We start from the raw sequence: 57,671 nt of genomic DNA, 5'->3' as shown, positions 1-57,671 counted from the left end.
GCTTTTATTTCAAAGTGAAGATTGCAGAACATTCTTAATTACGTATGTGTCCTTGGAATTTCGGAATCTAAAGAGCTGTCCCTGTTTGGGGCTGTCCCCTTCTTCAAAGAGCTGTTTCTGTTTGGGGGCTGTCTTCTTCTTCTTCTTCTTCTTCTTCTTCTTCTTCTTTTCCTTTTTAAACGAGTGCAATCTTATGGAACGCTAATGACGTAAGTTTGTTAGTAAATTTATCCAGCTTTGCTGTACAAATGAACTTTAATTCCTACTGAATTTTAATAATATCGTCCTCGATGATAATACGTTTAAGCTTGTATAGAGATCCTAAAGCCATCTTATATTTTTTCTTACTCACGCCAAATAATTCATAAATTATTTCAGGCGAACTTTTATCGGTTACCGTAAATATTCCACCCACTCTATTGATTTCAGCAATGATTTTCTCTTCAAGATCATCCATTTTCTGGTATCCCTGAATATGCAAACTCAAATCAATTCTTTTATCTGCACGGATTTTCTTAATAAAGCCTTGTACTTTTTGACCGTATTCAAGAGTCTGAAACGCTTCATTTTTATAAAGCAGTCCCCAATGCGAATGATTAACAATGGCATTATATCCAAGCTCTGTTTGATTGCAAATCACAAGATCAACTTTTTCATTCTCTTTAAAAGCCACAGGCTTTTGATCCAAAAAGGCGTTTAACTTTGATGACGCCGCTAAACGATCGTGTCGATCATCTTTATAGATATATACAACGTAAGACACCCCTTCTTTCATAGCTTCTTGTTGCTCGGATAAAGGAACAAATAAATCTTTAGGCAGTCCCCAATCTAAGAATGAGCCTATTGGTAAAACATCGAGTACCTTAAGGCACGCAAACTCTCCTAAGATCGCGTGTGGCTTTTTGGTTGTCGGTATTATCTGCGTCTCTGACTCGCGATAAAGAAAAACTTTTAATGAGTCCCCAGCATTATAATTATCCGGGACTTCGGCTGTCGGAAGCAATAATTCACCGTAATTTCCTGCGTCTAGATAGACGCCGTCTGCTGATGTTTTCACGGCTTTTAATTTATTATATTTTCCAATCTCAATCATTTATACCTTCTCGCTACATTTAATCATATAGTTTCTTGGATTATTAGACATATTGCCTTTTAAATCTTTTCGTTCCGAGAACTTAATTCTCTCCTAGCATAATAACGTAGATTTCTAAAAGATGATCATGATTTGATTAGTGCAATATTTTCTTCTTCAATAGCATCTCGATGTTGATAATATCTTTTTTTCCAATACCCACGGTTAAAATACCAAAACATTGCGAGACCTTGGCAGATGTCTGACACGTTCATTCCTAACCACAATCCGTTTGTACCAAGTTGAATAATAATAGATAATATGTAAGCAATAGATATTCTGAGACCTAATTGAAATATTCCAGTCATTGCAGCTGGTGCAATCGTATCTCCGGCTCCTGCAACGCCAAGGCCGAATATTAAAGCGGGGGGTAAAAATGGTAGAGTCACTGCAATGAATTTTAAGAACGTGCTTCCTGTCTCAACGACTTGGGGATTAACGTTAAAGGCACTTATAATGCTTTTTGAAAAAATAAAGAAAAATACAGACAAAGGGATAACCATATATTCATAATATCGTAATGTTAATTTTGCGGTTTGAGTTGCTCTTTCAGGGCGTCCGGCTCCCATGTTTTGTCCAATTAAAACTGAACACGCGCTTCCCATTCCAAGGCCAAGCATTACAACGGAGAGTCTAAGTCGCGTAACAATACCAAAAGCAGCGATGTACGTTTCACCATAAGAAGTCACGAGATATAATAAAAGGAGAATTGATACCTGTCTTAAGAATATTTCAATTGATGAAAAAATACCAATTTTAAAGATTCGTGAAATGACAGCGATATTGATTCTTGAGACTGCCTTTTTAAAATGTAATGTTGAGTGACCAAATAATAAGTGCCACAAAAGTAAACTGACTCCGACAGCCTCGCTAATAATGGTTGCTATCGCAGATCCCGCTACCTCCATTCTTGGTATAAATCCCCAGCCGAAAATAAAAATTGGATCAAGCGCAACGTTTAGTAAATTAGAAAATATTAATACTTTTAGAGGAAAAACAGCCTCGCCAGACCCGCGTAAAGCTTGACTAAGCCCGATGAGGAGAAAGATAAAAATTGACCAGAGAAAGCTTATCTTTAAATATTCGAGAGCCACGGGGATAATGGCAGGCGTGGCTCCGGATAAGCGTAAAAGCCATGTTGTGCCAAAAAGCCCAATACAGATCATCGCGCCTGCACAGAAAATACTTATAATGATGATCTGAAAAAGTACACTATCAGCATTCTCGTATTCTTGTTTACCGATAAAATGCGAAATCAAGACTGTTGCGCCTGAAGAAACGCCCATAACAACCATAATTAAGAATCCAAGAATAACATCCGCGATTGATATTGCAGCAACGGCAATGTAACCAAGTTTGCCAACAAAAAATAAATCGGCCAAAGTAAACAAATTTTGAAGAAATGCTCCAATCATCATAGGAATGGCTAATCTCCAAATCGAGCGACTTAAAGGACCATTTGTAAGGCTGGTATAAATTTTTCGTTTTTTTCTATTGCTCATCTATTTTAATTATCTATTTTTATTGCTGCCCTTTTGTGTATTTCGAGTCCAACTTTTTCAAGAGCTAGTTTTGCGGCAAGATTAATTGGAACCATTTTTCTATCGAGAGCGCAACCCATGCTGATAATTTGAATGGTGTAATCGGTTAATAAAGATGGGTGCGTGTGCGCTGCAATAAGCGACATTGCTTTCTGATGAGCTTCGGGGTATTTTTCTCTAATTATTTTGCATCCACCGTAAACATACTTACCGTATTTGTTTCTTATCGTAAAAAATCCAAATAGTCGACAAATCAAAGGCCTAAGCGTATAAATCGCACAACGACCGTTATTGGGTGCGTCTGGATCTTGATTTAGAAAAACGCATTTTCTTGAGCCTTGAGTCGCATCGATCAGCTCAAGATATGTGTCGGCCTGGTTTGTTCGCCATAATTCAACCGCTAGCGGAAGCATCTCAATTGCGGTTGTTTCGACTTGGGCTGTGGCACAGCATTGCGCACATCTATCTGGGCAATGGATACCAGAATCGTTTTTAAGCTGTGAGGATCTTTGATCGACTTTTGAAAAAAGTTCTAAGAGCTGCAGAATAACAATTTTATCGGTTTTAGGCAAAAGCGTATCGATTTTTCTTGAATTTTGCGGGATGCCATCTGGAGCATTGTTCATTTTAATAATTTTTTTAAAACTAGGAATCGGTATTTAATTAATTGTTTTGTATTTTCGCTTTTAAATTCAACAAATAAATAAAATCAAACATATCATTTATAAGCACTATACCCTGTAACTGATGTACTCCTTTATATTCTTTTGTTAATTTTTCGTCAAGAAGAATTTGGTTGGATAGGTTTCTTTTGCCAGTGGCCAACGAAAGTGGTGAAGTATTCTGGCACGTTAGTCTCAAAAGTCATTCGTTCTTTGCTGAATGGATGAGTAAAAGAAATTGACTGGGAATGTAGTGCTAAGCGCTTTTGTCTAGATGCATTTTTGCCATATTTGCTATCTCCGACTACGGGGTGGCCTTCATTTGCAAGGTGAACGCGTATTTGATTCTTTCTTCCAGTTAAAAGATTGATCTTTAATAAACTAAACTTCGATGTCTCCCCAATGACGACATATTCGGTATGCGATAGTTTTCCTTCTGTTCTATCTTTAGTGGAATGCACCATATATTCCTCGTCTTCAATTAGATAGCTCGAGATTGTTCCGCCTTTTTTTGCCATCTGTCCATGAACAACAGCATAATATGTTTTGATTGTGTTTTTCCAATCATCTTTTAAAAATCTTTGCACTTGTTCGGTCTTTGCAAAAATAAGTATTCCAGAAGTATTCTGGTCTAGCCTATGCACAACATAGACACATTTTTTTGATTTTGAATTACCCTTGCGAACATATTGGTTGAGTGCAGAATGAACAGTATCATTTTTGTTCCACGCGGCAGCAACGGTTAGAACACCCGCGGCCTTGTCGCCAATGATGATATCACGATCGTCATATAAAATATTGAAATTTTTGGGTTGATATCTTTTAGGTATTTTATTGCTTTGAGGCATGAGGTTGTTTCTTTACGCTTTCTTTTTGATGAAATTTATTAATAAAACTAAATGTTTTTTATGATAAACTAATTTTAATAAACAAAAAATAATCTTTAATCAACGAAAATAAAAATGACAACAACGACTTTAATCACTTGCAAGAAAGATTATGAAAAAATACTTGCGCGTGAAATTAGCTTATATGATATCAATTTTTTAAATAAATGTCACGGAGGGATTCTCGCGCAGTGGCAAAATCAAATATTATTCAAACAATGCGAAATACCTTTAAGAAATCTCTGTTTTGCGCGTCAGGTTTTGGAGAATCCTGTTTTTGTTTGCGCAACATCTGTGAATAGTTTAACCGAGAAGCTTATCAATCTTTTTATCGCGCATATTGGACAAGAACGTATTGTTGCGCCGTGGGCACGCCTCTTTTCTTCTTCTGGCAATGAGCAGTTGGCTCATCACGCAAAAACCGTTGAAAAAAACTGGTCTAACAAAATGCTGAAGAAAATGTCTCGGATAGCAAAACTTGCCAAAAAAGATATTCCCTGTACTCCAGAATTCTCTGAAGGATTTTTTGTTTACTTTACAGGCTTTAACCAGGCCTTCGTTTCCTTCAAAGCCCTTTGTGCAGGGCAGCAACGAATGCAAATGGATCCAGCCGCACCGTCACGGTCTTATCTTAAAATAGAAGAAGCCTTTAAAATATTTGGTCACCAGCCTATATCCAATGACACTGTTATTGATCTTGGAGCTGCTCCTGGCGGATGGAGCTATAGCGCAATGAAGCGTGGTGCGTACGTTACCGCAATCGACAACGGACTGCTTAAGGGCGTTGCTCGATCAAACAAAAATATATATCATTTAAAAACTGACGCGCTTAAGTATCGATATATTGATCGTAGACCTGCTGATTGGCTTTTGTGCGACATTATTGAGAAACCAGAAGTCATTTTAAATCTTTTGCGCAAATGGCTGAGTCAAAAATGGTGTCGCTATTTCATTGCCAACATTAAAGTTGGAAAGAATGATCCTATTTTATTATTACGAAAAATTAGAGATGCTAAAGGAGGACTTCTCCCTCATTGCAAGATTTTACGTGTAAAGCAACTGTATCACGATCGAGAAGAAATTACTTTGATGGGTCAAGTAAAATAGAAATGCTTTTAGTTGATTTGCTCAAAAGGATTTTGTGATTTCTTTAGACTGTCTTTTTACCAATCAATTGGGAAATAATCTTTTAAAAATTTTCCACACCAATGCTCACCCTTTAAGATACCATCAAAAAACGGATCACACACACGCGCGGCACCATCAACAATATCTAATGGAGGTTGGAAGTCGTGCTGTTCTTGTTTGTGAATGGATAGTGCTGCCGGATCTTCATCCGTGACCCAACCTGTATCAACCGCATTCATAAAAATACCGTATTTTGCCAACTCTCGAGAAGACGTATGTGTCAGCATATTCAAAGCTGCTTTAGCCATATTGGTATGAGGATGACGTTCGCTTTTTTTAAAGCGTAAGAATTTTCCTTCCATTGCTGACACATTAACGATATGTTTTTCTCCAGTATTGTCGCGCTTCATTAGAGAGACAAGACGATTGCACAAAACAAATGGGGCAATCGCGTTGACCAGCTGAAGCTCTAACATTTCGGATGTAGGAATTTCTCCTAACTTTAAACGCCAACTATTTGTTTTGCGTAAATCGACTTGTTGTAAGTCCGCATCTAATTTCCCAGTTGGAAAAACTTCTTCTTTTGCTAAAGCGTGATCATAAGTATAAGGAATTTGAGAAAGTTGTGCCGAAGAACACAATCCAATGCCCGGCGTTCGCCCATTCCAACTTACTGGCAACGCAAGATCTGTGGCAAGACTAGATTTAGAAAAAGATATCAAGACTTTTTTGCATTCTTCAAAATGATTTAACACCATTTGTGCAGGTTGCGGTAAATCCTTGAAATTTAGTGTTTCATTAGCAATCATATGCGCATAAAAACCTGGTGGTCGTCGAACGGTCTGCGCTGCATTGTTAATTAATAAATCCAATCGATCGTATTTTTGTTCGATATATGTGCAGAAGATTTCAACGCTAGGCGTGTGGCGCAAATCTAATCCATAAATATGTAATCTGTGTGACCATTTCGCAAAATCTTTTTCTTTAGAAAATCTCAAAGCTGAATCTACCGGAAACCGTGTTGTTGCGATCACTTTGGCTCCGGCACGCAACATCATTAATGTTGCGTGATGCCCAATTTTTAAACGTGAGCCTGTGATCAGCGCGACTTTATTGTTAAGGGGTGCGGTTTGGAATCTTTTTTGATAATTAAATTCAGCGCATTTCGGACACATAGCGTCATAAAAAAAATGTAGGCGCTTAAATTCAGATTTGCAAACATAGCAATTGCGATGAGATTTTAATTCTGAATAAGAGTGATCGGAGTGGGTTTTACTCTCAAGAAGTTGTTGGGGGGCAATAAAAACCGACGATTCGCGAGCTTTGCGGATTCCTGTTTTTGCGCGAGCGGATCTTTCTTTTTTGATAATCTTTTGACGCTTGGCTTGACGAATATCTCTTTTGCGCTTAAGCTTTTCATCGCTCGTGGGCTGTGCAAGCTTACCAGCAGCTTTTAAGAGAAGAATACGCTCTTCTTCGGATAGAAGTGCCAACTGTTCGCTATTTTCGACAAATTTTTCGAGTAAAGAAACACAGTTAGCGATTTCTTCGGAAGAATATTTTTCTGAATCACTTTTTTGTTTCATAATATAGAAAAGTGTTTTTTTAGGATAGCTTTGATGGCTAAGGTCGTCTTAACGATTCTTAATTATATTTAAAAGTTCTTTGGCGGCTTTTTCTGGGCCTTGCCTCTCATATCCTGCGATACCAAGCCGTGTTCTCATTTGGCCAACAAAAAGATTTTTTTGATAAAACTTTGCGAAATATTCTTTCGCGAGTTCATCATGCAAACTTTTATATTGTGCTGGACCAAAGACATTTGCAAAATAGGAATGAACAAGTCCCGTGGATGTTGTTGTCCCTTTGCTCATAACGGTGCCTTCACGAAATATTTGTAAGGCGCTCTCAGAATTGTTGATTTGTTCAACAGCGGGATGTTCGTCATCGATTTCTTCATAATTATTCGCGTAAATAATAAAATCAATTTTGTATCCGTGTACAACGCGATCAAATGACGCAACAGGAAGTATAATACGGGCATTTGTCTTGTTTGGACTCATAATAATGGCTCGATCGATTTGACCAAACGCATATCCTGTTTTTAGATCATCCAGGCGCAAGAAAGCTCCAATTTCTGTCCCATAACCAATCGCATCGCCGTCTTTATTAACTTGGATCGAACCCATATCATCTGCGATAATGATCATATCTTGGATTTCGTCTTTTCCTAGATCACGCAGAGCTTCGATTGTCTCGGACTTGCCAGCACCGGTATCACCAATAAGCAAAATTGTCGTAGCTTTATTTTCAGGTAACATCACATTTAGAAGCGCTCCATGAAATGGTAAAATACCTCGGCGCATCATAATAACGTTGTGAAGCGTTAAAACCATCTTTTTGAGATAGCCAAAATACCCAAATTCATCTTCACTGGGAACGACGGCGGTGAGCATTCCATTTTTGTAATCTTCATAGAAAACAGTTAGCGATTTACCAAGGCCCTCGATGTTTTCTTTGGACACACCAAAACAATAAACAGCATCAGGCTTTTTAGTTAGCTTTTCATCTTCCGCAAGCTCAAAAAGATTACACAAGGAAAAGCCAAGTTCGTAAAATTTACGATGAAAATAAATAAGAATAACAAGTTGACCGACTTTGGCGGGATAACACAACCAATCGTTTTCCTCTAGCTTCACTTTTTCCAATGGATTTTGCTTGACTTGCTCAAACATGCCTGTGCGCTTATTCATTGGAGGATTCAGTATTAGTGGAGGATACATCAAAATTTGTCGAATAATCGGGACTGAATTTAATTTTTCATATTCAGAGGATCCAAACGGTATTTTTTTAACAATTGTAATGCTGGCAATTTCTGCGCCCGCCCGTACTTGACGATATATTCGAGGATGAGTGCCGGTGATATTTTCCTGGATGTCGCGGTATGCAGCTCTGACAAGATGCATCAATTGTTCAACAGTATTGTTAAAAATTCTGTAAGGGCGATCTTCTTGCGTGCTTTCTTCGTATTCGCAGAGAATAAAACGGTCGAAGCTTCTCCAGTTGTTGTAAATGTATTCAACAAATTCATTTAATAATTTCTTATCTTTGAAAAATGTAGAAGATTCTTTAACAACGTTTGGGATTAGGTTTCCTGACATTTTTGTTAAGAAGTGAAAAGTTTTAACAAGGTTTTCAATATCTTGGTTTGTGATTTCTTTTTTTTCAAAGATACCAAGTAAATAAGAATGGTGTTTCTGTAGCTGTTTTATGCAAAGTTTTAAAATATGAATAAAGAGTGGACTTGCCAGCAGCTCATCAACAGTCTCGCAAATTCTTGTTTTGGTTCGAATAATAACTTTCTTTTCGAATACGTCAAATTCACAAAAATTCATTTACAGCTCCTTTAATAATTGTTTAAGTAAAATTAGTATAGTATCTTCGTCTTTTTTTTCAACAAAATATAATATTTATTTTTATAGAGAATGTCTCGTTCTGCGAGTATGCCACGTGGGTCAATTTAATTTTGTGCAAAAATCACAAAGCATTGAGGCCTTGTCTATTTTATAATTTTCTTTTTTTTGATCTTTTTCGTTTAACTAAGTGGATTCCTTCTTCGCTTATCCCCTGAACATCTTCAATTGTATAAAAAGCATTGGGATTGAATTTTTTAATAATGCCAACGAGTCTAGAGATTTCGCAACGTCTAACAATAGTGTAGATGATGTCGACTTTTCCAGTCACTCCTTGGCCTTCGACGCTCGTGATTCCATACCCATGACTTTTAAGAAATTCAATCAAAGAAGACGCGTCTTTGCGGGTAACGACTCTAAGGATTTGAAATCCTATTGCTAGTTTTTCTTCGAGGATTATTCCAACATATGTTCCCGTGGCAAACCCAGCGGCAAAGCCTATGTAGCAGGCAGGATTTGATAGGTTGAGGATAATTTGCCTAAAAGCCAAAAGCCAAATAAGAATTTGGAAAAATCCAATCAGTGGAGCAAGTATTTTTTTACCCTTCGAAAGAAGCATAATGCGAAGGGTATCCATTGAGACATCGCAGACTCTCGCTAAAAAAATTAAAAATGGCAAGAAAAACCATTGATAAGATGCGCTTTGATTAGTGAATAATTCTAATGTCATCATTTTAATTCTCCTTTAAAAATGCAAATAACCGCAGCCAAAATAAAGAGTGATGCCCAGATGTATTCTTGTTTTAAGTTTTCTTTCATATAAAAAATTGAAAAAGGAATAAAAATGGACAGCGTGATCGCCTCTTGAAGAATTTTTAATTGTCCAAGGCTCATCACTTGATATCCTGTGCGGTTCGCTGGTACTTGTATCAAATATTCAAATAATGCGATTCCCCAGCTAATCAACGCCGCGATAATCCATGGCTTTGTGTTCAGGTTTTTTAGATGACCGTACCAGGCAAAAGTCATAAATATATTGCTAAAGGCAAGCATTCCAATTGTAATTAAAATTTTTTGCATCGATTTTATTTTTTATATTTTTAATGTGAAATTTTATTTAAATTTTAATGTGAGGTAATTTTTACCTTCGTTAAAGCGTTTTAGTAAGCAAATTATCTGTTAATCTCAACCATTCCACAATAAGCCGTTTGAGCTCAATTTCATGATAAAGTTTATTGAATTTGTTGTCTTCAAGCTTGTTGACTTCGTCAATAAAATCCTTAAGTGTTGTGCGACCTAAAGAATAGTTCTTTCTTTCATCTTCCACAATGGATTGGGCAAAAATAATTTTGCTTTTGGCAAGCACGATAAGCTGCCTCTCGTTTGCGATTTGATTGTTTAAATTCTTTAAATTAGAATGAAGACGAAGATAAATATTTTCATTTGATAGCTTTGTTTTTTCAAGATTGATTTTAGCGATTTCTAATCTTGCGCGCTCAACCGTAGATGGAAAAGGCCAGTCAAACGAAAGTCCGGCGAAAGCCATTTGATCGCTATCCCTTAAGTCTCGATCAGAACCCTCTTTTGAATAACCGGCAATAATATTAATTGACGGTAAAATCTCATCAGCATACTGGTTGATCTCAAGTCCGCCCTTGTTTTGCAAAAGATTTAAAATTTGTATTGTGCGACTTTGCGTCTTAAATAATTCATAATCAGAATCAAAATCAATAGCGACTTCTTCATAAACAGATGGATTTGTTGGCTCCAGGGCTTCTGTGGCATTATGTCGAATTGATTCTTTGATGAGATTTAGATATTTAGCGTATGCATTTTCAAGCGCAATCAAGGCTTCCTTTTTAGCGGCAACCTGAAGCTCGACCTTGTTGACGTCTACGGGCAGAGCAATCTTATGCTTCTGACGTTCTTTTGTGTTGTCAAGCAACTTTAAATTTTCATTTAAAGAGTTTTGAGCTGTTTTGACGTTTTCATAAGCAGAATACCAATTATAATAAAGCTGAATAATCGATGCTAAATAATCTTCGTAGGCTTCTGTGATCTGGAACCTTGCGACTTCAGTTTCGAGACCAATAATTTTAGAGAGTAGCCGTGTATTTCGACCAAACGCATTCTGGGCGATGGGTTGCGAAAATGTTATATTAAATTCTGAGCTTACATTTCGTGCGCGTGACGATACTGACGAATCGTATTCCGCTGCCAGTGTTGTGCCTGTGTAAGGAAAAAGCTTAGATAGTGAAATTTTATTTTCATAATCATTGTCGCTCGGATTAAAAAGAAAATCATATTGTCCTTTGATAGAAAGAAGAAAATCCCCTGTCGGAAGGCTGAGGGTTTTCTGGTATTTAAGCTTAAGCTCATCGATTAAGATTTCTTCAAAGCGTGTGTCATTTTGTGACGCAAGATTAACAAAATCTTCAAGGGGTAAGACTTTAATACTTTTTTCCTGAGAAAAAGAAGCTATTGATACAAAAAGAATTAAAAGAATAAGAAATATTTTTTTCATGATAATCGACACCTCGTATTTTGAATAAAACTATAAAGACTTGGAATAAGAATAAGTGTGATGGTTGTACCAAAAATAAGTCCCCAGCAGAGCGCCAGCATCATTTGTGCAAGCATCGAATCGTATCCAGCCCACCCGTATGCTGTTGGGATGATGCCGACGACCGTTGTTAGCGTTGTGAGAACAACCGCGCGAAGTCGTGTTTTTGCGATCTCAGCGATTTGGTTGTTAATTTGATCTTTGCCTAGAGATGAATTAAAATCACTATCCAGTTTAACCAGCATAATAATCGCGTCATTGACAACAACGCCAGCAAGACCGAGTGCTCCAATAACCGCAAAGAATCCATACATGGAAATTCCGTGTAACCAAAACGCCAAAATAATGCCAACGATACCAAACGGAATTGTGAGCATAATAATAAATGGCTTAAATAGTGAATTAAACAAAAGGGCTAAAATAATATAAATTAGCACAATGGCCATTAAGATGGCCACGCTAAAGTTTTTTTGTGACTCTCGTGTGTCCAAGACTTCTCCTGCGAATTCCACAATCGTCGATGGGGATTTGGCCATAATCTTGCTAAAAACATTGTGTTCAAAATAATCGGCAATATCTAGAGGTGTTTTTCCAGACCCCGGCTTGATATCCGCAAAGATGGTTGTGGTACGTTTCAGGTCTTCACGGATGATTGAGTCGGGCTTCTCAATCTTTTCAACAAAAACGATATCGCCTAAAGGGACAAGATAGTTTCCTGCGTTTTCGACTGGAAGCTCAAGAACTTTTTCAATACTGTCTTTGGCGCTATCGGTTGTGGTTAGTCGCACATAAATTTCTTCATCATCTCCCATAAAATCATATAAAATTTTTCCTTCTAAAGAAGCGCGAAGTGTTGAAGCGATGTCCGAAGGATTTATCGCGAGTCTTCGAATTTTATCGCGATCAAGTTTGATGCGGTATTCAAGATTTAAAATCGGTCGATCGATTTCAACGGCAGTCAGAGCTGGGGATGATTTCATGATTTCACTCAATTCATCGCAAATTTTAAAACGACGCTCATCATTATTTTCTTTGACTAAAATTTCAATAGGGCTCTCTCCTGATTGTCCGTGCCATGTTTTTCGAAATTTTAATTTTTTAAAATTTTCAAGGTTGGCAAATTCTTTTTCCCATTGTTTAATGAGTTGATCGGCGCTTTTTTCTCGCTTTTCTTTCGGCAAAATTTCTATGTTTATGCGAAACTGATTTTCTGTTGCCGCTGAACCTCTACGAGTTTGGGCGACCTGATTTCTAAATCCAACGACTTCTTTGCCAACAGATTTTAAGATAATATCTTCAATCGCTTGAGTAAAACGAGCCGTTTGGTATCGTTGCGTTCCTTCAGGAGCTTCTCCTGTCAAAATAATTTGTCGCGTTTCCTCATCTGGAAACATAAGGAATTTCATTCGATAAGTGCCAATGATTGCAGATATAACAAGAAGAACTGCAAAACAACCAAACACAATGAATTTTAAAGGAAGCAATTTTTTGATTAATTTTGCGTATATCCTTTCGCAGAAATCAAACCAGTGCTTTTTAGAGATCTCGGCTGGTGAAAGTGTTTTTTTAAAAAGTTTTTTAACATGTTTGTTAAGATTAAAATCGTGAACAATCTTATTTAATTTATCTCCCAAAGGTAAAATCATGTGTCCAGGGAGAATAAAGAGTGCTTCAAATAAGCTTCCACCAAGCATAACAAACACAATTAATGGAATAAATCCAACCATGGCGCCAAATCTTCCAGAGAAGAAATATAGCGGTATGAAGGCAACACAAGTTGTTAGGATGCTTGCTATAATAGGTAAAAACACAAACGAAGTTCCTTTGTTGGCTGCTTGTTCTGGGTCCATGCCTGTGACGCGAAATCGCGAAATGTTTTCAGAGACCACAATGGCATCATCAACAACCATTCCCATGACAATGATGACTGCGGCAAGCGTAATATTATTAACAGAGTATCCTGCAAAGAATGCGGCAATTAAAGCAAAGCAAAAAGTAAATGGAATGCCCATTGCGACACATAACCCTGAACGAAAATCCAGAAATAGAAAAAGTGCAAACGCAATCAAGATAAATCCAATTGCGCCATTAAGCATAATTAAAGAAAGTCTATTTCGTACATCAAAAGATTCATCGTCTAATAAAGCGATTTTAATGCCGCTTTCCTTTGCATTGTTTTGCTCAAAATTCTGAACAACTCGAGTAACGGCATCAATGGCTTCGATGATTCCAACCTGGGAGCTTTTGACTACATTAAGGACAATGCCTTCTCTCCCGTTTATTTTTGTAACGGTTTTTGTTTTTTCATATCCTTTAACGACATCGGCGATATCGCTTAAACGAATAACTTGTCCTTCAAAACCACCTTGAATCGCTAGGTTCTTTAGAGCCGTAATATCGGTCAGCTCGCCAAAAAGCGTCACTTTTGGTTCTTGAATATTTTCGATGTTTCCGGCAGGCTGTCGGATATTGTTGGCTTGAATTTCCCTGATAATCGTATTAAAGGGAATTCGGTATTCGATTAATTTTTCAGGATGAATTTTGATATGAATTTCATCATCTAGGTATCCAGAGCGTGATATGGAGCTGACTTCGGAAATACTTAAAAGTTTATTTTCAAGGGCTAGCGCGTAGGATTGCAGTTTTTGACGCGATAAGACATCTAAGATATTTTTGTCTTCTAGAAAAAGAACGATGTCAATGATCGCTTTACGAGAGGTTTTAAAAACTCGAATATTAGGGTCGTCTTTGACATCATCAGGCAAATCAACATCAAGCGTGACGTTTCGTATTTCTGTGATAACGTCGTCTTTGTCCGGGTAATCTTTTTCAATTTCGATGGTAACAGACGAACTGCCAACACCCGTAGCGCTTGTGATTTTGTAAATCCCATCAAGGCTTCGCACCGCCTCTTCAATAGGGCGCGTAATATAATATTCGACCTCTTCTGCTGAGGCACCAGGATAATTAACAGAAATACGCACAGTATCAAAAGTAATGTCTGGAAGCTCTTCTTTTGGGATTTGATTCCAGGCAATAATACCACCAACAAAAACCGTTATAAAAATAAGATTGGCCAATAAGTGGCGTTTAAGGAAAAAGTTTATGATTTGTTCTTTAAACAATTTATTTTATCTCCTGTGAAAGCTGATACAGAACGCCACCAGCGATTTCGTCTTTCGGCGCCATGAGTTGACGCGCTTTAATGCGGACTTCTGTTTTTTTATCCGTATTAATTGAAATAGTCAGGTTGACATCAGCCCCATAAACGTTTGCTGTAATTGTTTTTCTTTGTGTATTGGATTTTTTGATTGTCCCAATTTTTTGTAGCAATTCAAGTGCTTTGTCGAAAACTTTATCTGGACTACTTTTGTAAATACCAACCACGCTATCTTCGCCGATTAGGATGCCAGCAATTCCAGCTGGCAAGAACGCAACGCCTAAAGCTGTAGCTGCTCCATAAATTGCCGCACTCTTTAATCCTATTGGTCCCATGGCATCAAGCATGATTCTCGCAACAAGTTCTTGAGCACTCTGGATATTGGTGTAAATTTTATTTTTTATGCCGATGTCATACGCCAAGACTGTGGGTAACTCTCCTTTTGTGTAATCTTTAATAATCGCCTTGCCTAAATTGAGGTGTAATTCATCAATTTGCATTGACATTTGCTTAGCAGGTTTTTTATTTTTGTTGTTAATTTGCTTTTGACCATCCTCTTGCTGAATTACTTTAAGAGAATCAACATTAAGTTCACCGGTGGCATTTTTTACAACAATCATTTCCTTTAGGTCTAAAGCTACCAGTGGCAAGTGAAGTTTTCCTTTTAAAATTGAGGGCAAATTGTATTGGACTTCCATTTTATTAATGTCAATTAAAATTCCCTTTGGAAAATCCTTTGGATTGTAAACTTTTAATCCGTTAATTTTTATCGCAGGTTTAAAGACGCCAACGGCAAGACTATCGATATGTACTTTTGCTCCTAAAATGCTTGAAGCAGCTGTGGCGACTACTGTTTTTATGATTTGATTCTTGATTATTCCAAGAAGCAGAATAATTGATAACGTGATGACTGGTATTTTTTGCCATTTCTTCATTTCTTTTTTCCTAATCTATAGTAGGTGCATGGCATTTACTAGGATATAAACATATATAAATAAAATACAGTATATACTAAAATTTATTGAGTTAAAATATTACTTTGCAATTTTCAGTGTTTTTTTAAAAGAAATCTACCATCCACCACCGCCTCCTCCGCCTCCTCCACCACCACATCCGCCGCCTCCTCCTCCGAATCCAGAGCTTGATCCAGGCGATATTGAAGATAACGCAATAGTTGAAGAAAAGAAATTTCCAAGATTAGAAGTAAACCCACCGATATTATATGAATTCCATGATCCGCCAGAGTACCATGTAGGATAATAAGCCTGACCTTGTTGCTCTAGGCGAGCAAAAACATCCGAAAATTGTTCTGACCACTTGTGCTCAACATCAAGGGCTAAGGCGTATGGAAGATATTTTTCAAATAGCTCGGGTGTTTTTTCTGGTGGATTTAAAATATTAAGTCGTTCTTTTTCGGTGACCGACAAAAACATTTTGAATCCTTTAATTTGATCCATCATTTTTCGACCCATTGAGGTTGGCGCTTTCAATAAATGATGAAATACAAGGTTTAAAATAACAGTGCTTGCCAATATGAACAGAATCCAAGGCACAGAAGCACTGTTACTTTCTAGAACTAGAAGATTAGAACACGGAATAAAGAAACCTATTGAAAGAATAATTCCAAAAATGAAGTAACCATGATTTGAAAAGAAATACTTAGATTCAACATTTTTTTCTAAGTGAAATTTTAAATTAGAAATTGCGTCTCCGATTTCCACATAGTTTTCATTCTTTAATTCTATTGCTTCTGATAGTCTAAAAAGTTTTTGGCTTACATTTTTTTCTTCGGCTGTTAAAGAAGCTTGATTGCCAGTTTTTGTAAGTGTGTAAGTTTTGCCAAAATTTAGGATTTTAAGATTATCTTTTTCTTCAATTCGAAGAAATTTCTTAACTGCCATGCTAAGAACAGTAACGACAAAAACTTTATGATCATATTTCATATTCAGAATATAGCGCATTGAAGCCGGTGATATATTTTTTGGAGGATGAAAAAGTGGAATAATTGTCCCTTTGGATGGATCACGACCAAAAAGATACCAAGCTAAAAGGTAATAAAAAAGAAGAAAAAGGAAACCTAAAAACGCGTAAAAATTATTTTTATTATCTGCTAAAAGATATTTAAGTTTCATCATTGCTGTTGGCTCTGTTATGTATCCTTTCGGCCACATAACCGCAATCGTTAGCCCTTGAGTTGGAAGAAGTGTCTTTGTTGTTTCGAAAACCAAACGGCCAAACATATCGCGCTTAATTGTTGCATCCTTTTTTTGAGATCCTTGATAGCCTGTAAAGCTTTTGTATTGCAGTATATCCTCGTAGGCACCCCGTGGTAAATCAACAATGGCCTTTGCGTATAGAATCGGAAATACCCAGCCGTTTCCAGTAACGTTCCAGTAAAGTTCGTCATGATCTTTAAAAAATCCAAGTTGTCGGTTTGTTTGATATATGAGGGTATAGGTGTATTCTCCTTTTGGCAAAAAATAGTTTGCATCTCCAATATAAACTCGTTGTCCATTGGCGATATTTTTTATGTGATATTGATCTGGTTGTCCATCACGCAAAACAGAGATAACTTTAAAACCAACAACGTAATTATTCCCAAATTGATCTTTATAGCGAGTTGGAAAATCACGATAAATACCGCGTTTTATTTCTTGACTAGCGGCATAAACTTTGATTGTTTCGGTTACAATGAGATTGGAATTTTGCTGGACGCTAATTTCACTCTGGAACGAAAGAATTTGCTCTAACGTTTGTGCAAATAATACATTTTCATTAGAAATAAGAACTAAAAAACTTAAAATTAAAATTCGAAAGAAAAATGTTTTTCGCAAAGAGCCCTCCTTTTTGCTAAAAGTTTTATTAAAACTGTATTTCAGGTGTGGAGCGTTCGGTTGCGGACTCAACTTCGAAGAATTCCTCAGATTTAAAATCAAATATATTAGCAATAATATTTCGTGGAAAAGTTTGGACTAGAATATTCAAATTTCGGACAGTTCCATTGTAGTATCGACGAGAAATTTGAATTTCATCTTCAATTTCTGAAAGATTTTTTTGCAATTCAATAAAATTTTGATTGGCCTTTAGGTCGGGATACGCTTCAACAACCACAAGAAGGCCTTTAAGAGCTTGTGTGATGCTATTTTCCAAGGATGCCTTTTCTTTGATGTCTGTTGCGGTTGTTGCTTTAGAGCGTAGCTCTGTTACTTTTTGGAATAAACTACTTTCATGCTGCGCGTATCCTTTGACGATTTCAACAAGATTAGGGATAAGGTTGTGGCGTCGTTTAAGTTGAACATCAACGCCGCTTAAGCCTTCTTGGACATGAATGCGTCCTTGAATAAATTGATTATACATGCCTCCAACAGCTAATCCTAAAACGACAATGATAATAAGTGTTAGCAACATATTCCCTCCTTTAAGTTAAGCATTTTAAGATTGACTATTTTGAAATCTCTCCTGCTTTCTGCAATGCTATTTTTGCACAAATTGGGCCAACAATCTCGTGAATAACCGTTGAACCAATAACAACGCTTATGATGATATCAGAAATTTGATAAAATGCGGGATTTTGGCGAATCACGAGGGCAAGTCCAATAACAATGCCACCCTGAGGAATTAATCCTCCAATGGTATATTTTCGAATATTTTCAGGTGCTTTGGCAATTGTTGCCCCGACAAATGTTCCGGTGAATTTTCCGATCGTTCTAAATACGACAAATAATAAAACAATCGCACCCGATGAGAAAAGAACCGAAAAATTTAAATGCATCCCACTTAAAGTAAAAAACAAAATAAAAATAAGTTCATCAACATATCGCTCCATCAGCTTAAATATTTGATCTTGTTTTTTGTTGAAATTAACAACAATCGCGCCCAAAGTCATAATGGCTAAAAGTGCGTCTGTGCCAATCATTTGGCAGAGCCCAAAGCACGAAGTTAACAATCCAAAAACAACAACAATGTGAACTCCCTCGCTTTCTTTGGTGATAAAATCGGTAATTCGATTAAAGATGACTCCAAAAGCTACTCCGAGAGCAACTGAACCTAAAATGATACCAATCGGCTGAATAACAACGCTTCCGACGCTAAATGTTGTAGACGTAGCGCATGCGGCCGCAATAACAACAGCCACGCTATAATTGATAATCCCCAAGACATCATCAAAAGCAGCAACACCAAGCATTGTTTCTGACACGTCACCAACAGGCTTGTATTCTTGCTTGATTGCTAAAGTCGCAGATGGGTCTGTCGGTGATCCTAGGCATCCTAAAAGCAAGCCCATTGGAATAATAATTTGAAGCCAACTTGGATTACCATCGGTGAGGAACATTGGTCCGAATAAAATAAAGCTAAAAGCAATTGCTAAAAAGGCAAATTCAGCCTCAAAAAGAGTAATTAAAAGCATTCCCTTTCCAAGTTTTTTGATGTTTGAATACAAAAGAGATCCGCCGATTGAGAATGTAATAAATGCCAGCGCAATATTGGTGATTGGATTTGTAGCCTCAGGAAAGTTTTTTGGGATAAATGAAACAATGCCTGGATTAAGCAAAACACCGGCAATGATATAACCAGTGATTTTTGGAAGTTTAATTTTTTGGGCAATTTCACCAAAAAGAAATCCCACTGAAACAATGATGCCAGCAATAAGGATAGAATTCATAAGTAATCCAATCTTTTAATAGAGACGTTTGTTCTTTTTTTTGTTAAATTCTTCAAAAACCCTAATATTTTCTTCGCGCATAAAATCTTTTATGATTTTCATAGAGCTTTTGCTTTTTGTTTTCATGGTTGCGTTTGAGATGCTAAGTTCGTTAAATCCATATTCTTTAGCGTCAGAAATTCTTGCGCCATAAACAATTTTGGAAATCTTTGCCCAGTGACAAGCACTGAAGCACATTGGGCAAGGTTCGCAGGTCGAATAAATAGTGCAACCTGACAAATCGATTGTTTTTAGTTTTTTACAGGCAAGACGAATCGCGACAATTTCGGCGTGCGCAGTAATGTCTGTAGTTTTCCATACTTTATTGTGTGAGCAAGCAATTATTATATTGTTTTTGACAATGCACGCACCAAAAGGGGTTTGACCTACTTTGATACCTTGTTGAGCTTTTTGCATGGCAAGTGCCATATTTTTCTTATCATTTTTTATCATTTGATGTTCCCTCGCTGTTCAGATGCTTCAAAATTTTTGTAATAATTAAAGATATCGTTTTCTAGATTAAATAAATATATTGAAGCACCCCTGCCTTCGAGTTGCCAAATTTTTTGCCACCTCCTAGAAAAAGAATCGATGACAATGTTCTGCAGCTCTGAATCTGGTCCAGAGAAGAAAACCCAAGCTCTCTTGGCATCAATATCATTGAAAACTGGATTATTTTTTAAAATATAATACCTTTTTTCTTCCGGAAGGGATCTTTGAAAGCAATTATTACTATCAAGAAACACATACTCGTAAAGGTAAGTTACGTAGCGATCACTGCCAGTGACATCAAATCGAGAAAAACGCCCAACTTTGATCCCTCTTAGAAACGGAATAGTTGGAAATTCTGTTTTCGGAAAAAAAGATCCATAGTTAAGGCTGGTGGAATAATACCAAAATGCCAATAATCCGTGTGGGGTTGAAAAAAAAATGTCTCCCTCTTTATATTTTTCTTTAAACGTGCTTAACATTTTACGATTATCTTGCTGGCAATAGCTAGAAACAAAAGAATTTGAAGTTTTTATGAGTGCTGAATGAGAGATGATGAATACAAGGAAAAAGACGGTAATTGTTTTGTATTTCCTAAAAAAAGAACTGATCCAAAAGATTCCATGAATAACAAAAATAATCAATGATGGTACTAAGAATATCAATAGCCGTCCACGAAAAGGATATTTGCCTAAAATTGCAGCCAAGAGCGTAATAAAAATTGGGATTCCTAAATAACAGCAGAGTTTTCTCTCTTTTCTAAAAAGATCAATTATTCCAATAAAAAATAAAAGGCCACAGAAAAGTGGAAAAGCCATTGCCCCAGGGTTTATAAACATTTCACTGAAAACTGTTTTAAGCCACGTAGCACCTTCGATAGTAAAAAATGGTTTGGGACCAAAAGCGCCAGGCCAAGAGCTAGTTAGGCTGTCCATGCTGACCATATGTTTAAAAGAAATTTGGTACAATCCGGCCAGGCTCGTTATCCAAGCAGTAAAGATTGGGGTCACAAAAAAAATTTTCTTCCACTCTTTTTTTGTTAAAATTTCCAAGCACATGGTCGCGCCAATTCCGACTAATACAAAAAGGCAAGCATTCGAAAACCAAACCACGGATGCTCCAAGAAAAGATAAAAAAAATATTTTTTTAAGATTTAATTGTTGGATCTTAAAAAACGGAATGAATAGCAACAGGACCAGCGCAAAGAAAACATCCATCGAGTATTGTTTAACTTCAGCCGAATAATATACAAGAATTGGAGATAGCGCGAATAAAACCAGCGACCATGAGCGGACACCATAAGAAAAATAACGTTTAAGAAAAAAATAGAATAATATTAACGCGCCTGTGCCAAACAGAAAAGGAAAAAATTTTAAAACAAGCTCTGTATTGCCTGTGGTTAAAATTGCGATTTTTTCAAATACAAGAAACCCAAGGGGCGCTTTAGCCAGCTCCGGGAAAATAACAACATGTCGAATAATCTCAGAAAGTGATCGGCCTACAATACTTAAGGCAACATATGTCTCATCTGTCCAAAGTGAGCAATTTGACAGGTAATGCCTCACTCTTAAAAGAATACCGACAATAATAATGGCAATTTCGCAGTTAATCGATAAAGAAATAATTTTTTTTATAATTGAGCTGTGCTTTATTCGTTCAAACATAAATGTGTATTACAGTTTAAAGATTTCAAGATGAACTTTTGTAATTCCTTTTTTAATTATATCAATTTTTTTGGCTGCTGCGTAGGATAAGTCAATAATTCTCCCTCTGACGTAGGGCCCTCGATCATTGACGCGAACAACAATAAATTTACCATTGGTTAAGTTTTTGACTTTAACCAATGTTCCAAATGCTAGTGTTCGATGAGCCGCAGTGTACGCATCACGGTCATAACGCTCACCATTCGCAGTCTTCTTTCGGCTGACTTTTCCATACCAGGATGCAATTCCAACTCGACTCCTATGCGTTGTACAAAAAAGACAGATCAAGCTAGCGACAACCAAGAGAATAAAAAGTTTTAAAGGCTTAGGTTGTGTCAAGAAATGCTTGAGTAAAAGCACGTATTTTGTCAAAAAAGGAATATTTCTTCTGTTCATTTTTTATCAAATAAAATTTTTTCAATTAAAATACGCAATTGATTAACGACTGGCCGAGGCAAACGGAATTGTGTGCGCAATGCTGGCGTTGCAATTGTAAATTCAAAAACATCAGGATTATTAGGAATTTTTTGAATATTAACCTTCATTGGTAATTGTGTCACTCGCGCCTCCTTTAAATGAGCCCCTGACGCTTTTTTCGCTTTTGCTTACAAAGCGAAGCAGCAAGGGCGAATTCATCCTATTTTTTTTACAAAACGAAAAATCGGACTCCTTATTGTATTTGGCCAAATAATGACCCACTTTTAATTTTATCAATTGAAACACGGCAAAGTTGATTACGCAAATCTTTATCGGATGAAGCGTAAACACGCAAATAGTTATCTGTTAAGCCAGTCCACATTTTATTTTTTCGTTCTTCAAAAAGAACTTTCTGTCGTGTTCCGATAAATTTCTGCGTAAAAGAATTCTTTTTTCTTTCACTGAGTTCGCGCAAATATTGGCTACGCTTGACAATCGTTTTTTTAGTAACTTGATTTGGGAAGTTTTTGCTTTCAGCAAATTTTCGAGTAGAGTAACTAAAAGTATGAAAATATGAAATTGGCGCTTGTTCAAAGAATTCATATGTTCGTTCAAAAAATCGATCTGTTTCGCCTGGAAATCCCACAATGACATCCGCGCCGATGCAAATCTCGGGAATATTTTGCGCAGCAAATTGAAGAAATAAATCTAAATCATTCGCAGTATAATGCCGTTTCATTGAAGACAAAATTTCATCACAGGCGCTTTGAATTGGAATATGCAAATAGCGGCAAAGTTTTGTATTTGAGGCCATTAAAAGAATAAGATCAGATGGAATCGTGTTTGGCTCAATAGATGAAATTCGAATGCGCTTGATTCCATCGACCAGCATCACTTCTTTAATAACATCATTGATTGTTTTTTTCTTAAAATGATAGGCTCCAAGGTTAATGCCGGTAAGCACTATTTCCTTGTGTCCAAACGCAGCTAAATTTTTTGCTTCTTTGATGATATCATCAAATTCACGGCTTCTCGCGTTCCCTCGCGCATAAGGCACTTCACAATAGGCGCAAAAAGAATCACAACCATCCTGAATTTTAATATTAGCTCGTGTTCGTTTTTCGCTGGTTCCAGATGCCGGCATCGTAAAAGGTTCCTTTGAAATGGGTGAAACTAAAACCTCTTGTTGATTATTCTCTGGTTTGGCAATAATTTCTGGCAATTGCATTTTTTTTGCATTTCCAATAACCCATCGCACATTAGAAAATTTCACTAACTCTTCTTTTTGTGTTTGAGCCTGACAGCCAATTAATGCGATTTTGACTTTTTTATTTAATCGACAAATTTTGCTAACGAGACGTCTGGTGTCTGAGTCGCTTTTTTCTGTAACGGTACAGGTGTTGATAACTGCAATATCGGATTCTTGGTTCTCCGGAATAAGTGTGAATCCGTGCTGTTTACAAAGATTTTCTAAAACCGCGGTTTCGGATTGATTTGACCGGCACCCAAGAGTATAAAACGAAATTGTTTTTTTCATACTATTAGTATACTTATTTATATTTAAGATTCAACACAGATTTTAAGAAGTAATTTTAAGAAGTAACACTATAGACCGATACCATTGATTATTAAAAAAGCTCGAGACAAGGTTGCATGTAGGCAAGAATTCGGTATAATAGCCATTATGAAAATAGGAAAAATTAAAATAGAAAAACCGATTGCTTTGGCACCCATGGAAGATGTCACGGATACGCCGTTTCGCTTAATTTGCAAGCGATTGGATGCAGACTTACTTTATACTGAATTTGTTAGTAGCGAGGCATTGATTCGAGACGTTAAAAGTGCTTTTCATAAAATTACGATTCGCGATGAAGAACGTCCGATTGGTATCCAAATTTTCGGTAGCCGTCCTCTTTCGATGCAAAACGCGGCTCAGGTGGTTCAAGAGGCTCGTCCAGATTTTATTGATATCAACGCTGGTTGTTGGGTTCGAAATCTTGTTACGCGCGGTGAAGGCGCAGGGCTTTTGAAAGATTTAAAACGATTTGAAGAAATTGTCAAAACTGTTGTCAAAGCCGTAAAGTGTCCGGTTACAGTTAAAACTCGCCTTGGATGGGATCAAGAAAATATTGTTATTCTGGAAGTTGCCAAAATGGTTGAACAAGCTGGGGCTAAAGCTCTGACGCTTCATTGCCGTACGCGCACGCAAGGATTTAAGGGTATTGCTGACTGGTCTTGGCTTTCTAAAATTCGTAAAGTGATTAAAATTCCTTTAATTGGAAACGGGGATATTTTAACACCAGAAGATGTTAAGACAGTTTTTGAAACAGGTTGTGATGGTGTTATGATTGGTCGAGGCGCTGTAACAAATCCTTGGATTTTTAGGCAAGCAAAGTATTTTTTAAAAACCGGAGAATATCTTCCCGAAGCTTCTTTTAAGGAGCGCATTGAGCTTTGTATCGAGCATTTAAAACTTTCTGTTAATTTTAAAGGCGAGTGTCATGGCGTTAATGATTTTAGAAAACATTATGCAGGCTATTTGCGCGATCATCCTGGTGTTGTAAAACTTCGCTCAGAGCTTGTTAGAATTAAGCCGTTACAGCAGATTTTGGATCGCCTGCAGTCTCTTCTTTAGGTGGGTTGGTTTTTATTTTTTTGTCAGAAAAGCGTTCGCCGATTTTAAGGATTTCTGGAAATATTTCTTTAAAGTGATCAACTAATTCTGGGTCGAAGAAAATTCCCTTTAATCTTCCAATTTCTTTTAGGGCTTCTTGTGCTGGCCATGCTTTCTTATAGGGTCTATTTGATATGAGTGCATCAAAAACATCGCAAAGGCAAACAATTCGAGCCAAAATAGGAATTGCTTCTCCTTTTAATCCGCCAGGATATCCTGATCCATCCCATTTTTCGTGATGTAGTAAAGCAATTTTTTGGGCAGTTTCGAGCAAGGGCGAGTTGTTTTCTTGAAGAATTTGAGCTCCAATTGTGGTGTGGGATTTCATTATTTCCCATTCTTTATCTTCTAGTCCCCCTGGCTTTAAAAGAATATTATCCGGAATTCCGATTTTGCCGATGTCATGCATTTGGCTTGCATAAAAAAGTAATTCTGATTCTTTTTTTTCTGCTCCAACCGCACGCGCTAAAAGAGCACAATAATAGCTCATTCGCTTGACATGCTGACCTGTTTCGCAATCGCGATATTCAGCGGCGGTGCCAAGCATGTGAATGATTTCATGTTGTGTATCCTGAAGCTCTTTGGTTCTTTGTGTGACTAACTCTCCTAGGTTTTCTCTGTGTGATTTTAACTTTTCAGCGTATATAAAATTTCTTCTTGAAAAAAGTTCTAACCAATAACAAAGATACATTCCAATCAAGCTTGCCATAACTAAAAGAAATGCATTTGTAGCAAATTCTTGCGCTGGAACATGCTTGATCCAAACAGCCACCGCAGCATAAAATAAGACAATGATTGTACCTGCTAAAGATGCCCAAACAAAACGAGCACGCATAACAGCATATCCATATAAAAAAATAATAATAAGGCTCGGGTTCGGTGTATAAGCAAAAGAGCTTGGTAGCAGAGCAAATTTAGAGATAACTCCAATGCCAGAAGCCATAATCCCTATAAAAATTGCGAAGCTAACATGTTGTTTTGGATTTTTGGTGAATGTTAGCAAAACAGATCCAACCATAAAAGGCCAAACAACCCCATAGCGTAACACAAGTAAGTGCCAAATAGCTTCTTTTGGATAAAACCAGATTTCAATAAGGCCAAATAATCCCCAAACAAAAATTCCTAAAAACATGGAAACGCGCATATTGCTGAGGTAATGCTTAAAGTAAAAATTTAAAAATCTCTCTTCGGTTTCGCCTTTAAAGGCAAGCGTGAATTGATTCATCGAAACGGAATTTATATTTCCGTTTATTTTTTGATTTTTTATTTTTGTTTCCATGTATTTTAAAATTATAGCATATGTTTAGGCGAAAACAATGGGTTAAAGCTGCTTTTAAGAAAACGCTTTCATTTTATTGACATATCGGGGGCAGGTCTTTATAATAGCGCCATGAGAAATTCGGATATCGCCATTTCAATTAGGGATTTAAGTAAATTTTATGGGTCTTTTCAGGCCTTAAAAGGTATTTCGTTTAATGTTCCTCGAGGAAGTTTTTTTGGTTTTTTAGGGCCTAATGGTGCCGGCAAAACAACAACGATCAATGTTTTAACCGGCCTCTCAAATTACAACCAAGGTTCTGTTAAAGTTTTTGGTTTTGATGTAACTAGTGAATATCAAAAAACTCGGCTATTAATTGGCCTTTGTGCGCAAGAATTTAATTTTGACCCCTTTCTCCCGCTCGAGCAGATGCTTATTTATCAAGCTGGATATTTTGGCATTCCTGAAAAACAAGCTAAAAAACGTGCCAATGAATTGTTAGATCGATTTCAGTTATCAGAAAAGAAAACGATGAAATATCGCGCTCTTTCAGGTGGGATGAAAAAACGGCTTTTGTTGTGCCGTGCATTAGTGCATGACCCTGAAGTTTTAATTTTAGATGAACCGACCGCTGGTTGCGATCTTGAGCTTCGTTTTTTAATTTGGGATTATCTGGCACAGCTCAACAAAGAAGGAAAAACAATTTTTTTAACAACGCACTACATGGAAGAGGCTGAAAAACTTTGCAAAACCATCGGTATTATCCATGACGGTAATATTGTTCAAATCGGTGAAAAAGAAAAAGTCATGAAAGAAAAAACACTTCAAGCTGTTTTTCTAGAAGTAACCAATCATAAAAAAAAATATGTTAATTAATAATCCAACAGGTATTTTAGCATTATCAAAAAGAGAAATTATGCGCTTTCTCTCAGTTGCAACACAAACGCTTTTTCCGCCGATGATCTCTTCGATTCTATTTCTCTGCATTTTTGGGCTTGCGCTCGGTAAACGCATTGACCTAAGTGAGGGTGGAATTACGTACATCGCTTTTATTATTCCAGGGTTGATGACGATGAACGCGATTACAAGCTCATATGAAAACGCCAGTTCATCATTGTTTATTTCTCGATGGCATAATCATATTCAAGAAGTTTTGCTCTCTCCTTTGTCTTATTTTGAAATGGTTTTAGGAATTTTAGTTGGTAGTTTAGTGCGATCTATTATTGTCGTTAATAGTGTCCTTGTGATTTCTTTGGCTGTTTATCCAATGCCAATCGCACACCCTTCTTTAATGATTTATTTTATGATTACAATTCCTATCATTTTTTCGTGCATGGGCATGATCGCAGCGCTTTGGGCTGAAGATTTTAATATGTTAACCATGTGGAATACGTATTTTATTATGCCGCTTACATTTTTAGGTGGCGTATTTCATCCTCTCAACTTGATTCCTTCACAGTTCCGATTCATCACAAAATTAAACCCAATTTATTATTTGGTTACTGGAATGCGTTATAGCATCATTGGCGTTGCAGACACAGATATTATTTATAGCATTATTGTTTCGATGGTTTTGGCAATAAGTATGTTTTCAATAACCGTTTATTTGTTTCGCATCGGATACAAGCTCAGGACATAACTTATGGATTTCCTAATTCAGAAAGTTTTAAACAAACAAAAAGAAATTTATAAATGGATTAGAGATTCCGAAGACAGACGGGAACTTCCTCTTTACTCTTCGGTCGACATTCGAAATTCTGGATTTAAAATCGCTGTCGTGGATACTAATTTATTTCCTGCGGGATTCAACAATATTTGTGAACATGGTGTCTCGGATGCGTCTTTTTTTATTCGAAAAGCAATTGCGAAACGCGTTGACAACGGAAAAAATATCTTAATTGTTGCCGAAGAGCATACTCGAAACACATGGTATCTTGAACATGTCCGAGTTTTAAAAGAGATTATCAAGAAAGCGGGGTACGACGCGATTATTGCAACATTCCTAAACGTTCAGCCCTCTTTTTGCGAGAATGCAAATGCAGTTGACCTTGAGACTGCAACTGGAAAAACAATCAAGATCTATTGTTTTAAAAAGATTTTGGAAGAAATTAAGGCGGCGAAGAAAAGTTTTGATTTGATTATTCTTAATAATGATCTAACAGCTGGCGTTCCTGATATTTTACGCAATGCGAATATTCCTATTTATCCTTCCATTGAAGCTGGGTGGCATGCCAGATCTAAATTTGAACATTTTAGACATAATTATGATTTGATCAAAGAGTTTTCAAAGATTATTGATGTTGACCCTTGGCTCTTGTCTTGTTTGGACGATATTGTTGTTGATATTAATATTAATGATGAATCTGATCGATCGCTCTTAATGGATGCTAGCTTAAAGCTGTTTGGACGCATTGAACAAAAATACAAAGAGCATAATGTTAAAGAAAAACCCTATATTATTTTAAAATCAGATTCTGGGACGTATGGCATGGGTGTTGTTCCTATCGAAAACCCAAAAGAAATCTTAAATTTAAATCGAAAAAATCGAAACAATTTATTTAAAGGAAAAAGTTCAAAGATTACTAATCGATATCTTTTGCAAGAAGGTGTTTCTACTTGTTATCATGTTCACGAAAAAATTAGCGAAGTTTGCATTTATCAAATTGACAACAATCTCATTGGCGGGTTTTATCGTTCTCATAGCGCAAAAACAAACCGTGATAATCTGAATTCAAAAGGAATGGATTTCTCAACCATGTGTCCTCACCTTAGAAAACATGGCGATTGTGGCGTTCATCATGATATGAATATGTTTGACGTTTATCGTCTTCTGGCGCGCATTGCAGGGATTGCTGCGCATCATGAAATTCTTCAGCTGGAGGCTGATCAAAAATGAATTTTGTATTCTTAATGGATCCTTTGGAAACAGTTAAAGTTGAAAAAGATACTACGTTTGCCTTAATGCTATGCGCGTATTTTCGAAATCATCGAATTTTTTTCTTGCCCGAAGGAAATATTTCAATTAAAAATGGAAAAGTTTCTTTTAAAGTTACGGAAGTTATTCCACAAAAAAATGCTGACATGCCATTTGTTAAAAAAGAAACACTAGAATTGTTTGATAACGATGTGGATATTGTCTTTATTCGAACCGATCCACCTTTTGATGAAGCGTATCTGATGAGCACCTGGCTTTTAGATCGCTTGCCAAAACGGGTTGTCGTTATCAACAGTCCAAATGGCGTTCGAACGGTTAATGAAAAGCTATGGGCCACACAATTTACTTCTATCGTTCCAAAAACATTAATCACAAGAAATAAAAACGAATTTATCCATTTTCTAGATTCTGAAAAAGAGATTATCTTAAAACCTGTCAATTTATTTGGAGGAATGTCTATTTTTCATATTTGCAAAGGTGATTTAAATGCTAATGTTACATTTGAAACGTTAAGCAATTCAGGCAAAAATGAGGTTGTTGTGCAAAAATATGTTTCTGCGGCAAAAGTTGGAGATAAGCGAATCCTTCTTTTGAACGGCGATCCCATTGGTGCACTTTTGCGTGTTCATTCGCAAACCGATCATCGCAACAATTTCTTTTCGGGAGGTTGCGCCAAGCCTGTGGAAATGACTGCAAAAGATAAACAAATTATTGAGATTTTAAGGCCACACTTGCGTAGCCTTGGACTTTATTTTGTTGGAATTGATATCATTGGTGATTATTTAATCGAGGTTAACGTGACCTCGCCTACTTGCTTGCAGGAAATGAATCGATTTTATCATACTGCTTTGGAAGATCGAGTAATCAATTTTGCGGAAGAATTAACGAAAAGATACTAAAGATATCCCGACACGTTATGCGTTTGGGATAAAGTTCAAAAATTTAAAGGTTCAATATCCCGACACGTTATGCGTTTGGGATAAAGTTCAAAAATTTAAAGGTTCAATATCCCGACACGTTATGCGTTTGGGATAAAGTTCAAAAATCTAAAGGTCCAATATCCCGACACGTTATGCGTTTGGGATAAAGTTCAAAAATCTAAAGGTTCAATATCCCGACACGTTACACGTGCGGGATAAATTCGCGCAGATAATTTACGATCCTTTTAGTCACGTAAATTATGCGCTCATTTAAGGAGAGATTATGCAGCTAACATTATATTATTTTCAGGGTTGTCCTTTTTGCGGTCGGGTTCTTGCTTTTATAGAGGAGCATGGTATTTTGTTAGAAAAAAAAGATATTCACGAGATTGATGAGTTTAAGCAAGAATTAATTTCAATTGGTGGAAAATCTCAGGTTCCCTGCCTAGTGATTGATGAAAAACCAATGTATGAATCGGCAGATATTATTGAATGGCTAAAGAAAAACGTCTTACCATCAAATTAATTTTATGTATGAGTAAATAAAGCTTTGTTTCGTTTGATGAGCAACCTTCCCTTTTTTTAGAGAAATCTAAGTTTTTTGTTTCGCATAAACAATATTTGTTAGAATTCTTGATTCCTTTTCATTCATAGCGCTGCCCAGAAGAAAAATCCTAATAATTCCCTCTGTTGTTTAAATAAAAAGTTTGGAAAGGATTTCTTCGGAGATTTCCGTAGATTGCACTTCTTGGATGTTGTTTGGCTCGCAGGAATTCCAAAATGAAAGGACAAGATTTGCATTTGTGCGATATTTGGAATAACGCCTAACGAGATTAGCAGCTATTAAGAATTCTTTATTCTTTGGATTCTTTCCTTTTAATATCGCAGTTGGTCCTTCAAAATCTTTGAGTTCAAAAATGAAATCATCATTTTCTGCATGTTCAATAAGCTTTTTGTTTTCAAATTCGTCACGTCCAACAATAACTTTAAAATGCTCATTAATTCTAAAATGACGACCCCACCTCAAGCTAATAATTTCATCTAAATTTTTATACCCATGTTTAAAGCTATCTTTTATGCGCCTAGCAAAATTCCTATCTGTTAACAGGCATCCACCGCCAGTTGGTGTATAATTTTTGATATCAAGATTTTCTCCCATTTTCTGAAGTCCAGAGCGTGATCGCCCAGAAAAGTTATGCAACTTTTCGCGATCAATCTTCCCTTGTTTCTCTGCATCTGTTGGGTCAAGGAGTTTGGCGCATAAAGGTCGAAGAAGGCGATTTTCTAGGCCACTCCCGATCTCAACACTTTTTAAACTGCGACGCATTTGAGACATCGGCCTTTGTCCTAGAATCTCACCGGTTGCAACAAAATCAGCCCCGATCTCTTCCATATATTTTTTTGCTTTTTTAAGATTATAAATGCGACAATCAACACAAGGATTGATTGCTGATCCATAGCCATGCTGCGGCTTTTTAACAATGTCTAAGAAATCTTCATCTAATTGAATGATTTTAAGTGGGATTTTAAGCTGTTCAGCAATGTTAACAGATCGAGGCTTGTCTCCGCATCCCCAAGGAAGAACAAAATGAATTCCGAAGACATCGACTCCAAGATCAATCAAAATCTTAGCTGCCAACGCACTATCGAGTCCTCCAGAGATTAGAACAACTGTTTTGATGCGTGACACAATAAATATTTCTCCTAAATTTGAGTATATGCTAGCGTAATTTTGTGCTGCTTTCAAGATAAATATTTAAAGGTTTTACTAAAATGTTGCGTCGGCTGAGTATTTATGTTATATATATAAATCCTACAAATACTTTAATAGCGAGTTAAATATGGCAAAAGAAATAAAAAATAAGAAATTGATAAATGGCGCTCAAGTTTTAATCAAATGCTTAGAAAATCAAGGCGTTGAATACATGTTTGGGCTGCCAGGTGGATCAGTTATTCCGCTATTTGATGCTCTAGTTGATTCAAAAATAAAATCAATTTTAGTTCGTCATGAACAAGGCGCTACGCATATGGCTGATGGTTATGCCCGTGCCACGGGAAAAGCTGGTGTTGTGCTTGTTACAAGTGGTCCTGCAGCAACAAATACAATTACAGGGATTATGACCGCGCACATGGATTCTGTTCCGATGATTGTTTTATGTGGACAGACGATTACTCCGATGCTTGGCAAAGATGCTTTTCAGGAAACTGACACGTTTGGTGTTAGCATGCCTGTGGTTAAGCACAGCTATCTTGTTAAAAATACTAATGATATTCCAAGAATTATTAAAGAAGCCTTTCATTTGGCTCAAACGGGCAGGCCTGGTCCTGTTTTAATTGATTTACCAAAAGATATTACTTCTGGTGAGTTTACGGGAAATTCATTGAATCCAAATATGGATCTTCCAGGATACAGCATTCCTACGGTTGGAAAGAAAAGCGACATTTTAAAGATTGCGAAATTGTTAAAACAGTCTAAACGACCTCTTTTACTTGTTGGGCACGGTGCTATTATTTCTAAAGCAAGCTCCGCTGTTATAAAGCTAGTTGAAAAATTGCAAGCCCCGGTTATCAATACGCTTTTAGGCAAAGGCGCTTTTCCCGAAACGCACCTTCTTTCTCTTGGGATGGTTGGTATGCACGGAACGGCCTATGCCAATAAAGCGATTACATTATGTGATCTGATTTTTTCTATTGGTTCTCGATGGGATGATCGAATCAATTCAAACAATGCTGAATTTTGTTTAGGTGCAAAGAAAATACATCTTGATATTGATCCAGCTGAAATTGGAAAGATTGTAAAACCAGATGTTAGTTGCATTGGAGACGCAAAGCTTGTTTTAGAGGAACTGATTAAGCATGTTTCAAAACTTGATACAGAAGAATGGATTCGAGAATTGGAATATTTAAAGAAAGAATATCCTCTTCATTATGATAATAAAAAAGGATTAAGCGCGCAATGTGTTATCGACGAGCTTTATCACATTACGCAAGGAAAAGCTATTGTTGTTACTGACGTTGGCCAGCATCAAATGTGGGCGGCTCAGTTTTACAAGAGTGATTATCCAGACCGCTGGCTTTCCTCTGGTGGCGCTGGAACCATGGGCTATGGTTTTCCTGCTGCGATTGGTGCGCAATTTGGATGTCCCAAAGATCTTGTTGTTGCTATTTGCGGTGATGGTGGTTTTCAGATGACTCTTTTTGAGCTGGCAACAGTTTTTAATCATAAATTGCCGGTTAAGATTTTAATTATTGACAATAAATATCTTGGCATGGTTCGTCAATGGCAAGAGTTATTTTTTGACAACAGATTATCTGGAGTTGATTTAGAAGGCAATCCAGATTTTGTTAAGTTAGCCGAGGCATATGGCGTCAAGGGATTTCATTTTGATGACGCAAAAGATGTTCGTAAAATATTGACAGCTGCGATGAGATATAAAGGTCCTGCCTTAATTCATGCTGAGGTTGTTAAACAGGGCAATGTTTTTCCTATGGTACCGGCAGGAAAATCTGCTCATCATATGATTATAGAGGCACCGACAGATAAGTTAGAAAAACCAACTGGGACCACATAAAGGTAATAAAATGAGTAAAAAAATACACACAATCAGTTTTCTTGTCGCTAATAAACCGGGCGTTTTAGTTCGGGTTGCTCTTGTTTTTGCAAAACGAGGATATAACATTGATTCTCTGGTTGTCTCCCCTTCTTTTAATGAGAAGTACTCAAGGATGACGATAGCAGCGCAGGGTGATCTTGCTACGCTTGATCAAATTATTAAACAGGCTGGAAAGTTAATCGACGTTTTAAATGTCAGTGAACATCCACCTGAAAATGCGATTGAGAAAGAGTTTGCGCTCCTTAAGATTCGCTGTAAGCCGCAACAAAAAGCTGCATTACAAAAGATTCTTAAAGAATATAAAGCGCATATCCTTGATTCGACTAATGGAGCCGTTATCATTGAACACGTGGGCACAACGGTCAAGCTAAACGAGCTTGAAATAACATTAAAGAAATATGGTCTAATTGAAATGGTTCGAACTGGAAAGGTTTTAATGGTTCGAGGCAAAGAAACTACCTAACGATCCATCCAATTGAAAAAATAATTCCATACAGAAGACACGTTTGGACAGTAAACCCGATTAAAGAATTTAAATCGGGTTTATTCCTTTTAGTAAAAATCTTAACGATGAGCACAACCGCAGGAAGAATTGTTACCATCGAAAAAAGAATTTTTCTGTGATCTTGAATAATAGAATAAATAATAAGTGGCATGAGTGTCGCGGTTAAAATAGCGATGCTGTATTCAATTTTGCCAAATAATTCTCCAAAGCGCACAACCAGAGTGTTCTTCGCCACTTCTTGATCTGTCTTAAAATCTCGAATATTATTGATGGCGAGGATCGAAACTGCAAATAATCCAGGCGCAAATCCTGCTAGGACAACTGCAGCGTTGATCTCGAGCGTCTGAACATAATAGGTCCCTGCCACCGCAATAGGACCAAAAAATAAAAAAACTAAAATGTCTCCAAGACCTCGATACCCGAGAGGATTTTTACCGGCAGTATAAAAAATAGCAGAAAAAATTGAAAGAAATACAATGATAAAGATTGGCCATCCTGCCCGCGCGATTAAATAAAAACAAATCGGCATAAAAAGTAGCAAGGATATATCAATTGCGCGCCTAATTTCGTTTTGACGAACAATTCCAATAATGATGCCACGCATGGGATCAAAGTCTCCCTTTTGATCGGCACCTCTTTTAAAGTCGCAATAATCATTTGTTAAATTTGCAACGACATGAATCAGCAAGGCTCCTATGAGCGCAGCACCAGCACTCGGCCAATGCATAATCCCGTCTCCAAAAGTCATGGAAGTTCCAATAAAAACAGGTGTTGCAGAAATCAAAAGGGAGCTTGGACGAGTTATCAAAAGCCATTTCTTAAATGTTGAAACTCTTGTTTTATTCATTTTCTTTTAAAAAACGGTCTGCTTCTAAAGCAGCCATGCAGCCAGAACCAGCTGCAGTCACAGCTTGACGGTAAGCTTTATCTTGGACATCTCCACAAGCAAAAACGCCGGGGATATTTGTTTGCGTTGTTCCGGGCTTTGTTTTAATGTATCCGGTTTCATCAGTTTCGAGTTGGCTTTCCAAAAAATCGGCATTTGGTTTATGCCCAATCGCATAGAAAAGCCCAGAAACATTAAATGTTTTTTCATTGCCGGTTTTGGCATGTTTGGTTTTAAGCGATGTTAGGAACTTGTCTCCGACAGCTTCAACAACATGCGTTTCCCACGTCATTTCAATTCTATCGTTGTTTAAAACGCGGTCTTGCATTACTTTGGATGCACGCAGAACATCGCGCCGAACAAACATTAGAACTTTGCTTGCATATTTTGTTAAATGAAGAGCTTCTTCACAAGCGGTATCCCCCCCGCCGATGATTGCCAAGATTTTATTTCGGAAAAGTGGCAGTGCTCCATCGCATACAGCACAGGCTGAAATTCCTTTTTGCCAAAGCTTGTCTTCACCAACAATGCCAAGCCTCATTGCGGTTGCCCCAGTTGCGATGATAGCTGATTTTGTTTCAACAAAATTTTCACCGAAGAAAATCTTAAAAGGTTGAAAGGTAAAATCGACTTTTGAAACTGTTTTAGTTTCAATGCGTGTTCCATATTTTAAAGTTTGATTGCGCATGCGATCCATTAATTCTGAACCAAGAATACCGTCCGTGAAGCCAGGAAAATTTTCAATTTCTGTTGTTGTTGTCAACTGACCACCTGCGGCCACACCGCCAGCCATCATTCCCTCAAACATTAACGGTTTTAGCTCCGCACGGCCAGCATAAATCGCTGCTGTATGTCCGGCTGGACCAGAGCCAATGATTACAACATTTTCAATCGTCATTTTGTCCCTCCATATTCATTTTAACAACACCTGGGTGCAGATCTTGATATTCTTTAATAATAACAGAATCATATGCTGTGTATGATTTACATACATTTTTTTCTTCATTTTCGATTAATTGATCTAAATTCTTATCAGATTTAATTGAAAATCCCGCATCTTTGATCATCTGAAGTGTTTTTTTTCGGATTAATCCTTTAGCATTTAAATATCCATCCATAAAAATAGAATTTGCTGGATACAGACCAAAAGCTTGCAAGTCACGAAGATGGTATTCACGTCCAGCAGCAATTCTAATTTCAGCTGTAGGGTTTAAAAATCGATATAAGCAAAGAATTCTTAAGCATAACTGCGGCGTTAGTTCATTTGCTTTTGTTAAGACATTCCCTTCAATAGGAAGAAGAAAATTAATAGGAATAGATTTAACATTTTTAAATTTCCGAAGCGTTAAAGCGGCATTAATTAAATCACCGGTGCTTTCTCCCATGCCAATAATCACACCAGAGCAGATATCAAGCCCGGCATTTTGAGCAGCCGTTAATGTATCAATCCGCTTTTCAAATGAGTGGGTTGTGCAAATGTTCTTATAATGCTCAGAAGAACTATTGATATTATGATTTAATCGATTAAGGCCAGCTGCTTTTAAAATTTTTGCGTCTTTTTCTGTTACAAAGCCAGGCGAAACACAGACTTCGATAGGAAATTTTGATTTAATGTTTTGAATGATTTTGACAAGATGAGTAATGCGATCTTCAGATTGGCATTTTCCAGAAAAAACCATGCAATAACGAAATGCTCCAGCTTCATATGCCTGCTCTGCTTCCTTAAGAATTTCTTCATCCGATTTCATCGGATACTTCTCGATCTGAGCCTTTGATAATTTAGATTGGGCACAATAATGACAATCTTCAGAACATGAACCATTTTGAACATTATTAATGATGTGAATTGTTACATCATTTTTCCAGTGCTTAAAACGTATTTCGTAGGCAGCCTGCAAAAGCGGAAGCAATAGCATCTTTGGCGAAGAAAGGATTTGTTCACATTCATTAATGGAAAGAATTTCGCCAGAAAGGCTTTTATTTGTTAAGTTTGTGTAAAATTCAGCGTTCATATTGATTTATTCTAATGCAATTTAACCAAAAAATCAAATAGTTAACGATATAATAATTTGAAAAGCACTTGCTATTAATACTAATATTTTGTATATTATTAGAATGAAAAAAGGGCATACATTCCATATTCCAGTGATGGGCATCGCTTTCACAATTGACACGCCTTTGAAAGTCGCCAAATACGGTATTTCATCGGTTATTTCTCTTGTGGACGATACTTTAATTGAGCAAATGCGCAAATTCTATTGCAATCTTTACCATGAAGATTACACAGAGATTCAAAAAGATGACTCTGATCATAGAGCAAGACGTATTACGGCATACTTAAATCTTCTTGATAGAATCATTAAAAAGCAAGTTACAGATCTTAAATCCTCAGCTTTTGAAGCTGGAAGCGAAATTACAAAATATTTTGAGCTTCTCCCCGAGACCTCCCCTTTTAAAAAAAAATATCAAGAAATGCTTTCAATTCAAGATCCAAAAATAAAAGAAAAATTGCAGAATGAACTTCGGGAAAGCGTGCGCCCTGGAAGCATTGATGTCAATATTATGACAAAACTTGATCGTACGAATTATGACAAAGACGGCAAAGAGCTCCCTGCAGAATTCTCTGATGCCCTTTCTGCGCTTCGCGGCTATGCCCAGAGCACATTGAAATCAGCGATTGTTTTTTCTGCCGGATTTAATCGTAGATTATATAGCTATGTTGAGAATTTTAAGGACTTTTATTGTGATGCGGCTGGCGAAATTAAAAAGAAAATTATTTTAAAAGTCAGCGATCATCGATCTTGTATTACCCAGGGTAAATTTTTAGCTAAAAAAGGTTTGTGGGTTTCTGAGTACCGTATTGAGTCTGGCCTTAATTGTGGTGGGCATGCATTTATTTCTGACGGATTCCTTCTTGGACCTATCTTAGAAGAAATGAAAGTAAAGCGTGACGAGCTATTTTCTGGAATCAAGCGTGTTTACCAAGAAGCTGTTAAATTAAAAAATAAAATAAGCTCTGTCCCTCCTGATCCAAAAATCACGGTTCAGGGAGGTATTGGCACTTTTCAGGAAGATCAATTTCTAATGAATTATTATAATATTGATGGAACAGGCTGGGCAACACCATTTCTTCTCGTTCCTGAAGTTGTTAGCATTGATGCATCGACTTTAGAAAAATTACGTGCTGCTGGTGAAGATGACCTCTATCTAAGCGACTCCTCTCCGATTGGAGTTCCATTTAATAACCTTAAGGGCGCAGCAAGCAACGTAGCTCAGGAAAATCGGGCTAAAGCTGGTTGTCCTGGAAGTGGCTGTTTTAAAGGACACCTTAAATTTAATACAGAATTTACAGATTTGCCAATTTGCGTAGCCTCTCGTCAATATCAAAAATTAAAATTGGAACAAATTGAAAACTCGCCTAACAAGGAAGATTTACCTTCAAAAGAAGATGTCATAGTAAAAACTTGCATTTGTCATGATCTTGGAGCTTCTGCGTTGATTGTTAACAATATTGAAACCAAATTGCCTTTAGAGCCTGCGGTTTGCCCAGGGCCAAACCTCGCTTACTTCTCTAAGGTCGTAACTTTAAAAGAAATGACAGATCATATCTACGGTCGAATTAATCTGCTAAATTCAAAATATCGTCAGCATGTATTTATAAGAGAAATAAAGCTTTATGTTGATTCTTTTGTGAAAGAAATTAAACGATGCAAATGCACGCTAACGGATAAGCAAATTGCTTATTTTAGTGGATTTAAAAAGAATCTAATAGCCGGTATTGATTATTATCGTGATTTATTCTCAAAACTTATGCATGATACACAAGATCAACAAAAAAGAATTCTCGATGAATTAAAAGAGTTCCGCTCCAAGCTTGAGAGTATTACCCCTTCTCAAATTAATCAGATTCAAGAAAATAAATAAATTTTATTGGTTTTTTTTCAAACACTTTTTGGAGATGCCTCGAAGATCATGGCTAACCTTCATTGAGCAGAAATCTGGACCACACATTGAACAGAAGCGGTCTTTTTTTGATTTATCTTCTGGGAGAGTTTGATCGTGAAAATCTTTCGCCTTTTGCGGATCCAAACTTAAATTAAACTGATCCTGCCAATTAAATTCGAAGCGAGCCTGCGAAATTGCTCGATCCCACTGTTGCGCGCCTTTGTGTCCCTTAGCTAAATCTGCGGCATGAGCTGCAATTTTATACGCAATCATCCCTTCCTTAACGTCATTTTTGTCAGGCAGTCCAAGATGTTCTTTGGGCGTAACGTAACAAAGCATGGCTGTTCCATACCAGCCAATGATCGCAGCTCCGATGGCTGATGTAATATGATCGTAGCCAGGAGCAATGTCTGTTGTCAATGGTCCTAATGTATAAAACGGTGCGCCATGACAAAGTTCAATTTGTTTGTCCATATTTTCTTTAATCAAATGAATTGGAATATGTCCTGGCCCTTCAATGATGGCTTGCACATCATGTGCCCAGGCAATCTTAACTAGATCTCCTAAAACTTTTAATTCCGCAAATTGTGCCTCATCGTTGGCATCGGCGATACTTCCAGGCCGTAATCCATCACCAAGGCTGATACCGATATCATATTGCTTTAGGATTTCACAAATTTCATCAAAATGTATATAAAGAAAATTTTCTTTATTATGAACAGTACACCATTTCGAAAGAACAGCTCCTCCTCGAGAAACAATGCCAGTTAAGCGATTCGTAGAAAGTTTTACATTTTCAAGAAGAACGCCGGCATGAATAGTAAAATAATCCACGCCTTGCTCGGCTTGCTCAATTAATGTTTCCTTAAAGATTTCCCATGTTAAGTTTTCAGGTTTCCCCCAGACTTTTTCTAATGCTTGATAAATCGGAACTGTCCCAATCGGAACAGGAGAATTGCGCAAAATCCATTCACGTGTTTCATGAATATTAGGGCCAGTGGAAAGATCCATCACCGTATCGGCTCCCCATCGAATTGCCCAAATCATTTTTTCAATTTCTTCGCACACACTTGAGCTAAGAGCAGAATTTCCAATATTTGCATTAATTTTAGTTAAGAAGCTTCGCCCAATAATCATTGGTTCAGCTTCAGGGTGATTAATATTTGCCGGAATAAACGCTTTTCCGTTTGCGACCTCATCTCTAACAAATTCAGGAGTGCAATTTTCTCTGATAGCAATAAATTCCATTTCAGGAGTAACAATGCCTTTTTTTGCATAATGAAGTTGTGTCACATTTGATCCTGGCTTTGCACACAAAGCCTTCTTTTCGATGTTTACCAGATCAGTATCATCGCGATCAGAAATCCACTTGTTTCGCAAAGGATCAAGTCCTTTGCTTATATCGATCGTAGCATCAGGATCAGTGTATGGACCGGAAGTGTCATATAAGTTAAGCAATTCTCCATTGTGATGAGAAATTTGACGAAACGGAACACGAATGTCAGAAAAAATATTTCCATGAAAATAGACTTTCTTCGAGCCTGGAAGTGGCTTGTAGCTTAAATCTATCTTTTTAAATGTCAGGTTAGTGTTGATCATTTTATGTATTAAGCCATTTGATAGAGCAACCCATCGATGGATTTTGTCGTCTTTCAATTTCTCCGCCATTGATAAGAGCGTCGATTGCCTCTCTTAGCTCATGAGAAGTTACCTTGTCTTCATCTTTCCAGTTGTCATCAATACGCCCATGATAAACAAGTTCTTTATTCCCGTTAAAAAGATAAATATCAGGCGTACATTGTGCCTTAAAATCTTTTGCTACTTGTTGTGTTTTGTCGATAAGATATGGAAAATCAATGCCTAATTCATTAATTTTATCAATCATTCTTTCTGGCGCATCATCAGGATAATTTGGATTAATATTAGGATTAATGGCAATTGTATTAATTTTGCTCTGTCTGCTATCTTTGGCAATTGATATGACACGTGGCCAAACAGCTTGTGCGTAAGGACAATGATTACATGTAAAAACGACTAAAAGGCCTTTTTCTGCAAAAAGATCATCTGAAGAATGCATTTGTCCTGCTGAATCAGGCAATTGAAAGCTTGGAATTTTAGTCCCTAAAGGAATTTTAACTGAAGCGATTAACGACATATGTACTCCTCTTTAAATGAGCCCTGCCGTTTTGCTTCGGTTTTGCTTGCAAAACGAAGCAGCAGGGGAAAATTTATCCCGTCCCGCAGAGGATCGGGATGTTAGTATTTTTATTAAGAGATATATTATAAACCCCTGTTTTGCTCTGTCAAGGACAAACCAAAAAGGCTTTTAGTTGCTTTTTGAAATATTTGAAATATAATAATGCAATATTGGTTACAAAAGGATTTTTATGGTTGATTCAAAAATTATTATAAAGCAAATTATGGTTGGATCTATGCAAAACTTTGCATATTTGATTGGTGATCCAGAAACCCGTCAAGTTGCTGTTGTCGATCCAGCATGGGATATCGATTTGATTTGTCGCCAAGCAGAAAACAATAATCTTAAAATTGTTTCAATTCTTTTGACGCATGGCCATTATGATCATGTGGACGGTGTCGATGATTTACTTCAGCGATACGATGTTCCTGTTTATATTTCACAGCAAGAGCTTGAAATATACACGCCTAACTGTAAGAATTTAAAGAAAGTAAAGAATCATGAGAAAATTAAAATTGGAAATATTAATATTGAATGTATTCTAACGCCAGGTCATACGCCAGGATGTCAGTGCTTCTATGTTCCCGGCCACTTGATCACAGGAGACACTCTTTTTATTCATGGATGCGGTCGTTGCGATTTACCTGGTGGGGATGCAACAAAAATGTATCATTCGCTATACAACATTATAGGAAAATTACCAGACGAAACAATTATCTATCCAGGACATTTTTACGGGCCATCTGAAACTGCGACATTAAGATCTCAAAAAGAAACAAATCCTTATTTGAAAAGTAGTAGCTTAGAACATTTTTTGTCTAAGCGAATGGGTCTTTAGCTTAAATTTGCATTAGAACTTAGAATTATTCATCAAATAACCACGTTGATAAATAGCGCTCTCCTGTGTCGCATAATACTGTGACAATTGTTTTTCCTTTGGCTTCAGGACGCTTAGCAATCTCGAGAGCAGCCCAAACATTAGCCCCTGCTGAAATCCCAACCAAAATTCCTTCTTCTTTAGCAAGACGTCTTGATGTCTGACCTGCATCTTCGCTAGAAACTGTCATGATTTCATCGATAACGCTCCTGTCAATGACATCTGGGATAAAACCTGCGCCAATTCCTTGAATTTTATGTGGTCCAGGATTACCGCCAGACAAAACAGGTGAATCAACGGGTTCAACAGCAATAATTTTAACATTTGGATTCTTTTCTTTTAAAGCTTTGCCGACACCTGTTATGGTTCCCCCTGTACCAACACCAGTTATAAAGAAATCGACATTTCCATCTGTATCTTTTAAAATTTCTTGTGCTGTTGTTTTCTGATGAATTTCTGGATTTGCGGAGTTTTGAAATTGTTGCGGCATAAAACTGTTTGGTGTCTCAGAAACAATCTCCTCTGCTTTTTCAATGGCTCCCTTCATCCCTTTGGCTCCATCGGTCAAAACAAGCTCTGCGCCCAATGCCTTTAAAAGTTTTCTGCGCTCGACGCTCATAGTATCCGGCATCGTCAAAATAAGCTTATAGTCTTTAGCTGCGGCAACAAAAGAAAGTGCGATGCCTGTATTGCCGCTTGTAGGCTCTACAATAACAGAACCTTTCTTTAAGGCTCCGCTTTCTTCAGCAGCTTGAATCATAGCCAGTCCAATTCGATCTTTAACACTTGAAAGTGGATTAAAAAATTCTGCCTTGGCTAAAACAGTGGCATCTAATCCTGCGGTTAATTTATTAATTTTTATAAGCGGCGTATTACCGACTGTTTCTGTAATATCATTGAATATTCTTGCCATTAGAACCTCCTTAACCCAACGCCTGATCGATATCTGCAATAATATCATCAATATGTTCAATGCCGATCGACAAGCGAATAAAATCTGGCGTTGTTCCTGTCGCTAGCTGCTCTTTTTCAGACAGTTGCTGATGAGTTGTGCTTGCTGGGTGAATCGCTAAACTTTTTGCATCTCCAATATTTGCTAAATGCGAAATCAGCTTTAAAGAATTAATAAACTTCTTTCCAGCCGATGCGCCACCTCTAATACCAAATCCAATAATTGCCCCTGCCCCTTTAGGTAAGTATTTATTAGCTTTTTGTTTTTCAGGGCTTGACTCAAGACCTGGGTAATTAATCCAGCTAACCTTTGGATGTTTTTCAAGATATTTCGCAACAGCCAGAGCATTCTCAGAATGCCGAGGCAAACGTAAATGAAGGGTTTCAAGACCTTGCAAAAAGAGAAAAGAATTAAATGGTGATAATGCAGGTCCAATGTCGCGCAATAATGTAACGCGGGCTTTAGTAATGTACGCAATATTGCCAAACGGCTTTAAAGCTTCGACAAAATTAAGATTGTGATAGCTTGGATCGGGATCAGCAATAAGCGGAAACTTTCCATTCGTCCAATTAAATTTCCCAGAATCTACAATCACTCCTCCTATTGATGTTCCGTGACCTCCAATAAATTTTGTTGCTGAATAAACAACAATATCAGCACCAAAATCAATTGGTCGAAGCAAATAAGGAGAAACCGTATTATCAATAATAAGTGGGATTCCATTTTTATGCGCCAGTTTAGCTAATGCTTCAATATCCGTAACATTTAATTTTGGATTTCCAATAGATTCGGCATAAATAGCTTTTGTTTTTGGTGTGATCGCTTTTTCAAACGCCGCAATATCATCCGACGGCACAAAATTAACCTTTATACCAAAACGCTTAAAAGTATAATGAAAAAGCGTGTAAGTTCCACCATAAAGATTATCCGCCGAAACAATCTCATCACCTGATTGTGCAATATTAAGAATCGCTAAACTAATAGCCGACTGTCCACTTGCCACAGCTAAAGCGGCCACTCCACCATCTAGTGCCGCTACTCGCTTTTCAAAAACATCAGTTGTCGGATTCATTAACCGCGTATAAATATTGCCAAATTCCTTTAAAGCAAATAAGTCCGCAGCATGATCTGTACTTTTAAATACATAGGATGTCGTTTGGTAAATCGGAACCGCCCTTGCTCCCGTTGTTGGATCTGGCTCTTGGCCTGCATGCAGCGCCAATGTTTCAATATTTAATTTCTTTTCTTTTGTCATCTCTTCCTCCGTAAAGTTGTTACAATTAAATAGCGTATTCTAAAATTCTTGATCGTTTCTCTTGTCGCTCTACCATTTGCTCTAATGTAACAGACGACAAGATTTTTTTTAATTTCGCAGAGATGTCTTCCCAAATCTCATTAGTAACAGAAGTTAAAATATAATCAGCTTTAACATCATCTGAACTTTCAGTAAAATCCAAAGGACCCTCTAAAGGCAAAATAATTTCTTTTAGAGTAATTGATTTTGGCGGCTTAGCAAGCTCATAGCCACCCTGCGCTCCTCTAGTTGAATTGATTAATCCAGCATTCTTTAAGGATGAAATGAGCTGCCACAGATATTTTTCAGAAATTCCTTGATTGGACGCCATTTCTTTTAAGAGAAGTTGGCGTTTTCTATAATTTAATGCAAGATCAAGCATTAAACGTGTCCCGTATTTTCCTTTTGTTGATAATTTCATTCTATCTCTACCTTCTCTATCGATTTACTAGATATTGTATCAAGAAGAAAAAACTTGTCAAGAATTTCTTTTATAATATTATAATTTAGAATTTAGACGCGTGACATATCTCACGAGTCGCGAAAAAAGGCCAAAGGGGAGAAATTTTCGAAATGCATATAAAAGCTTACCGCTTGCATCAGGGATATTTCGAAAAGGTGGGGAATTTGAACTAATTAATCTTTCAACAAGAACGGCTACGTCCTCTGGGTTGCGGCCAGATATTTTAACACGGTCATTTGTTCGTTTTTGAAAACTTTGCGAAATTTTATAATACGGACTTTGCGGATTAAAGAAATTTGTAGCGTAACGCCTGTTTTCATGAAGAATTTTTGTTTTATATAATCCTGGTTCAATCAAGCACACATTGATTCCGAATGGCTTCAATTCATAGTATAGGCTCTCAGAAAATCCTTCTAAAGCCCACTTGCTTGCATTGTAGGCCCCAAAACATGGCAATCCATACAATCCTGAAACACTTGAAATATTAAGGATCGTCCCTTTTCTCTGTTCTCGCATTAACGGAAGAGCCTCACGCGTAACATTTTGAACGCCGAAAAAGTTTGTTTCCATTTGTGAATGAATTTCTTCCTGCGTTAAATCTTCAAAAAAACCACCAATGCCATATCCTGCATTATTTACTAAAACATCTAAATGGCCATATTTTTCTTTGATATATTTAATAACGTTTTTAATAGAATCAACATCTAATACATCTAATCTTAAAATTTCTGCTTCACCACCTCTTAAAGCAATTTCTTCAACAAGATCGTCTTGCTTGGATAAATTGCGCATAGTGGCCACAACGCGATAATCCAGACTTGCTAATCGCGCCGCGATACGCAAGCCAAATCCGCTCGAACAACCAGTGATTAGAACAACTTTTTTATTAGATTTTTTTGTCATGTGAGGGTAAATAACTACGATTTTGAAATGCTTTTTTGGATAAGCAACAATCAACCATAACAAGTGCAACCATAGCCTCAACAACAACAACTGCTCGTGGACAGATACAAGGATCATGACGTCCTTTAATCTCCATTGTTGTTGATTTGCCGTCTAAGGTAGCGGCTTGTTGTGGTTTGGCAATCGAACATGTTGGACGAATAACAGTGCGCAAAATGATATCATTCCCATTGGAGATTCCACCAGAAATGCCGCCAGAATGATTTGTTTTTGACTTTAAAGCTCCATCTTTCCATGCTGAAACATCATTAAATTCTGATCCTTTCATGGTCGCCGAGTGAAATCCATCGCCAATTTCAACACCTTTAATTGCACCGATTGACATGACGGCTGCAGCCAAACGAGCATCTAGCTTATCAAAAATTGGATCACCAAGTCCTGCAGGACAATTCTTAACAATCGCTTCAATAATGCCGCCGACAGAATCGCCATCAGCTTTTGCAATTTTGATTCGTTCTACCATTAGCATTGCGGCTTCAGGGTCTGGGCAACGAACAGGATTTGACTCAATGGCTGGCAAATCAATATTCTTTGCAACAATATCATCAACTTGTTTTGTGTACGCCGTTACAGTAATTCCATATTCAGCGAGCATTTTCTTCGCAATGACACCAGCAGCAACGCGCATCGCAGTTTCTCGTCCAGAAGCTCGACCCCCTCCTTGCCAATCACGAATACCATATTTCTTAAAATATGCATAATCAGCGTGACCAGGGCGAAAAACATCTTTTAGATCTTCATAATCTTTTGGGTTAGCATCTGTATTGCGTATTAAAAGACCAATAGGTGTTCCTGTCGTCTTTCCATCTAATACGCCAGATAAAATTTCAACTTCATCTGCCTCTTTACGCTGCGTTGTCATTGAGCTTTGGCCAGGGCGCCGTCTGTTAAGTTCGATTTGGATATCTTCCTTAGTCAACGGCATCCCAGGCCGCACTCCATCAATAACTGCACCAATCGCAGGACCGTGGCTTTCCCCAAAGGTGGTTATTGTAAATAGTTTTCCGAAAGTATTGCCTGCCATACTAGACCCAAGCTCTCTGTTTAGATAATTCTTTTTCGTAATTCTCAATATGATCGATAAACTGCTCTGTCCAGCCAATACTATCTAAACCTTTAATTAAGCAATCTTTGGCAAACGGATCGATCTCAAATGAATATTCTTTTCCATCAGGAGTTTCAATTGTTTGATTCGGTAAATCTGCTGTTATTTTAGCATTAGCGTTACTTAAAACAAAGCGGAATAATTCATCAACTTGTTCTGATTTTAATTTTACAAGTAAAATACCGTTTCGAAGACAATTATTATAAAAAATATCAGCAAAACTTGGAGCAATAATCACTTTAAATCCAAAATCTGACAATGCCCAAGGAGCATGTTCTCGAGAAGATCCACATCCAAAATTATCACGTGCAATCAAAATTGTTGCCTTGCGATATTCATCTTTGTTTAGAATAAAATCAGGATTTTCTTTTAATCCAGCATCATCCAAATAACGCCAATCATGAAACAAATGCTTTCCGAATCCGGTTCGCTCTACTTTTTTTAAGAATTGCTTTGGAATAATTGCATCTGTATCAATATTTGCGCGATCAATCGATGCAACAATGCCTGAATGTGTGATTATCGGTTCCATTACTAATTTCTTTCTTTTAAGAAAATTAAAGCCATCAAATAAATTTTCTAATATCGGCGATATGCCCCTTTATCGCCGCAAGAGCAGCCATTTCTGGTCCAACTAGATGCGTTCTGCCGCCTTTTCCTTGACGCCCTTCAAAATTACGATTGCTTGTTGATGCGCATCTCTGCCCATCAGAAAGCTTGTCTTCGTTCATTGCTAAACACATTGAACATCCAGGCTCGCGCCATTCGAACCCTGCTTCTTTAAAAATAATATCTAAGCCTTCTTTTTCAGCTTGACGTTTTACGCGTCCAGAGCCAGGCACAACTAACGCGCGGACGTTTTTAGAAACTTTTTGTCCTTTTGCAATCTTTGCTGCAACTCGCAAATCTTCAATGCGGCCATTAGTACAAGATCCAATAAAAACAGTATCAATCTTAATCGATTGAATCGGCATGCCTGGATTTAAATCCATATAGACTAAAGCTTTTTTAGCAGCTTCGCTCTTTGTTGAATCTTTAAAGCTACTTGGATCAGGAACAACGCTATCGACGCCAACAACTTGTTCTGGAGATGTTCCCCATGTCACTTGAGGTGTAATCATATTAGCATTAATTTCAACGATTTTATCAAACTCAGCATCCTTGTCGCTTTTTAAAGTTTTCCACCAGTTAACAGCCTTATTCCAATTTTCACCCTTAGGTGCAAAATCACGTCCTTTTAAATATTCAAAAGTAACCTCATCCGGGGCAATCATTCCAGCTCTGCCACCGGCTTCAATTGTCATGTTACAAATCGTCATGCGCCCTTCCATTGAAAGATTTTCAATGGCATCCCCTGCGTACTCGATCACATAGCCAGTTGCCCCATCTGTTCCGATTTGACCAATAATATATAAAATCAAATCTTTTGGCGTAACGCCTTTCGACAACGTTCCGCTGACCCTAATTAACATAGTTTTTGAAAGGTTTTGTTGCAATGTTTGGGTTGCCAAAACATGCTCTACTTCAGATGTGCCGATACCAAAAGCGAGTGAGCCAAATGCTCCATGTGTTGCTGTATGCGAATCACCGCAAACAATAACCATCCCAGGCAATGTAAATCCTAATTCTGGGCCAACGATGTGAACAACTCCTTGATCTGGATGCATGAAATCTAATAATTTAACGCCAAACTCTTTGCAATTGCGATCTAAGGCATCCATCTGAATTCTTGATATTTCATCAGCGAAAGATAGATCTTTTGCGCTTGTAGGCACATTATGATCCATAGTTGCGCATGTTCTTTTAGGATGACGAACTTTTCGCCCTTTTAAACGCAATCCTTCAAAAGCCTGAGGTGACGTAACCTCATGCAATAAATGACGATCAACATAAATAATCGTAGCATCATTTTGTCCTTCTCGAACAATATGTGCGTCCCAAATTTTCTGATAAAGTGTTTTTCCCATAATATTTCTAAGAATTCATGTGTTTATAATAGCTCTTAATTTAACATAGAGCATTACGGCATTCAAGTGTTTTCTGTGAGGATCAAGCGACTTATACCTGCTTTTTCTTCTGATAAACTTGGATGAAATGCTCTATTGATCGGTCATACGTTTTTTCAGCATCCGCTGGAAAATAACAAGCGGGCAACGCCCCTTTCTTTCGATGATATCGAATACACTCGCAACAAATCCCCATTTTCTCGCATGAGCTATAACTACAGTTGCATTCTTGAAGATTTTTTTGTTTATTAGGACAATTCATTGGGAAAGCTCCTTTAATTCGTTTAATAATGACTCAAAAGTATCTTTTTTAGGCGATACAATTTCACCCTGATTTAATGATCGTCGAATTTTATCAACGATATCAAGATAATTTTGCTCTCCTTTTGCAAATTCATCGACAACGCTTTGCAAAACATAGGGTGGCCCAACAACTTTTAATAATCGCGCGGCATCGCCATAAAGTTTTGCTGCTTCAAGATAAAGATCAACACAAGCCTCAGCACTCTGTCGATCAGGCCTTACTTCCATCAATTTCTGCGCATAAGCAACCACTTGCTGAGCTCTCTGAATATTATTAAAAGCTCTTATCTGAAGCTCATTTAAATTATTCTCAGCAAAAGCAACTCCAGCACATATAAAAAGAATCCCAAGGAAAGAAATAAATTTATTTAACATCTATGCTCCAAAAATAATAATCAATGCAATTACAATATGCACGCATGCTCCAAGGCGAAGAAGCCAAACCGATTGATTGCTAATCCGCGTAATAATTTCTTCAACCCATTTGCTTTCAAGAAAAATAATTGATTTTAGAATGGATAGAAATCCTAAAATGATAACAAACAAGCATATTTTCCCTTGCGGCAATTCAGAGCTCGCGGCTAAAAGCCAAACACCAACAAGAATGCATATTCTAAAAAAAGTTTTTCTAATGAGCTCAATGTCTTCGGTCTTTAGCCATGCTTTAAATGCCAATGGCTTTAAAAAGAGCATTGTTGCAGACATAAACCAAACAATTCCAAGAAATTTTAAAAGCATTTTTCCCTCCTGCTTCTATTAAAGTGCTTTTTTAATTTGTTCCCTGAATTTTTTTGCAAAAACAGTTTTAGGGTCATCGTCTTGCGCTTGAGCCGGGCAATTGATTTTTTTTCCTTGCTGAACAATCATTGTTTTTGAAGGCATTATTTTCCCGACTTTTTTATGCCAAACTCGCTGGTGAGATTTTTTGGTCATTTTTTTAAAGCAAGACGTCGAGCGCGTTTAATCGCAAGGCTGATTTTACGCTTTGTTGCAGCAGAATGCTTTTTGCCATACATGGGATTATTTTTGCCGCTAACGCTTTGGGAAATCTTCTCTTTTGAAGATTTTTTATGTTTCTTCCCGTAAAAAGAATTCTTAGATCCTCTCTGGGACAAGCTAATCTTACGTTTTGTTGCAGGTGAATGTTTTTTTGGCACGTCATACCTCCTTGGTAAAGTTTAAATCAATTGCCTCAGAACTGTCTGAAGGATTCCACCGTTTCGATAATAATCAATATCAACTTTTGTATCTAGCCGTAGCTTAGCATAAAATTCTTTTTTTGTCCCGCTCGAAGATACTGCTATGACCTTGATTTTTTGCTGTGGCTTAATATTGTTACTAAGACCGATAAAATCAAAGAATTCGTCTCCTTTAAGCCCAAGCATTTTATAAGACTGACCTTTTATAAACTCGAGCGGCAAAACACCCATTCCAACTAGATTGCTTCGATGAATACGTTCATAACTTTCGGCAATCACAACTTTGATTCCAAGAAGCGCTGTTCCTTTGGCCGCCCAATCTCGAGAAGAGCCAGTTCCATATTCTTTGCCAGCAAGCACAACAAGAGGCGTTTGATCTTTTTTGTATTTTAAAGATGCAGAATAAATATCCATTTTTTCATTTGTCGGTAAATAAATAGTTTGAGACCCTTCTGTTCCAGGCGCCAATAAATTTTTGAGTCGAATATTAGCAAATGTTCCCCGTGTCATAATTTGATCATTCCCTCGGCGAGAACCATAACTATTAAAATCAACAGCCTTAATTCCTTTGCTTTGTAAAAATTGACCAGCGGGACTCGCAGAGGAAATGGCGCCGGCTGGAGAAATATGATCGGTTGTTATCGAATCACCCAAAACAAGAAGTGCACGAGCACCTTTAATCTCAGAAATATCATCAGCGTCTTTTTTCATCCCGCTAAAGAATGGTGGATTTTGAATATAGGTGCTTTTTTCTTTCCAAGAATAGAGATCTGATTTCGTTGATTTAATTTCTTTCCATTCAGATGTTCCCTTGGAGGCACTCCTATACTGCTCAACAAACATTTTTGATTGAACAGATTTCTTGATCAAAGTTTTAATTTCAGAATTTGTTGGCCAGATATCGCTAAGATAAACATCCTCTCCTTTTTTATTTTTCCCTAAAGGTTCTGTTGTTAAGTCAATTGAAATATTTCCGGCAATCGCATAGCCAACAACTAAAGCCGGACTTGCAAGATAGTTAGCCTTAACCCAGGGACTAATGCGTCCTTCAAAATTTCGATTGCCGCTTAAAACACTGGCGACTATTAAATTATTATCAGTAATTTTCTTAGTAATTTCTTCTGCTAATGGTCCACTATTTCCAATACATGTCATACACCCATATCCAGCAAGATGAAAGCCGAGCATCTCTAAATATGAAATAAGGCCTGCTTTTTTAAGATACTCGACAACAACACGTGATCCTGGAGCAAGACTTGTTTTAACAAAAGGTTTTATTTTTAGTCCAGCTGCAATAGCGTTCTTTGCCAATAATCCAGCGCCGATTAAAACAGATGGATCTGATGTATTGGTGCAGCTTGTAATCGAAGCAATTACAACAGAACCATTTGTTAAAGTGTCAGTCGTTTTTGGTGCGGAAAAATTTTTGCTAAATTCAGACTTCATTTTCCCTAAAACAATGCGATCTTGCGGTCGTTTTGGTCCAGCCATACTTAATTGAATCGTATTTAGGTCAAGCTCGATAGTTTTTGTATATTTTGGTGGTTTCGCTCCTTTTTTATAAAACATACCCTGGAGCTTAAAATATTTCTCAATAAGCTCAATTTGATCTTTTGAACGTCCAGTTTCACGATAATATTCAAGAGTTTTTGAATCAACTGGGAATATGCCCATAGTCGCACCATATTCAGGAGACATGTTGGCAATCATCGCACGATTTTCTAATGTTAAACTTTCCAAGCCTTCCCCGAAATATTCAACAAACTTTCCAACAACACCGACTTTTCGAAGTTTTTCAACTATAGTTAAAACCAAATCTGTTGGCGTTATTCCATCACGAAGTTTCCCTTTAAGATGAAATCCAACAACTTGTGGCAATAGCATGTTTAGCGGCTCGCCGAGCATAACTGCTTCAGCTTCGATACCACCGACACCCCATCCTGCAACCCCAAGACCGTTAATCATGGTTGTATGACTATCTGTTCCAATTAAGCTGTCAGGATACAAAGTCTTATTTTTACCTTTTCCTTGTACCAAAACACCTTGTGCAAGATACTCGAGATTGATCTGATGAATAATACCTGTAGCAGGTGGAATAACACGAAAATTCTTAAACGCTTGCTGTCCCCATTTTAGGAATTCATATCGTTCTTTGTTGCGTTTAAATTCTTTGGTAAGATTTTTTTGAAAAGCATACTTTGTTCCTGCATAATCAACTTGAACAGAATGATCAATAATTAAGTCACACTGAACTTGAGGATTAATTTTTCGATAGTCACCACCTAAATTCTTTACAGCATTTCTCATGGCCGCTAAATCAACTACACACGGAACACCTGTAAAATCTTGCAAAATCACGCGCCCAGGCTTAAAAGCAATCTCTGGCAAAGTCTTTACTTTTGATGACCAAGAAGCTATATTTTGAATATCCTGTGAAGTCACTTTATATTCATCGCAATTTCGAATCGCACTTTCTAATAAAATCTTAATCGAAAATGGAAGCTGATCAATATTTGCAAAACCAAATTTCTTGAGTTTTGAAATCTGAAAAACATTGTAGGATCCAGATTTTGTTTTTAGGGTTGCTTTAATGTGGTCTAAATCTATTTTCTTCACAAATGACTCCTTGATTTTAACTATGATTTTGATAAGATTATAAACCTAAATCGCAATTTTGTATATAATCTTATAGACTTTTTAAGACGGAAGTAAAAAATATATGGCCAGTGTTATTACAAATGGTTGTACGAAGTGTAAGAAATGCGTTGAAATTTGCCCTGTAGAGGCATTTCATGAAGACACAAATACTCTTGTGATTAACCCTGAGATTTGTATTGATTGCGGGGCATGCATCCCTGCCTGCCCTGTTAGCATTATTTACGCCGAAGAAGATCTTCCTCAAAATTTAAAAACTTTTAAACAGATCAACGCTGAAAAGTCAAAAACCTTACGTATTGTTTCTGAAAAATAGCTAAAAAGTTTTTTTGTACAATCCAATCATTTGAGCTTGGTCAATAATGCAACCTGACATAGCAGATTCAACGTCGGATTTTCTTGAGTTTTCATCTAAGGTAAGAATTTTATTGAGAGCATAAATCTTAAAGAAATAGCGATGGGTTCCACTGGGAGGACAAGGACCGCCCCAATCCCCGCGGTTAAAATCATTTAAGGCTTGTTTGCCGGGGATGCTTCCTTCCTCAATTCGAGAAGTTTGCGGCATAATATTATAAACAATCCAGTGATCCCAGTTTCCAATCGGAGCATCGGGGTCATCAACAATCAAAACAAGGCTTTTGGCATTTACAGGGATATCGCTGATTAAAAGCGTTGGAGAAACATCTTCTCCTTGGCATGTAAATTTCTTAGGAATCATTTCATTGTGCTTAAATTCAGGGCTAGTAATTTTCATGGCAAACCCTCCTTTGGCAATTAACAAAATAAACAATATTAAAAAAAGAACTTTTTTCATAAATGAGTCCAATCTTGTGGAGCGTCATTAACGCAAGTTTGTTGACGAATTTATCCCGCGAAACTGCAGTCTAGCAGTTGAGTCGGGATTTCTTTAGATAATTTCAATTCCGATTGGGCAATGATCAGAACCTAAGACATCTTTTAAAATATACGAACGTTTAACTTTCGGCAAGAACTCCTGATTTACAAAAAAATAATCTAAGCGCCAGCCAACGTTTCGTGAACGAGCACCCGTTTTGTAATTCCAGAAAGTATAGTGATCAGGTTGCTCAGGATAAAAATGACGAAAAGTATCAACATATCCTTTTTTAATAAGCTTTGTGATCCACGCGCGTTCTTCAGGTAAAAATCCTGTGTTTTCTTGATTACTTTTAGGGCGAGCTAAATCAATCTCATTATGTGCAGTATTGACATCGCCACAAACAATCACATTTTTACTTTTTTTTCGAAACGATTCTATGGTTTTTAGAAATTGATTATAGAACGCCATCTTGTAAGGAACTCTTTTGTTCTCCACGCCACCATTTGGAAAATAAATATTAAACAAAACAAAATCACCAAAATCTAAAACCAAGTTGCGCCCTTCGCAATCAAATTCTTTTTTGCCTATTTTTGTTGAAACACTTTCTGGCTCTTTTTTAGAAAAAACTGAAACACCGCTATAGCCTTTTTTTTCACCCGCAGACCAAAAAGTCTTATATTGAAGTGGTTTTAAAAGATTGTCGGAAAGTTGATCGGGATGGCATTTTGTCTCTTGGATACATAAGATGTCGGGATCTTCTTTTTTAATCCAATCTACAAATCCTTTTTTCTCAATCGCGCGAATACCATTAACATTCCAACTTAAAATCTTCATTATTCATCTCCAAGCTTCACAGAAACACACCGCGATCCCCAGCTTCCAGGTTTTTCATCAAAAAAACCAGCGCATGAAGTGTGGCAATTATCGCATCTATTATTAATCAAATGATACTCCTTAACCTCATACCATGAGCGTTCAATTAGTTTTTGATGACAAACAGCGCAATGCGTTATCGACCCCTCGTCATCATCGATATTACCTGTGTAAACATATTGCAATCCCTTGCTAAGAGCTATTTGTCTTGCCCTCAATAGAGTCTGCTTTGGCGTTGGGCTATAATTCATCATCTGAAAACTTGGATGAAATGCACTGAAATGAACAGGGACTTCTTTCCCCAGATTTTCAACAATCCACGTACAGATCTTATTCAAATCATCATCAGAATCATTTTCTCCGGGGATAATTAAATTGGTAACTTCAAGCCAAGTATTCGTTCTTTCTTTTATAAAAATAAGTGCATCTAATACCGGCTTAAGCTGTGCTAAAGCAAGTCGCCTATAGAAACTTTCACTAATTGATTTTAAGTCCACATTAGCAGCATCCATGTTCTCAAAGAATTCTTCCCTCGCTTCTTTGGATATATAACCCGCTGTAACTGAAATCGTTTTGATATTGTTAAGATGACATTCTTTAGCTGTATCAATAGCATACTCTGCGAAAATCACAGGATCGTTATAAGTAAATGCAACAGATTTTGCTCCCACCTTCTTTGCGGTATCAGCAATTGTTTTTGGTGTGGCTTTCTCAGAAAGGCGATCAAATTCTTTTGATTTTGAAATATCCCAATTCTGGCAAAACTTACATCCCATGTTGCATCCAGCTGTCCCAAATGACAAAACACTTGTTCCCGGATAAAAATGATACAACGGCTTTTTTTCAATAGGATCAATACAAAACCCACTCGAACGCCCATAAGTCGTCAGGATAAGCTCACCAGCAATATTTTGGCGCACAAAACAAAATCCGCGGCTACCTTCAGGAATAACGCACAATCGAGGACAAAGGTAACATTGAACGCTGTTGCCTTCTAATTTTTTCCACCACTGAGCAGTATGATTATTATTTGTCATAGGAATAAATTTATTGTTTTGACCAAATGCGCGTATTTAGATTAAGATCATCCACAATTTTAATGGCTAGCTCGAGATCTTCAAAATACTCTTGGATCGGGGCGAAATCTAACATCGTAGTAAATACTTTCGGCTCAAAAAGATTGCGCTTATACCAAATGGCAATGTAAACATTTGAACGAATGAAAGAAAGATAAATTTCTCGTTTACTTTTCTTTTTGAAGCTTACAATGCGCTGCATCAAGCTTGTTGATAGAATATATCGTGACTCTATAGGATCATCGCTATAAACCGAAAAAAGTTTTTCAAATTCTGGATCTTCAAGCTTAACCAAAGGCGGGCGTGAAATGTTCATTTTCTGAAAAATTGTACCTAAGCCCCCCAACATGCTTTCAACTCTATCAGGAAGAACAAAGGTTTTTTTGCAGAAATCTTTGTTAAAATCAGCAATAAAAAAAAGACCCTTAAAAATGATACGCTCACTTCTATTTTTACCCTGGGTAACATATTTAGCACACAATTCCGAAAATTTTATCTTTGTTTTTCCTATTGTCCCTTGAATTAAATCATCGCCTTTATATTCATTGATCGAGTGATTAAAAATTTCGCTTGATTTGAATTCTGATTCCCTAATAAACCCATCTTTTTGGTAGACTAAACTATCGTCCATAAAGTTTACAATCTGCTTAATAACAACATCCTTAAAATCGCTAACATAGCTTCTCGTTAAAAGACGATACACAAAATACATTCCTGAAAAAGTTGCCGCAATAATAGTGCCAGGAATTCTAAAATCAACATAATGACCATGAATTCCTGAATCGCTACCTGGTATCTTCAAAGAAAAGAAAAAAACAAGCGCACCAATCAAGAAAATAATAAAACTATACGCATAGACAAGGGTGGCGACCTCTTTTCTCTTTTCTTCTAAAACAAGAATACCAGGAAAAAGTTTTTCATCATAAAATTGGGCTAGCTCTAAAAGTGTTCGCAAAGAAACTCCCTGTTAATTTTTATTTATTGAAGATATCCCCAACATTAATATTCTGACGTTCTTGATCGTTAGCTACTGCAAAAACAGCTTTACGCTCATAATTCATCATTGATGCAAGAATGTTGGTTGGAAACATCTCAACAGCATTGTTATAATCTGTAACCGATGCGTTATAAGACCGGCGAGCAGCAGAGATTTGTTCCTCAACCTCATTTAAACTTCCTTGAAGCTGAATAAAATTCTGACTAGCTTTTAAGTCTGGATAATTTTCAACAGCCACCATGATACCGCCTAAAGTTTTGGTGAGCTTATTATCAAGATCAACTTTTTCATTAGATGATAAATTTCCCGAAACAGCTTTTGCTCGAAGCTCTGTGATTTCAGTCAGCGTATTGGCCTCATGTTGCATGTACTGCTTAACGGAAGCGACCAAATTAGGAATAAGATCATAACGTTTTTTTAGCATGACATCAATTGATGCAAAAGCCTTTTCAACATCGTTCTTTTTTCCAATCAAACTGTTGTACATTCCGAAGGCCACCATGCTCACAACAGCGATGATAATAATGAATAACATTTTGCTCCTCCTTGCTCATTTAATAATTAATTTTATAAGTAGTTTATCATTAAACAGATTGTGCGCCAAGTATTTTACACAATTTTAAGAAAATCACTAGTCAGATTAGAAAAAAAAGAGCCGGTGCTTAACGCATCGGCTCTTAAAATTAGCAATATTAGAAAATCGCTTCTTTATAACTTTCTTACATTTTGGGCTTGTTCGCCTTTAGGACCTTGAGCAATTTCAAACTCAACGGCTTGTCCTTCTTCTAAAGATTTATAGCCTTCTCCTTGAATTTCAGCATGATGAACGAATACATCTTTGCCTTCCTCTGGCGAGATAAAACCATAACCTTTTTGGTTACTAAACCACTTTACTGTTCCTTTTGCCATTATTTAACCTCCTTTCGCAATCTTTGAGTATAACCCTAATTCTGAAGTTGAAAACTTTTTGATTAGAACTAGGGCAATAATGGCTGAAAACTAAAAATACCGCTTAGGCTAGATCTTTGTGCCCGAACGGCTTCAAATTTCCTTCTCCCTATTAACTCAACAGCAAGTATGGGGCATGGACTAGATTTTGTCAACTAAAATCTTTAGTAGCAAAAAAATAACAAAAAAAGAGCCGGTGCTTAACGCATCGGCTCTTAAAATTAGCAATATTAGAAAATCGCTTCTTTATAACTTTCTTACATTTTTGGCTTGTTCGCCTTTAGGACCTTGAGCAATTTCAAACTCAACGGCTTGTCCTTCTTCTAAAGATTTATAGCCTTCTCCTTGAATTTCAGCATGATGAACGAATACATCTTTGCCTTCCTCTGGCGAG

At 37.1% G+C, this 57,671-nt stretch carries 58 protein-coding genes; 12 read left to right on the top strand and 46 right to left on the bottom strand.

What is annotated here, in order from left to right:
* Positions 1-262: 262 nt before the first annotated feature.
* From PHY73_03275 to PHY73_03260, 4 genes are all read right to left on the bottom strand, one after another.
* The gene (locus tag PHY73_03275; protein ID MDD3374730.1) at positions 263-1,093 is read right to left on the bottom strand and encodes a S1-like domain-containing RNA-binding protein; all 831 of its coding nucleotides are present in this window, start codon (positions 1,091-1,093) and stop codon (positions 263-265) included.
* A 125-nt stretch (positions 1,094-1,218) separates the two neighbouring features.
* Positions 1,219-2,634 carry an MATE family efflux transporter gene (locus tag PHY73_03270; protein ID MDD3374729.1) on the bottom strand — a complete coding sequence of 472 codons (1,416 nt, stop codon included), beginning with the start codon at positions 2,632-2,634 and terminating at the stop codon, positions 1,219-1,221.
* A 5-nt stretch (positions 2,635-2,639) separates the two neighbouring features.
* Positions 2,640-3,299, bottom strand: a complete 660-nt coding sequence (locus PHY73_03265) for a YkgJ family cysteine cluster protein (GenBank protein MDD3374728.1) — start codon at positions 3,297-3,299, stop codon at positions 2,640-2,642.
* Positions 3,300-3,454: 155 nt separating this feature from the next.
* A complete protein-coding gene (locus tag PHY73_03260) occupies positions 3,455-4,183 on the bottom strand; it encodes an RNA pseudouridine synthase (GenBank protein ID MDD3374727.1) in 729 nt (242 codons plus the stop codon).
* 114 nt (positions 4,184-4,297) lie between these two features.
* Between PHY73_03260 and PHY73_03255 the strand changes: the two genes are divergently transcribed.
* Positions 4,298-5,329 carry an SAM-dependent methyltransferase gene (locus tag PHY73_03255; GenBank protein MDD3374726.1) on the top strand — a complete coding sequence of 344 codons (1,032 nt, stop codon included), beginning with the start codon at positions 4,298-4,300 and terminating at the stop codon, positions 5,327-5,329.
* 56 nt (positions 5,330-5,385) lie between these two features.
* Here PHY73_03255 and PHY73_03250 read toward each other — a convergent pair whose 3' ends face one another.
* The 15 genes from PHY73_03250 to mtaB all read right to left on the bottom strand — a co-directional run bounded on the left by PHY73_03250 (position 5,386) and on the right by mtaB (position 23,331).
* On the bottom strand, positions 5,386-6,936 hold the full coding sequence (locus PHY73_03250) for an SDR family NAD(P)-dependent oxidoreductase (GenBank protein ID MDD3374725.1): 1,551 nt from the start codon (positions 6,934-6,936) through the stop codon (positions 5,386-5,388).
* Positions 6,937-6,984: 48 nt separating this feature from the next.
* The gene (locus PHY73_03245; GenBank protein ID MDD3374724.1) at positions 6,985-8,742 is read right to left on the bottom strand and encodes a phosphoenolpyruvate carboxykinase; all 1,758 of its coding nucleotides are present in this window, start codon (positions 8,740-8,742) and stop codon (positions 6,985-6,987) included.
* Positions 8,743-8,911: 169 nt separating this feature from the next.
* Positions 8,912-9,493 carry a DUF2179 domain-containing protein gene (locus PHY73_03240; protein MDD3374723.1) on the bottom strand — a complete coding sequence of 194 codons (582 nt, stop codon included), beginning with the start codon at positions 9,491-9,493 and terminating at the stop codon, positions 8,912-8,914.
* Positions 9,490-9,840 (bottom strand): DMT family protein, encoded by a 351-nt coding sequence (locus PHY73_03235; GenBank protein ID MDD3374722.1) that lies wholly within the window; start codon positions 9,838-9,840, stop codon positions 9,490-9,492. The genes PHY73_03240 and PHY73_03235 overlap by 4 nt, the downstream gene beginning before the upstream one ends.
* A gap of 70 nt (positions 9,841-9,910) precedes the next feature.
* Positions 9,911-11,284 carry a TolC family protein gene (locus PHY73_03230; GenBank protein ID MDD3374721.1) on the bottom strand — a complete coding sequence of 458 codons (1,374 nt, stop codon included), beginning with the start codon at positions 11,282-11,284 and terminating at the stop codon, positions 9,911-9,913.
* Entirely contained in the window at positions 11,281-14,448 is a 3,168-nt protein-coding gene (locus tag PHY73_03225) for an efflux RND transporter permease subunit (protein ID MDD3374720.1), read from the bottom strand. The genes PHY73_03230 and PHY73_03225 overlap by 4 nt, the downstream gene beginning before the upstream one ends.
* 1 nt (position 14,449) lies before the next feature.
* A complete protein-coding gene (locus tag PHY73_03220; protein MDD3374719.1) occupies positions 14,450-15,418 on the bottom strand; it encodes a hypothetical protein in 969 nt (322 codons plus the stop codon).
* A 135-nt stretch (positions 15,419-15,553) separates the two neighbouring features.
* Positions 15,554-17,317, bottom strand: a complete 1,764-nt coding sequence (locus tag PHY73_03215; GenBank protein MDD3374718.1) for a DUF2207 domain-containing protein — start codon at positions 17,315-17,317, stop codon at positions 15,554-15,556.
* Positions 17,318-17,345: 28 nt separating this feature from the next.
* Positions 17,346-17,891 (bottom strand): LemA family protein, encoded by a 546-nt coding sequence (locus PHY73_03210; protein MDD3374717.1) that lies wholly within the window; start codon positions 17,889-17,891, stop codon positions 17,346-17,348.
* Positions 17,892-17,925: 34 nt separating this feature from the next.
* Entirely contained in the window at positions 17,926-19,146 is a 1,221-nt protein-coding gene (locus tag PHY73_03205) for a cation:proton antiporter (protein MDD3374716.1), read from the bottom strand.
* Positions 19,147-19,161: 15 nt separating this feature from the next.
* Positions 19,162-19,638, bottom strand: a complete 477-nt coding sequence (locus tag PHY73_03200; protein ID MDD3374715.1) for a nucleoside deaminase — start codon at positions 19,636-19,638, stop codon at positions 19,162-19,164.
* A complete protein-coding gene (locus PHY73_03195; GenBank protein ID MDD3374714.1) occupies positions 19,635-21,338 on the bottom strand; it encodes a hypothetical protein in 1,704 nt (567 codons plus the stop codon). Before PHY73_03195 ends, PHY73_03200 begins: the two co-directional genes overlap by 4 nt.
* Positions 21,339-21,347: 9 nt before the next feature.
* The gene (locus PHY73_03190; GenBank protein MDD3374713.1) at positions 21,348-21,773 is read right to left on the bottom strand and encodes a septal ring lytic transglycosylase RlpA family protein; all 426 of its coding nucleotides are present in this window, start codon (positions 21,771-21,773) and stop codon (positions 21,348-21,350) included.
* Positions 21,770-21,937 carry a hypothetical protein gene (locus PHY73_03185; GenBank protein MDD3374712.1) on the bottom strand — a complete coding sequence of 56 codons (168 nt, stop codon included), beginning with the start codon at positions 21,935-21,937 and terminating at the stop codon, positions 21,770-21,772. Before PHY73_03185 ends, PHY73_03190 begins: the two co-directional genes overlap by 4 nt.
* Positions 21,938-22,047: 110 nt before the next feature.
* Positions 22,048-23,331 carry a tRNA (N(6)-L-threonylcarbamoyladenosine(37)-C(2))-methylthiotransferase MtaB gene (gene mtaB / locus PHY73_03180; protein MDD3374711.1) on the bottom strand — a complete coding sequence of 428 codons (1,284 nt, stop codon included), beginning with the start codon at positions 23,329-23,331 and terminating at the stop codon, positions 22,048-22,050.
* Between the two features lie 147 nt (positions 23,332-23,478).
* On the opposite strand from mtaB, the gene dusB reads away from it, so the two are divergent.
* On the top strand, positions 23,479-24,429 hold the full coding sequence (gene dusB, locus PHY73_03175; GenBank protein ID MDD3374710.1) for a tRNA dihydrouridine synthase DusB: 951 nt from the start codon (positions 23,479-23,481) through the stop codon (positions 24,427-24,429).
* Here the strand turns inward: dusB and PHY73_03170 are convergent.
* Positions 24,383-25,747: an HD domain-containing protein gene (locus PHY73_03170; GenBank protein MDD3374709.1), complete on the bottom strand. Its 1,365-nt coding sequence runs from the start codon at positions 25,745-25,747 to the stop codon at positions 24,383-24,385. The two genes, dusB and PHY73_03170, sit on opposite strands and share 47 nt — an antisense overlap.
* Before the next feature lie 111 nt (positions 25,748-25,858).
* On the opposite strand from PHY73_03170, the gene PHY73_03165 reads away from it, so the two are divergent.
* The 5 genes from PHY73_03165 to PHY73_03145 all read left to right on the top strand — a co-directional run bounded on the left by PHY73_03165 (position 25,859) and on the right by PHY73_03145 (position 30,107).
* On the top strand, positions 25,859-26,602 hold the full coding sequence (locus PHY73_03165; GenBank protein MDD3374708.1) for an ABC transporter ATP-binding protein: 744 nt from the start codon (positions 25,859-25,861) through the stop codon (positions 26,600-26,602).
* The gene (locus PHY73_03160) at positions 26,592-27,365 is read left to right on the top strand and encodes an ABC transporter permease (GenBank protein MDD3374707.1); all 774 of its coding nucleotides are present in this window, start codon (positions 26,592-26,594) and stop codon (positions 27,363-27,365) included. The genes PHY73_03165 and PHY73_03160 overlap by 11 nt, the downstream gene beginning before the upstream one ends.
* A gap of 3 nt (positions 27,366-27,368) precedes the next feature.
* Entirely contained in the window at positions 27,369-28,622 is a 1,254-nt protein-coding gene (gene gshA / locus PHY73_03155) for a glutamate--cysteine ligase (protein ID MDD3374706.1), read from the top strand.
* Positions 28,619-29,560 carry a glutathione synthase gene (gene gshB, locus PHY73_03150; protein MDD3374705.1) on the top strand — a complete coding sequence of 314 codons (942 nt, stop codon included), beginning with the start codon at positions 28,619-28,621 and terminating at the stop codon, positions 29,558-29,560. The genes gshA and gshB overlap by 4 nt, the downstream gene beginning before the upstream one ends.
* Before the next feature lie 304 nt (positions 29,561-29,864).
* Complete coding sequence (locus PHY73_03145) at positions 29,865-30,107, top strand: glutathione S-transferase N-terminal domain-containing protein (protein MDD3374704.1); 243 nt, start codon at positions 29,865-29,867, stop codon at positions 30,105-30,107.
* Positions 30,108-30,275: 168 nt separating this feature from the next.
* Here PHY73_03145 and PHY73_03140 read toward each other — a convergent pair whose 3' ends face one another.
* Positions 30,276-31,271 (bottom strand): hypothetical protein, encoded by a 996-nt coding sequence (locus PHY73_03140; GenBank protein MDD3374703.1) that lies wholly within the window; start codon positions 31,269-31,271, stop codon positions 30,276-30,278.
* Between the two features lie 151 nt (positions 31,272-31,422).
* Here PHY73_03140 and ilvB point away from each other — a divergent pair, with 151 nt between their 5' ends.
* Complete coding sequence (ilvB, locus tag PHY73_03135; GenBank protein MDD3374702.1) at positions 31,423-33,153, top strand: biosynthetic-type acetolactate synthase large subunit; 1,731 nt, start codon at positions 31,423-31,425, stop codon at positions 33,151-33,153.
* Between the two features lie 10 nt (positions 33,154-33,163).
* Complete coding sequence (ilvN, locus tag PHY73_03130) at positions 33,164-33,658, top strand: acetolactate synthase small subunit (protein ID MDD3374701.1); 495 nt, start codon at positions 33,164-33,166, stop codon at positions 33,656-33,658.
* On the opposite strand, the gene menA is transcribed toward ilvN, so the two are convergent.
* From menA to bioB, 3 genes are read right to left on the bottom strand one after another with little or no spacing between them, the layout of a single operon-like run.
* Positions 33,651-34,547, bottom strand: a complete 897-nt coding sequence (gene menA, locus PHY73_03125) for a 1,4-dihydroxy-2-naphthoate octaprenyltransferase (protein MDD3374700.1) — start codon at positions 34,545-34,547, stop codon at positions 33,651-33,653. The genes ilvN and menA overlap by 8 nt on opposite strands.
* Positions 34,540-35,484, bottom strand: a complete 945-nt coding sequence (trxB, locus tag PHY73_03120; GenBank protein ID MDD3374699.1) for a thioredoxin-disulfide reductase — start codon at positions 35,482-35,484, stop codon at positions 34,540-34,542. Before trxB ends, menA begins: the two co-directional genes overlap by 8 nt.
* Positions 35,474-36,598: a biotin synthase BioB gene (gene bioB / locus PHY73_03115; GenBank protein ID MDD3374698.1), complete on the bottom strand. Its 1,125-nt coding sequence runs from the start codon at positions 36,596-36,598 to the stop codon at positions 35,474-35,476. The genes trxB and bioB overlap by 11 nt, the downstream gene beginning before the upstream one ends.
* 103 nt (positions 36,599-36,701) lie before the next feature.
* Between bioB and PHY73_03110 the strand changes: the two genes are divergently transcribed.
* Entirely contained in the window at positions 36,702-38,510 is a 1,809-nt protein-coding gene (locus PHY73_03110; protein ID MDD3374697.1) for a hypothetical protein, read from the top strand.
* Positions 38,511-38,513: 3 nt separating this feature from the next.
* Here PHY73_03110 and thiC read toward each other — a convergent pair whose 3' ends face one another.
* Positions 38,514-40,130 (bottom strand): phosphomethylpyrimidine synthase ThiC, encoded by a 1,617-nt coding sequence (thiC, locus tag PHY73_03105; GenBank protein ID MDD3374696.1) that lies wholly within the window; start codon positions 40,128-40,130, stop codon positions 38,514-38,516.
* Between the two features lies 1 nt (position 40,131).
* Entirely contained in the window at positions 40,132-40,686 is a 555-nt protein-coding gene (locus tag PHY73_03100; GenBank protein ID MDD3374695.1) for a thioredoxin family protein, read from the bottom strand.
* A 232-nt stretch (positions 40,687-40,918) separates the two neighbouring features.
* On the opposite strand from PHY73_03100, the gene PHY73_03095 reads away from it, so the two are divergent.
* Positions 40,919-41,566 (top strand): MBL fold metallo-hydrolase, encoded by a 648-nt coding sequence (locus tag PHY73_03095; GenBank protein MDD3374694.1) that lies wholly within the window; start codon positions 40,919-40,921, stop codon positions 41,564-41,566.
* A 25-nt stretch (positions 41,567-41,591) separates the two neighbouring features.
* Here PHY73_03095 and cysK read toward each other — a convergent pair whose 3' ends face one another.
* The 13 genes from cysK to acnA form a co-directional block, all read right to left on the bottom strand.
* Positions 41,592-42,518, bottom strand: a complete 927-nt coding sequence (gene cysK / locus PHY73_03090; GenBank protein ID MDD3374693.1) for a cysteine synthase A — start codon at positions 42,516-42,518, stop codon at positions 41,592-41,594.
* 10 nt (positions 42,519-42,528) lie between these two features.
* Positions 42,529-43,812: a homocysteine synthase gene (locus tag PHY73_03085; protein ID MDD3374692.1), complete on the bottom strand. Its 1,284-nt coding sequence runs from the start codon at positions 43,810-43,812 to the stop codon at positions 42,529-42,531.
* A 25-nt stretch (positions 43,813-43,837) separates the two neighbouring features.
* A complete protein-coding gene (locus tag PHY73_03080; protein ID MDD3374691.1) occupies positions 43,838-44,272 on the bottom strand; it encodes an Rrf2 family transcriptional regulator in 435 nt (144 codons plus the stop codon).
* 78 nt (positions 44,273-44,350) lie between these two features.
* On the bottom strand, positions 44,351-45,217 hold the full coding sequence (locus tag PHY73_03075) for an SDR family oxidoreductase (GenBank protein ID MDD3374690.1): 867 nt from the start codon (positions 45,215-45,217) through the stop codon (positions 44,351-44,353).
* Complete coding sequence (aroC, locus tag PHY73_03070; GenBank protein MDD3374689.1) at positions 45,201-46,301, bottom strand: chorismate synthase; 1,101 nt, start codon at positions 46,299-46,301, stop codon at positions 45,201-45,203. Before aroC ends, PHY73_03075 begins: the two co-directional genes overlap by 17 nt.
* Before the next feature lies 1 nt (position 46,302).
* Entirely contained in the window at positions 46,303-46,914 is a 612-nt protein-coding gene (gene leuD, locus PHY73_03065; protein ID MDD3374688.1) for a 3-isopropylmalate dehydratase small subunit, read from the bottom strand.
* 34 nt (positions 46,915-46,948) lie between these two features.
* A complete protein-coding gene (gene leuC / locus PHY73_03060) occupies positions 46,949-48,349 on the bottom strand; it encodes a 3-isopropylmalate dehydratase large subunit (GenBank protein ID MDD3374687.1) in 1,401 nt (466 codons plus the stop codon).
* Positions 48,350-48,440: 91 nt separating this feature from the next.
* Positions 48,441-48,650 carry a DUF6485 family protein gene (locus PHY73_03055; GenBank protein ID MDD3374686.1) on the bottom strand — a complete coding sequence of 70 codons (210 nt, stop codon included), beginning with the start codon at positions 48,648-48,650 and terminating at the stop codon, positions 48,441-48,443.
* Positions 48,647-49,066: a hypothetical protein gene (locus tag PHY73_03050; GenBank protein ID MDD3374685.1), complete on the bottom strand. Its 420-nt coding sequence runs from the start codon at positions 49,064-49,066 to the stop codon at positions 48,647-48,649. Before PHY73_03050 ends, PHY73_03055 begins: the two co-directional genes overlap by 4 nt.
* The gene (locus PHY73_03045) at positions 49,067-49,429 is read right to left on the bottom strand and encodes a hypothetical protein (GenBank protein MDD3374684.1); all 363 of its coding nucleotides are present in this window, start codon (positions 49,427-49,429) and stop codon (positions 49,067-49,069) included. It abuts the gene before it with no gap.
* Between the two features lie 18 nt (positions 49,430-49,447).
* Positions 49,448-49,624: a hypothetical protein gene (locus PHY73_03040; GenBank protein ID MDD3374683.1), complete on the bottom strand. Its 177-nt coding sequence runs from the start codon at positions 49,622-49,624 to the stop codon at positions 49,448-49,450.
* The gene (locus tag PHY73_03035) at positions 49,621-49,848 is read right to left on the bottom strand and encodes an NUMOD3 domain-containing DNA-binding protein (protein MDD3374682.1); all 228 of its coding nucleotides are present in this window, start codon (positions 49,846-49,848) and stop codon (positions 49,621-49,623) included. Before PHY73_03035 ends, PHY73_03040 begins: the two co-directional genes overlap by 4 nt.
* Before the next feature lie 21 nt (positions 49,849-49,869).
* Positions 49,870-52,506 carry an aconitate hydratase AcnA gene (gene acnA, locus PHY73_03030; protein ID MDD3374681.1) on the bottom strand — a complete coding sequence of 879 codons (2,637 nt, stop codon included), beginning with the start codon at positions 52,504-52,506 and terminating at the stop codon, positions 49,870-49,872.
* Positions 52,507-52,609: 103 nt separating this feature from the next.
* On the opposite strand from acnA, the gene PHY73_03025 reads away from it, so the two are divergent.
* Entirely contained in the window at positions 52,610-52,861 is a 252-nt protein-coding gene (locus PHY73_03025; protein MDD3374680.1) for a ferredoxin family protein, read from the top strand.
* Here PHY73_03025 and PHY73_03020 read toward each other — a convergent pair whose 3' ends face one another.
* The 7 genes from PHY73_03020 to PHY73_02990 all read right to left on the bottom strand — a co-directional run.
* Positions 52,862-53,359, bottom strand: coding sequence for a YbhB/YbcL family Raf kinase inhibitor-like protein (locus tag PHY73_03020; GenBank protein ID MDD3374679.1), 498 nt, complete (start codon positions 53,357-53,359; stop codon positions 52,862-52,864).
* A 93-nt stretch (positions 53,360-53,452) separates the two neighbouring features.
* Entirely contained in the window at positions 53,453-54,217 is a 765-nt protein-coding gene (locus tag PHY73_03015) for an exodeoxyribonuclease III (protein MDD3374678.1), read from the bottom strand.
* Positions 54,217-55,293 (bottom strand): AmmeMemoRadiSam system radical SAM enzyme, encoded by a 1,077-nt coding sequence (gene amrS, locus PHY73_03010; GenBank protein MDD3374677.1) that lies wholly within the window; start codon positions 55,291-55,293, stop codon positions 54,217-54,219. Before amrS ends, PHY73_03015 begins: the two co-directional genes overlap by 1 nt.
* Positions 55,294-55,303: 10 nt before the next feature.
* A complete protein-coding gene (locus PHY73_03005) occupies positions 55,304-56,287 on the bottom strand; it encodes a DUF3137 domain-containing protein (protein MDD3374676.1) in 984 nt (327 codons plus the stop codon).
* Between the two features lie 19 nt (positions 56,288-56,306).
* Entirely contained in the window at positions 56,307-56,864 is a 558-nt protein-coding gene (locus tag PHY73_03000) for a LemA family protein (protein MDD3374675.1), read from the bottom strand.
* 173 nt (positions 56,865-57,037) lie between these two features.
* Entirely contained in the window at positions 57,038-57,238 is a 201-nt protein-coding gene (locus PHY73_02995) for a cold-shock protein (protein ID MDD3374674.1), read from the bottom strand.
* 285 nt (positions 57,239-57,523) lie between these two features.
* On the bottom strand, positions 57,524-57,671 hold a 148-nt coding region (locus tag PHY73_02990), incomplete at its 5' end, for a cold shock domain-containing protein (protein MDD3374673.1).

It is taken from the genome of Candidatus Omnitrophota bacterium, assembly GCA_028693815.1.
Taxonomy (GTDB): domain Bacteria; phylum Omnitrophota; class Gorgyraeia; order Zapsychrales; family Aceulaceae; genus Aceula.
This window is presented reverse-complemented; position numbering and strand designations above follow the sequence as displayed.

Bases quoted from the DNA above. Each gene is read 5' to 3' on its own strand.
- PHY73_03275 (MDD3374730.1), bottom strand. From the start codon at position 1,093: ATGATTGAGATTGGAAAATATAATAAATTAAAAGCCGTGAAAACATCA.
- PHY73_03270 (MDD3374729.1), bottom strand. From the start codon at position 2,634: ATGAGCAATAGAAAAAAACGAAAAATTTATACCAGCCTTACAAATGGT.
- PHY73_03265 (MDD3374728.1), bottom strand. From the start codon at position 3,299: ATGAACAATGCTCCAGATGGCATCCCGCAAAATTCAAGAAAAATCGAT.
- PHY73_03260 (MDD3374727.1), bottom strand. From the start codon at position 4,183: ATGCCTCAAAGCAATAAAATACCTAAAAGATATCAACCCAAAAATTTC.
- PHY73_03255 (MDD3374726.1), top strand. From the start codon at position 4,298: ATGACAACAACGACTTTAATCACTTGCAAGAAAGATTATGAAAAAATA.
- PHY73_03250 (MDD3374725.1), bottom strand. From the start codon at position 6,936: ATGAAACAAAAAAGTGATTCAGAAAAATATTCTTCCGAAGAAATCGCT.
- PHY73_03245 (MDD3374724.1), bottom strand. From the start codon at position 8,742: ATGAATTTTTGTGAATTTGACGTATTCGAAAAGAAAGTTATTATTCGA.
- PHY73_03240 (MDD3374723.1), bottom strand. From the start codon at position 9,493: ATGATGACATTAGAATTATTCACTAATCAAAGCGCATCTTATCAATGG.
- PHY73_03235 (MDD3374722.1), bottom strand. From the start codon at position 9,840: ATGCAAAAAATTTTAATTACAATTGGAATGCTTGCCTTTAGCAATATA.
- PHY73_03230 (MDD3374721.1), bottom strand. From the start codon at position 11,284: ATGAAAAAAATATTTCTTATTCTTTTAATTCTTTTTGTATCAATAGCT.
- PHY73_03220 (MDD3374719.1), bottom strand. From the start codon at position 15,418: ATGAAGAAATGGCAAAAAATACCAGTCATCACGTTATCAATTATTCTG.
- PHY73_03210 (MDD3374717.1), bottom strand. From the start codon at position 17,891: ATGTTGCTAACACTTATTATCATTGTCGTTTTAGGATTAGCTGTTGGA.
- PHY73_03205 (MDD3374716.1), bottom strand. From the start codon at position 19,146: ATGAATTCTATCCTTATTGCTGGCATCATTGTTTCAGTGGGATTTCTT.
- PHY73_03200 (MDD3374715.1), bottom strand. From the start codon at position 19,638: ATGATAAAAAATGATAAGAAAAATATGGCACTTGCCATGCAAAAAGCT.
- PHY73_03195 (MDD3374714.1), bottom strand. From the start codon at position 21,338: ATGTTTGAACGAATAAAGCACAGCTCAATTATAAAAAAAATTATTTCT.
- PHY73_03190 (MDD3374713.1), bottom strand. From the start codon at position 21,773: ATGAACAGAAGAAATATTCCTTTTTTGACAAAATACGTGCTTTTACTC.
- mtaB (MDD3374711.1), bottom strand. From the start codon at position 23,331: ATGAAAAAAACAATTTCGTTTTATACTCTTGGGTGCCGGTCAAATCAA.
- dusB (MDD3374710.1), top strand. From the start codon at position 23,479: ATGAAAATAGGAAAAATTAAAATAGAAAAACCGATTGCTTTGGCACCC.
- PHY73_03170 (MDD3374709.1), bottom strand. From the start codon at position 25,747: ATGGAAACAAAAATAAAAAATCAAAAAATAAACGGAAATATAAATTCC.
- PHY73_03165 (MDD3374708.1), top strand. From the start codon at position 25,859: ATGAGAAATTCGGATATCGCCATTTCAATTAGGGATTTAAGTAAATTT.
- PHY73_03160 (MDD3374707.1), top strand. From the start codon at position 26,592: ATGTTAATTAATAATCCAACAGGTATTTTAGCATTATCAAAAAGAGAA.
- gshA (MDD3374706.1), top strand. From the start codon at position 27,369: ATGGATTTCCTAATTCAGAAAGTTTTAAACAAACAAAAAGAAATTTAT.
- gshB (MDD3374705.1), top strand. From the start codon at position 28,619: ATGAATTTTGTATTCTTAATGGATCCTTTGGAAACAGTTAAAGTTGAA.
- PHY73_03145 (MDD3374704.1), top strand. From the start codon at position 29,865: ATGCAGCTAACATTATATTATTTTCAGGGTTGTCCTTTTTGCGGTCGG.
- ilvB (MDD3374702.1), top strand. From the start codon at position 31,423: ATGGCAAAAGAAATAAAAAATAAGAAATTGATAAATGGCGCTCAAGTT.
- ilvN (MDD3374701.1), top strand. From the start codon at position 33,164: ATGAGTAAAAAAATACACACAATCAGTTTTCTTGTCGCTAATAAACCG.
- menA (MDD3374700.1), bottom strand. From the start codon at position 34,547: ATGAATAAAACAAGAGTTTCAACATTTAAGAAATGGCTTTTGATAACT.
- trxB (MDD3374699.1), bottom strand. From the start codon at position 35,484: ATGACGATTGAAAATGTTGTAATCATTGGCTCTGGTCCAGCCGGACAT.
- bioB (MDD3374698.1), bottom strand. From the start codon at position 36,598: ATGAACGCTGAATTTTACACAAACTTAACAAATAAAAGCCTTTCTGGC.
- PHY73_03110 (MDD3374697.1), top strand. From the start codon at position 36,702: ATGAAAAAAGGGCATACATTCCATATTCCAGTGATGGGCATCGCTTTC.
- thiC (MDD3374696.1), bottom strand. From the start codon at position 40,130: ATGATCAACACTAACCTGACATTTAAAAAGATAGATTTAAGCTACAAG.
- PHY73_03100 (MDD3374695.1), bottom strand. From the start codon at position 40,686: ATGTCGTTAATCGCTTCAGTTAAAATTCCTTTAGGGACTAAAATTCCA.
- PHY73_03095 (MDD3374694.1), top strand. From the start codon at position 40,919: ATGGTTGATTCAAAAATTATTATAAAGCAAATTATGGTTGGATCTATG.
- cysK (MDD3374693.1), bottom strand. From the start codon at position 42,518: ATGGCAAGAATATTCAATGATATTACAGAAACAGTCGGTAATACGCCG.
- PHY73_03085 (MDD3374692.1), bottom strand. From the start codon at position 43,812: ATGACAAAAGAAAAGAAATTAAATATTGAAACATTGGCGCTGCATGCA.
- PHY73_03080 (MDD3374691.1), bottom strand. From the start codon at position 44,272: ATGAAATTATCAACAAAAGGAAAATACGGGACACGTTTAATGCTTGAT.
- PHY73_03075 (MDD3374690.1), bottom strand. From the start codon at position 45,217: ATGACAAAAAAATCTAATAAAAAAGTTGTTCTAATCACTGGTTGTTCG.
- aroC (MDD3374689.1), bottom strand. From the start codon at position 46,301: ATGGCAGGCAATACTTTCGGAAAACTATTTACAATAACCACCTTTGGG.
- leuD (MDD3374688.1), bottom strand. From the start codon at position 46,914: ATGGAACCGATAATCACACATTCAGGCATTGTTGCATCGATTGATCGC.
- leuC (MDD3374687.1), bottom strand. From the start codon at position 48,349: ATGGGAAAAACACTTTATCAGAAAATTTGGGACGCACATATTGTTCGA.
- PHY73_03055 (MDD3374686.1), bottom strand. From the start codon at position 48,650: ATGAATTGTCCTAATAAACAAAAAAATCTTCAAGAATGCAACTGTAGT.
- PHY73_03050 (MDD3374685.1), bottom strand. From the start codon at position 49,066: ATGTTAAATAAATTTATTTCTTTCCTTGGGATTCTTTTTATATGTGCT.
- PHY73_03045 (MDD3374684.1), bottom strand. From the start codon at position 49,429: ATGCTTTTAAAATTTCTTGGAATTGTTTGGTTTATGTCTGCAACAATG.
- PHY73_03040 (MDD3374683.1), bottom strand. From the start codon at position 49,624: ATGACCAAAAAATCTCACCAGCGAGTTTGGCATAAAAAAGTCGGGAAA.
- PHY73_03025 (MDD3374680.1), top strand. From the start codon at position 52,610: ATGGCCAGTGTTATTACAAATGGTTGTACGAAGTGTAAGAAATGCGTT.
- PHY73_03020 (MDD3374679.1), bottom strand. From the start codon at position 53,359: ATGAAAAAAGTTCTTTTTTTAATATTGTTTATTTTGTTAATTGCCAAA.
- PHY73_03015 (MDD3374678.1), bottom strand. From the start codon at position 54,217: ATGAAGATTTTAAGTTGGAATGTTAATGGTATTCGCGCGATTGAGAAA.
- amrS (MDD3374677.1), bottom strand. From the start codon at position 55,293: ATGACAAATAATAATCATACTGCTCAGTGGTGGAAAAAATTAGAAGGC.
- PHY73_03000 (MDD3374675.1), bottom strand. From the start codon at position 56,864: ATGTTATTCATTATTATCATCGCTGTTGTGAGCATGGTGGCCTTCGGA.
- PHY73_02995 (MDD3374674.1), bottom strand. From the start codon at position 57,238: ATGGCAAAAGGAACAGTAAAGTGGTTTAGTAACCAAAAAGGTTATGGT.